The sequence below is a fragment of the Streptococcus pseudopneumoniae genome (genome assembly GCF_001072375.1).
Classification (GTDB): Bacteria; Bacillota; Bacilli; order Lactobacillales; family Streptococcaceae; genus Streptococcus; species Streptococcus pseudopneumoniae_L.
Map to the genome: position 1 here is coordinate 1 of NZ_JVKV01000002.1, position 41872 is coordinate 41872.

General features: G+C 40.9%; 38 protein-coding genes and 1 pseudogene. 30 read left to right on the top strand and 9 right to left on the bottom strand.

Features of this window, described 5'->3' with window-relative positions:
• The first annotated feature begins 213 nt into the window (after positions 1–213).
• From ADH31_RS00010 to ADH31_RS00020, 3 genes are read left to right on the top strand one after another with little or no spacing between them, the layout of a single operon-like run.
• Positions 214–1272: an AAA family ATPase gene (locus ADH31_RS00010; protein WP_049508063.1), complete on the top strand. Its 1059-nt coding sequence runs from the start codon at positions 214–216 to the stop codon at positions 1270–1272.
• A 9-nt stretch (positions 1273–1281) separates the two neighbouring features.
• Entirely contained in the window at positions 1282–2058 is a 777-nt protein-coding gene (pnuC, locus tag ADH31_RS00015) for a nicotinamide riboside transporter PnuC (protein ID WP_049508066.1), read from the top strand.
• Between the two features lies 1 nt (position 2059).
• Positions 2060–2833, top strand: a complete 774-nt coding sequence (locus ADH31_RS00020; RefSeq protein ID WP_049508068.1) for an NUDIX domain-containing protein — start codon at positions 2060–2062, stop codon at positions 2831–2833.
• A gap of 213 nt (positions 2834–3046) precedes the next feature.
• Here ADH31_RS00020 and ADH31_RS00025 read toward each other — a convergent pair whose 3' ends face one another.
• The gene (locus ADH31_RS00025; RefSeq protein WP_049508069.1) at positions 3047–3277 is read right to left on the bottom strand and encodes a hypothetical protein; all 231 of its coding nucleotides are present in this window, start codon (positions 3275–3277) and stop codon (positions 3047–3049) included.
• A gap of 280 nt (positions 3278–3557) precedes the next feature.
• Between ADH31_RS00025 and ADH31_RS00030 the strand changes: the two genes are divergently transcribed.
• Together ADH31_RS00030 and ADH31_RS00035 are read left to right on the top strand one after the other, a co-directional pair.
• Entirely contained in the window at positions 3558–4250 is a 693-nt protein-coding gene (locus tag ADH31_RS00030; RefSeq protein ID WP_049508072.1) for a hypothetical protein, read from the top strand.
• A 212-nt stretch (positions 4251–4462) separates the two neighbouring features.
• Positions 4463–5149, top strand: a complete 687-nt coding sequence (locus ADH31_RS00035) for a YoaK family protein (protein ID WP_049508074.1) — start codon at positions 4463–4465, stop codon at positions 5147–5149.
• Positions 5150–5192: 43 nt separating this feature from the next.
• Here ADH31_RS00035 and dusB read toward each other — a convergent pair whose 3' ends face one another.
• Both dusB and hslO read right to left on the bottom strand, forming a co-directional pair.
• A complete protein-coding gene (gene dusB / locus ADH31_RS00040) occupies positions 5193–6173 on the bottom strand; it encodes a tRNA dihydrouridine synthase DusB (protein ID WP_049508077.1) in 981 nt (326 codons plus the stop codon).
• Complete coding sequence (gene hslO / locus ADH31_RS00045; RefSeq protein ID WP_049508078.1) at positions 6160–7032, bottom strand: Hsp33 family molecular chaperone HslO; 873 nt, start codon at positions 7030–7032, stop codon at positions 6160–6162. Before hslO ends, dusB begins: the two co-directional genes overlap by 14 nt.
• Before the next feature lie 236 nt (positions 7033–7268).
• On the opposite strand from hslO, the gene ADH31_RS00050 reads away from it, so the two are divergent.
• From ADH31_RS00050 to ADH31_RS00095, 10 genes are all read left to right on the top strand, one after another.
• On the top strand, positions 7269–7400 hold the full coding sequence (locus ADH31_RS00050) for a teichoic acid D-Ala incorporation-associated protein DltX (protein ID WP_000375187.1): 132 nt from the start codon (positions 7269–7271) through the stop codon (positions 7398–7400).
• 20 nt (positions 7401–7420) lie between these two features.
• Positions 7421–8971, top strand: a complete 1551-nt coding sequence (gene dltA, locus ADH31_RS00055) for a D-alanine--poly(phosphoribitol) ligase subunit DltA (RefSeq protein ID WP_049508080.1) — start codon at positions 7421–7423, stop codon at positions 8969–8971.
• Complete coding sequence (gene dltB, locus ADH31_RS00060) at positions 8968–10212, top strand: D-alanyl-lipoteichoic acid biosynthesis protein DltB (RefSeq protein ID WP_049508083.1); 1245 nt, start codon at positions 8968–8970, stop codon at positions 10210–10212. The genes dltA and dltB overlap by 4 nt, the downstream gene beginning before the upstream one ends.
• 13 nt (positions 10213–10225) lie before the next feature.
• Entirely contained in the window at positions 10226–10465 is a 240-nt protein-coding gene (dltC, locus tag ADH31_RS00065; RefSeq protein ID WP_000351968.1) for a D-alanine--poly(phosphoribitol) ligase subunit DltC, read from the top strand.
• Positions 10458–11726: a D-alanyl-lipoteichoic acid biosynthesis protein DltD gene (gene dltD, locus ADH31_RS00070; protein WP_049508086.1), complete on the top strand. Its 1269-nt coding sequence runs from the start codon at positions 10458–10460 to the stop codon at positions 11724–11726. Before dltC ends, dltD begins: the two co-directional genes overlap by 8 nt.
• Before the next feature lie 138 nt (positions 11727–11864).
• Positions 11865–14054, top strand: a complete 2190-nt coding sequence (gene nt5e / locus ADH31_RS00075) for a cell surface ecto-5'-nucleotidase Nt5e (protein WP_049508088.1) — start codon at positions 11865–11867, stop codon at positions 14052–14054.
• A 244-nt stretch (positions 14055–14298) separates the two neighbouring features.
• Positions 14299–14739: a zinc-dependent transcriptional regulator AdcR gene (gene adcR, locus ADH31_RS00080; protein WP_045613682.1), complete on the top strand. Its 441-nt coding sequence runs from the start codon at positions 14299–14301 to the stop codon at positions 14737–14739.
• Positions 14739–15443 carry a metal ABC transporter ATP-binding protein gene (locus ADH31_RS00085; RefSeq protein WP_049508094.1) on the top strand — a complete coding sequence of 235 codons (705 nt, stop codon included), beginning with the start codon at positions 14739–14741 and terminating at the stop codon, positions 15441–15443. Before adcR ends, ADH31_RS00085 begins: the two co-directional genes overlap by 1 nt.
• The gene (locus tag ADH31_RS00090; protein ID WP_049508096.1) at positions 15436–16242 is read left to right on the top strand and encodes a metal ABC transporter permease; all 807 of its coding nucleotides are present in this window, start codon (positions 15436–15438) and stop codon (positions 16240–16242) included. The genes ADH31_RS00085 and ADH31_RS00090 overlap by 8 nt, the downstream gene beginning before the upstream one ends.
• Positions 16243–16251: 9 nt before the next feature.
• Positions 16252–17754 carry a zinc ABC transporter substrate-binding protein AdcA gene (locus tag ADH31_RS00095; RefSeq protein ID WP_049508099.1) on the top strand — a complete coding sequence of 501 codons (1503 nt, stop codon included), beginning with the start codon at positions 16252–16254 and terminating at the stop codon, positions 17752–17754.
• Between the two features lie 142 nt (positions 17755–17896).
• Here ADH31_RS00095 and ADH31_RS00100 read toward each other — a convergent pair whose 3' ends face one another.
• Complete coding sequence (locus ADH31_RS00100; protein ID WP_045762615.1) at positions 17897–18754, bottom strand: 5'-nucleotidase, lipoprotein e(P4) family; 858 nt, start codon at positions 18752–18754, stop codon at positions 17897–17899.
• 430 nt (positions 18755–19184) lie between these two features.
• Between ADH31_RS00100 and ADH31_RS00105 the strand changes: the two genes are divergently transcribed.
• The 3 genes from ADH31_RS00105 (at position 19185) to ADH31_RS00115 (ending at position 27303) form a co-directional block, all read left to right on the top strand.
• Positions 19185–22787: a DNA-directed RNA polymerase subunit beta gene (locus tag ADH31_RS00105; protein ID WP_049508101.1), complete on the top strand. Its 3603-nt coding sequence runs from the start codon at positions 19185–19187 to the stop codon at positions 22785–22787.
• Between the two features lie 32 nt (positions 22788–22819).
• Entirely contained in the window at positions 22820–26482 is a 3663-nt protein-coding gene (rpoC, locus tag ADH31_RS00110; protein WP_049508103.1) for a DNA-directed RNA polymerase subunit beta', read from the top strand.
• Between the two features lie 257 nt (positions 26483–26739).
• Positions 26740–27303, top strand: coding sequence for a sugar O-acetyltransferase (locus ADH31_RS00115; protein ID WP_049508105.1), 564 nt, complete (start codon positions 26740–26742; stop codon positions 27301–27303).
• Between the two features lie 137 nt (positions 27304–27440).
• Here the strand turns inward: ADH31_RS00115 and ADH31_RS00120 are convergent, their stop codons facing one another.
• Together ADH31_RS00120 and ADH31_RS00125 are read right to left on the bottom strand one after the other, a co-directional pair.
• A complete protein-coding gene (locus ADH31_RS00120) occupies positions 27441–28124 on the bottom strand; it encodes a DUF4956 domain-containing protein (RefSeq protein WP_049508108.1) in 684 nt (227 codons plus the stop codon).
• Positions 28117–28893: a polyphosphate polymerase domain-containing protein gene (locus ADH31_RS00125; RefSeq protein ID WP_049508110.1), complete on the bottom strand. Its 777-nt coding sequence runs from the start codon at positions 28891–28893 to the stop codon at positions 28117–28119. Before ADH31_RS00125 ends, ADH31_RS00120 begins: the two co-directional genes overlap by 8 nt.
• Positions 28894–29099: 206 nt before the next feature.
• Between ADH31_RS00125 and ADH31_RS00130 the strand changes: the two genes are divergently transcribed.
• The 4 genes from ADH31_RS00130 (at position 29100) to ADH31_RS00145 (ending at position 32931) form a co-directional block, all read left to right on the top strand.
• Positions 29100–30332 carry a carbohydrate-binding domain-containing protein gene (locus ADH31_RS00130; protein ID WP_049508113.1) on the top strand — a complete coding sequence of 411 codons (1233 nt, stop codon included), beginning with the start codon at positions 29100–29102 and terminating at the stop codon, positions 30330–30332.
• Between the two features lie 135 nt (positions 30333–30467).
• The gene (locus tag ADH31_RS00135) at positions 30468–31184 is read left to right on the top strand and encodes an ABC transporter ATP-binding protein (protein ID WP_021144116.1); all 717 of its coding nucleotides are present in this window, start codon (positions 30468–30470) and stop codon (positions 31182–31184) included.
• 1 nt (position 31185) lies between these two features.
• Complete coding sequence (locus ADH31_RS00140) at positions 31186–32268, top strand: ABC transporter permease (RefSeq protein ID WP_049508116.1); 1083 nt, start codon at positions 31186–31188, stop codon at positions 32266–32268.
• A gap of 39 nt (positions 32269–32307) precedes the next feature.
• Entirely contained in the window at positions 32308–32931 is a 624-nt protein-coding gene (locus ADH31_RS00145; protein ID WP_049508119.1) for a TetR/AcrR family transcriptional regulator, read from the top strand.
• A 162-nt stretch (positions 32932–33093) separates the two neighbouring features.
• On the opposite strand, the gene ADH31_RS00150 is transcribed toward ADH31_RS00145, so the two are convergent.
• The 3 genes from ADH31_RS00150 to ADH31_RS00160 all read right to left on the bottom strand — a co-directional run bounded on the left by ADH31_RS00150 (position 33094) and on the right by ADH31_RS00160 (position 34495).
• The gene (locus ADH31_RS00150; protein ID WP_006153995.1) at positions 33094–33297 is read right to left on the bottom strand and encodes a CsbD family protein; all 204 of its coding nucleotides are present in this window, start codon (positions 33295–33297) and stop codon (positions 33094–33096) included.
• 116 nt (positions 33298–33413) lie between these two features.
• Positions 33414–34046: a DUF421 domain-containing protein gene (locus tag ADH31_RS00155; protein WP_049508127.1), complete on the bottom strand. Its 633-nt coding sequence runs from the start codon at positions 34044–34046 to the stop codon at positions 33414–33416.
• Positions 34043–34495 (bottom strand): DUF3290 family protein, encoded by a 453-nt coding sequence (locus tag ADH31_RS00160; protein ID WP_049508129.1) that lies wholly within the window; start codon positions 34493–34495, stop codon positions 34043–34045. Before ADH31_RS00160 ends, ADH31_RS00155 begins: the two co-directional genes overlap by 4 nt.
• A 192-nt stretch (positions 34496–34687) precedes the next feature.
• On the opposite strand from ADH31_RS00160, the gene ADH31_RS00165 reads away from it, so the two are divergent.
• The 8 genes and pseudogenes from ADH31_RS00165 (at position 34688) to rpsD (ending at position 41664) form a co-directional block, all read left to right on the top strand.
• Positions 34688–35452 carry a nucleoside phosphorylase gene (locus ADH31_RS00165; RefSeq protein WP_049508131.1) on the top strand — a complete coding sequence of 255 codons (765 nt, stop codon included), beginning with the start codon at positions 34688–34690 and terminating at the stop codon, positions 35450–35452.
• Positions 35453–35484: 32 nt separating this feature from the next.
• The gene (locus ADH31_RS00170; protein WP_049508132.1) at positions 35485–36864 is read left to right on the top strand and encodes a TrkH family potassium uptake protein; all 1380 of its coding nucleotides are present in this window, start codon (positions 35485–35487) and stop codon (positions 36862–36864) included.
• A gap of 13 nt (positions 36865–36877) precedes the next feature.
• Positions 36878–37543, top strand: coding sequence for a potassium channel family protein (locus ADH31_RS00175; RefSeq protein WP_049508135.1), 666 nt, complete (start codon positions 36878–36880; stop codon positions 37541–37543).
• 157 nt (positions 37544–37700) lie between these two features.
• Positions 37701–38600 (top strand): annotated as a pseudogene (locus ADH31_RS00180) (SSURE domain-containing protein); the annotation flags it as partial.
• Positions 38601–38901: 301 nt separating this feature from the next.
• Positions 38902–38988, top strand: a complete 87-nt coding sequence (locus tag ADH31_RS10355) for a hypothetical protein (RefSeq protein ID WP_414716731.1) — start codon at positions 38902–38904, stop codon at positions 38986–38988.
• A gap of 123 nt (positions 38989–39111) precedes the next feature.
• The gene (locus tag ADH31_RS00185; RefSeq protein WP_049508137.1) at positions 39112–39810 is read left to right on the top strand and encodes a response regulator transcription factor; all 699 of its coding nucleotides are present in this window, start codon (positions 39112–39114) and stop codon (positions 39808–39810) included.
• Positions 39807–40859 (top strand): sensor histidine kinase, encoded by a 1053-nt coding sequence (locus ADH31_RS00190; protein ID WP_049508139.1) that lies wholly within the window; start codon positions 39807–39809, stop codon positions 40857–40859. The genes ADH31_RS00185 and ADH31_RS00190 overlap by 4 nt, the downstream gene beginning before the upstream one ends.
• A gap of 193 nt (positions 40860–41052) precedes the next feature.
• Positions 41053–41664: a 30S ribosomal protein S4 gene (gene rpsD / locus ADH31_RS00195; protein WP_049508141.1), complete on the top strand. Its 612-nt coding sequence runs from the start codon at positions 41053–41055 to the stop codon at positions 41662–41664.
• Positions 41665–41872 lie beyond the last annotated feature (208 nt).

Below are 41872 nucleotides of genomic sequence, written 5' to 3' on the forward strand. Positions count from 1 at the left end.
GCAAGGTGAAGCTGACGTGGTTTGAAGAGATTTTCGAAGAGTATTAGTTTAAGAATTTCAAAAACGAGTTTCTCCTAATCAAGTTTTGTATATCAAGTAAAAAATCCGATCATGTATGAATGTTTTTATAAAAAACAATAAAAAAGTATTGACAAACACAAGGGAGAGGAGTATAATATAAAATATAAAAAGTTATAAAAAGGTTGAAAAGACATGAAAAAGAGTATAGCAGTGGTTTTTGGCACCTTTGCTCCCTTACATCAGGGGCATATTGATTTAATTCAAAGAGCAAAACGTCAATGTGATGCTGTATGGGTGGTAGTTTCAGGTTATAAGGGAGATCGTGGTGAACAGGTTGGACTTACACTACAAAAGAGGTTTCGCTATATTCGTGAAGCATTTCGAGATGATGAGTTGACCTCTGTTTGTGAACTTGACGAAACCAATATTCCACGCTATCCAATGGGCTGGCAGGAGTGGTTGGATCAGATGTTGCAGGCCATTTCCTATGACCAGACTGGTGAGGAACTAATCTTTTTTGTAGGAGAGTCCGAATACCAACAAGAATTGTCAGAACGTGGTTTCGAGACTGTTCTACAGGAAAGAAAATTTGGAATTTCGGCTACCATGATTCGAGAAAATCCAAGCAAATATTGGAAATACATCGCTCAACCTTTCCGCCGTCAGTTTACGAAAAAAGTGTTGATTATGGGAAGTGCTAGTAATGGGAAAACAACTCTAGCCAAGGATTTAGCTCGCTTCTATGATGCGCCAGTCAGTCTGGAGTATGCTCGTGAGTATCAGATAAAAAATAATGTCCGAGATGATGAGCTTACCCCAAAAGATTATTATTACCTTCTTTTGGGCCAATATGACCAAACTTCCAAGTTAATCGATAGCAATGCCAATCGAGGCCTGGTCATTGCAGATACCAACTCATTGGTAACCAAGGGCTACTACGATTACTACATGGAAAGCGAAGAGCAGGAGGACTTATCCGGAGAGACCTTTGATAATCTCTTTGTTTCCATCTTAGCCAAGGAAAAATGGGATTTAATCCTCTTTGTGCAACCTGTTGGCTCTTATGTCAATGATGGTTTTCGCGACATGACTATGGCAGAAGACCATATCCGTCACAGTTTTTCTCAGCATTTGGATATGATGAGGGAGCAATATCTAGCCAATATCCCTCATGTTTATCTAGCTGATGACTATCTAGGAAATTATGAAGCAGCAAAAGTGGCTATTGATGCCATTTACCAAGCAGATTAGGAGAAGAAAATGAAAAAAATAACTGAAAAAATCACACGATTTATTGAAAACTTTAAAAATGTTCACGCAGAAGCTCGTAAAATTGGTTTTGCAGGAGTTATGCGTTTGCTTTGGAAAGACCTCTTTGTGGGCCGTAGTCTTTTCCAGTGGCTCTATTTGATTGCTTTATCAAGTGTTCCTCTTATTCTGGAGTTTACACAAAACACAGAAAGTCATGACTGGATTGGTCTCTTGGCCTCTTGGACAGGGATTGTCTGCGTTATATTGGTAGCTGAAGGTCGGGCTAGCAACTATCTTTTTGGAGCTATTAATTCTGCAATCTATTTGGTCCTAGCTATGAATGCTACTTTCTATGGCGAAGTTTTGACCACAGTTTATTTCTTTGTCATGCAGCCTATTGGTCTCTATGCTTGGTTGTCTAATCGGATCAATGAACAAGGGAAACCAGAGGAGTCTCACTTTGAAGCTAAGAAACTCGGTCTGATTGATTGGCTCAAGTACTTGGCCTTGACAGCTCTCATCTGGATTGGCATGGGTTTGGCTTACCAAAGTATCCATAGCGCTCGCCCATTCCGTGATAGTGTTACCGATGCGACCAATGGTGTTGGTCAGCTCTTGATGACACGTCTTTACCGTGAGCAATGGATTTTCTGGATTGCAACCAATCTCTTTAGTATTTATCTCTGGTGGGGTGAAAACATCCATATCCAAGGAATGTACTGGGTTTATACCATCAATAGTCTAGTCGGTTGGTACCAATGGACTAAGGCTGTCAAGGAGGGATAAGATGGCTGAAACGATAATCCCGGCTGGAATGACAGAGAGAGAATATTTTGAGATTCATGCGACTGAGAAGGAATTTTTAGACTGGTACTGCAAACAGGATCTTCCTCAGTATGAAAAACCGAGCGTGACGGTGGATATGGTAGCTTATTGCTTTGTGGAAGGGAAAATCAAACTCTTGCTAATTCGTCGCAAGGCCCATCCTTATCAAAACTGTTTGGCTTTGGTCGGTGGTTTTATGGATAAGAGCGAAGATGCAAGGCATGCTTGCCAGCGTGAGGTGCGAGAAGAGGTTAACCTCGACCTTCCTTTGGAAAAAATCGAGCAGTTGATGACAGTGTCTACCCCAGGCCGTGATCCGCGGGGCTGGACGGTTACTATCGCCCACTTGGTGTATCTACCTAGTCGAGCACTCGAACTCGTTCAAGCTGGAGATGATGCCAAGGATGTGGTTTTTGTCGATGTTGATTTTCAGACGGGCAAGTGCTTCCTAGAGGGACTAGAGTTGGAGGAGCACGCCTTCGCCTTTGACCATTATGCCATTATACAAGAGTCTATTAAACGAATCCAAGGGCGTCTTGACTGGAATCCGACCTTCCTCTATCTGCTAGAGGAGGAGTTCACTGTCTATGAAGGGACCGAATTGGTCAATCTCATCAACCCAGGACGACCAATCGTCAGCAATAACTTTCTCGTAAAATACGGTGAGTATGTAGAAGAAGTTGGGCTCAAACGAGTGCCTAAAAAGAAACCAAGAAAAACCTATCGATTGAAATAAAAGGCTTGGGGACAGAAATCGATAGATCAAGTCTCGGTTTCCTAGTCTCAGATTTGAGAAGTTTCAACAAATCCGATGGCTGGTTGAAGCTTGAGAATAGGGAAAATAAAGTTTGTCTTAAAAGTCAGTTCAACTATCGTGTCAAAGGTTTATTATTCATAAAAAATCGAGGTCGGGATTTTTCCCGGCCTCTTTTTTGATGCTATCTGACTGCTAAGGATGTTTATCTTTATTAGAATTGCTCATGATTCGAATGAATAAATCTTTGTATTTATATTTTAAATAGGTTTCGTGTAAATACAATAAAGCTACATAGACAATCATGAAAATGGCAGTTAAGTAGAACAAATCAAATGTTGTTTGAGCGTAATGAGTAGCAATCCCATAAGAAGAGAAAGCACCAATAATCAACCAAGGAAGATATTTGTAATATTTCTTTGACATAAACCTACACCTCCAATATCCTATCTCAATTTTATTATAGCCCTTTAAGAAAAAAATGCAAGCGATTACACGTATAAAATATAGTATTCTCATAGGAAAAATTTTCCTGTTTTTTTAATTCTTTACGAATAAAAGATATAGGAGGAGTAAGAAAATAAATGTACTAAAAAATAACTCTAAAAAATTTTAGATAAATAGTTGACAGATTTAAAAACAAATATTACAATAATGTTACAAAAACATTTCTTAATATTTCAAAAATGTTACAAAGGAGCATAAAATGAAAAATAAAACTTCTATCAAATTAATGGCTGCAACTGTACTCGCTTCAACATTACTATTGGGGGCTTGTGGCAATAAGAAAGAGAATACTGCAAGTGATAGTTCTAGCAAGACAACACAAGCATCTTCTAGTTCTAAGGCAAGTTCTTCAAGTAAAGAGAACAAGACTCAGAAGTCCTCAAGTTCAGCTTCAACAGAAAAAGCTAAATCATCATCTTCTGATCAGTCAACGACTACTGCTAACCAATCGCAAGCAACACCAGCACCAGAAACAAAACAAAATCAAGAACCTTCTGCTAAGCAAACCCCTTCTCAAGCCCCATCCAATCAACAAGGAACACAAGCAAAATCGAATCAGTCAGCTTATGATCCAGCAACTGATCGCAAACTCCAAGACAAGCAAGCAGAGCACAATAAACGTTATAAAGGTGTCTTGACTATGGTAGACAAAGATTTTTCGGCTGCGGCTGGGAATTGGAAGGGTGCGAATGGTGAAACGATCACTGTCTCATCAGGCGGTCAATTTACAGTAGAATCTGCTGATGGCAAGAAAGAAAACTACTCTATCCAAAGCTATTCTTATACCCTTGATGATGGAAAATACAATGCTGAAGTAGGTGGTGGAAAAGTCATCCAAATTACAACAGGTGCAGATGGTACTGTTTCAAGTGTTACTTTGATTAAACCATAGACTTCAGTACAGAAATAATTTGTTTAAAAATAGTCCAGTTGATGAGTGCCTACAGCATTTGAAGTTGATAAGACGTCATAAATGAACTTCAGAGATGAGACTAACTTAGGAGTATATCTAATCATATCTACCTGAACTGACCGTTTTTCACTTAGTTTCTTTCAGAGAAAGTGGTATAATGAAAAAATCAAAGGGAAACGAGTGATGAATCAATGCCAGATAAATTAATTTTACCTCAAAACACACGGCTCATGGGAGTGTTTCTTGGCTTTATCGGTGGTTCTTTGGATGTATTCTGTCACATCCAGTACCATAGTTTGGTGGCGACACAGACAGGGAACATTCTCCTACTGATATCAGATTGGCACGACTCACATGTCATCAATACCATGTTGCGATTCTGCTCGATTATATTCTTTTCCCTAGGCTTTCTTTTTGCCTTACACATGAAAGAATATCGCAAAACAGCCTATTGGCGGGTTAAGATGCTGCTTCCCTTATTTATCGGGACCCTTGTTCTGCCCTTCTTTTCCCGCTTTCCTCTATTAGAAGTTCCTTTTATTGCTTTTGGAACTGGAATGATGCTGCTAACATTTACGGGTAGTTTGATTGAAGATCATCCTTATGTCATTTTTATGACGTCTGGAAATTACCGAAAAATGTTGATTGCTTTGTATCGCATCGTTAGAGGAGAAGGAGATGTTCAAGAATATCGTCGACAAGCCTTGAACTATGGTATTGTTGTAGGTAGTTTCGTAGTGGGGGCCATTAGCTTGGCTGTATCTATGCATTTTTTCCATGAATGGTCTATTTGGATTGTCAGCTTTAATTTGTTGTTGATTATGGCATACTATATTGCTAGAGTGAAGCAGTTAGATTTGCAAGATGAAAATATATAAAAAACGGCAGATCTCAATTTGAGATTTGCCAATTTTTATACGTTTATGCTTTTTCTAACTGTAAGAGAGCTTCAATTTCTGCAAGTGTGCTTGCCTGTGAGATAGCTCCACGGAGTTTAGCGGCGCCAGATGTTCCACGGAGATAGTGAGGAGCGAGGCCACGGAATTCACGGACCGCAATCTTTTCTCCCTTGAGATCAATCAAGCGTTTTAAGTGCTCATAGGCAATTTTCATCTTGTCTTCAAAGGTTAAATCAGGCAGGATTTCTCCAGTTTCAAAGTAATGATTGATTTGATTGAAGAGATAAGGATTTCCCATAGCTGCGCGTCCAATCATAACGGCGTCGGCACCGACTTCCTCGATGCGTTGTTTAGCTTCTTGAACCGTACGGATGTCTCCGTTAGCGATAAATGGAATCTTAGTAAGAGCTTGTGCAACCTTGTGGAGAGTCTCGAGGTCAGCGTGACCAGTATACATTTGCTCACGGGTACGTCCGTGCATAGCAAGTGCAGAGACACCTGCAGCCTCAGCGGCGAGGGCATTTTCCACAGCTAGAGATGGATCAGACCAGCCCGTACGCATTTTGACAGTGAGAGGGATATCAAGGACAGATTGAACTTTGTTAATGATAGAGTAGATCTTGTCTGGATCCTTGAGCCACATAGCGCCAGCTTCGTTTTTCACGATTTTGTTAACTGGACAGCCCATGTTGATATCAACGATATCGGTCTTGGTGTTTTCTTGGATGAATTCTGCTGCGCGTGCTAGGCTGTCTTCATCACTACCAAATAGTTGGATAGAGACTGGGTTTTCTCCTTCATCGATATGAAGCATGTGAAGAGTCTTTTCGTTGTTGTATTGGATTCCCTTGTCAGAGACCATTTCCATGACAACGAGTCCAGCTCCAAGTTCTTTTGCGATAGTACGGAAGGCTGAGTTGGTTACACCAGCCATGGGTGCTAAAACGGTACGATTGGGAATCTCAACATTGCCAATCATAAAGGGTGTATTAAGATTTGTCATGGATGAGTTCCTCCAGGTCGTTTTCGTCAAAATTATAAGTAGTTTGGCAGAATTGACAAGTGATTTCTGCCCCGTGGTCTTCGTCCTTCATTTCCTGCAAGTCTGAGCTTGGAAGACTAGAAAGAGCCTTCATAAAACGTTCTTTACTACAGTCACATTGGAAACGAATTTCTTCTTCAGACAGACGTTTGTATGGTTCGTCGTCGTAGATAGCCTTTAGAAGAGCTTCGATATGGTCGTCGCTTTCTAGAAGAGTTGAAATGGCAGGCATTTCTTGGATGCGTTTTTCAAAACGAGCGATTTCTTCTTCCTTGGCTCCTGGCAAAACTTGAACAAGGAAACCGCCTGCTACTTTGACCTTGTCTTCTTCGTCCAAAAGGACATTGAGTCCAACTGCTGACGGAGTTTGTTGGCTTTCTGTTAGGTAAAAAGCTAGGTCTTCGCCAATTTCTCCAGAGATAAGAGGCGTCATGGAATTATAAGGGTTTCCAGTACCGTAATCAGTAATAACTAGAAATTGTCCATTGCCGACAAAAGGTCCCACTAGTACTTCACCAGTTGCAGTTTTTTTAATATCCACACCAGGGTTTTGTACATAACCTTTGACATTTCCCTTAGTATCTGCAACGGTGATGATGGCTCCGAGTGAGCTAGTTCCGAGGACTTTGACAGTAATTTTGGTATTTCCCTTTTCGTTTGCGGCGAGAATTTGACTGGCAATCAAAGTACGACCAAGTGCCACAGTTGAGCTAGTTTGAGTTTGATGTTTTTCTTGAGCAGTGCGGACGGTTTCAGTGCTGTCTAGTACATAAGCACGAAAAGATCCGCTTTCTGATATTGTTTTAATAATTTTATCCATAGCTACTATTTTAGCATAAAAATGCTCAAAGGGGGAGTGGGGTGTCTACTATCGTTTTAAAGTGATTTATTTACATCAGTGAAATTATGAAGAAAGAACTAAAATAAGCTAAAATGTGCTTTCTAAAAATGGTAAACAGTTGAAAATAGAGGGAATAAAGTGGTAAAATGGGAACAAGAAAAAATAGTAATTGTTTGTGGAAAAATTGACGGAAATTTACAGAAAAGAAATCGATCATGGATAGAAAGAAACCATTATATATTTTTTTAGGGCAAACGGTCCTGTATTTTATTGTTTTACTGGGGCTGCTTTACTTTTTTAGTTACCTAGGTCAAGGTCAGGGTGGCTTTATCTACAATGAATTTTAACTTTAAGGAGAAAACGAGCTGTGTCTAATAAACCGATAAAAGATATGATTGAAGCGATTGAGCACTTCGCCCAAACTCAACCTAGCTTTCCAGTCTATAATGTTCTTGGTGAGGAACGTACCTATGGTGATTTGAAGGCTGATTCGGATAGTTTGGCTGCAACAATCGATCAACTAGATTTACCTGAAAAATCTCCTGTAGTCGTTTTTGGTGGTCAGGAGTATGAGATGTTAGCTACCTTTGTAGCTCTGACTAAGTCAGGGCATGCCTATATTCCAATCGATAGCCATTCGGCCTTGGAACGAGTTTCAGCTATATTGGAGGTTGCAGAACCAAGTTTGATCATTGCCATTTCAGAGTTTCCAATCGAAACCCCAGCTGCTCCAATCATGTCCTTGGAGCAGGTGCGTGAAGCTTATGCGGCTCAAAAAGCTTATGATTTGCAGCATCCGGTCAAGGGGGATGATAACTACTACATCATCTTTACTTCAGGGACAACTGGAAAACCAAAAGGGGTGCAAATTTCGCATGATAATTTGCTCAGCTTTACCAACTGGATGATTACGGACAAGGAATTTGCGACGCCAGAGCGTCCACAAATGTTGGCGCAACCGCCCTATTCTTTTGACTTGTCTGTCATGTATTGGGCACCGACCTTGGCTCTTGGAGGAACGCTTTTTGCCCTCCCATCAGCCATTACTCAAGACTTCAAACAACTCTTTGCAACTATCTTTTCTCTTCCGATTGCTATTTGGACTTCGACACCATCTTTTGCAGATATGGCCATGTTATCTGAAGATTTTAATGCTGAAAAGATGCCAGGGATCACTCATTTCTACTTTGATGGGGAAGAGTTGACCGTGAAAACCGCTCAGAAATTGCGCGAGCGTTTCCCGAATGCACGCATTATCAATGCTTACGGTCCAACGGAAGCAACAGTTGCTTTGTCAGCAGTCGCTATTACAGATGAGATGTTGGCAACCCTGAAACGTTTACCGATTGGCTACACCAAAGAAGATTCTCCAACCTTTATCATTGATGAGGAAGGGAATAAATTGCCAAACGGAGAGCAAGGGGAGATCATCGTATCTGGTCCAGCTGTTTCAAAAGGCTACATGAATAATTCTGAAAAAACAGCTGAAGCCTTCTTCGAATTTGAAGGTCTGCCAGCCTATCATACGGGAGATGTCGGAACCATGACAGATGAAGGTCTCCTTCTCTACGGTGGACGGATGGACTTCCAGATCAAGTTTAACGGTTACCGCATTGAGCTAGAAGATGTTTCTCAAAACTTGAATAAATCTCAGTATGTTGAATCTGCTGTTGCAGTTCCACGTTACAACAAAGACCACAAGGTTCAAAACCTCTTGGCCTATGTTATCTTAAAAGATGGCGTCAAAGAACAATTTGAGCGCGAAATTGATATCACGAAAGCGATCAAGGAAGACTTGGAAGATATTATGATGTCTTACATGATGCCGTCTAAGTTCCTTTACAGAAAGAAATTGCCACTAACTCCAAATGGCAAAATTGACATTAAAGGCTTAATCAATGAGGTAAACAATAGATGATGGAGCTTCTTAAACAGCTTCCTCATATTGAGCCGTATGGGAATCCGCAGTACTTTGTCTACGTGATTGCTACTACCTTGCCCATCTTTATCGGTCTTTTTTTCAAAAAACGCTTTGCCTGGTATGAAATACTGGTTAGTCTCTTCTTTATCGTTACCATGTTGACGGGTGGCAAGACCAATCAAATAGCTGCCTTAGGAATCTATCTAATTTGGCAAATTGTACTGGTTCTTTTTTACAAGCAGTATCGAAAAATTCGAGATGGCAAATGGATTTTCTATCTCGTTAGTCTGTTGTCTTTACTTCCAATCATATTTGTAAAGGCGCAAACAGCCATTAACGGAACACAATCCTTGCTGGGTTTTATCGGAATTTCTTATTTGACATTTCGCTCGGTGGGAATCATCATCGAACTTAGAGATGGAGTTATTAAGGATTTGAAAATGTGGGAGTATTTGCGTTTTCTTCTCTTTATGCCGACATTTTCAAGTGGTCCTATTGATCGTTTCAAACGTTTTAATGAAAATTATAAGACGATACCAGAGCGCGATGAGTTGCTAGATATGCTAGCCGAATCCGTTCGGTATATCATGTGGGGATTTCTGTATAAATTTATCCTAGCTCATATTCTAGGCGAGATTTTATTGCCACCGCTAAAGAATTTAGCTCTACAAACAGGAGGCGTCTTTAACTATTATGTAGTGGCCATCATGTACACATTTGGTTTGGAGCTCTTCTTTGACTTTGCAGGTTACTCTATGTTTGCTCTAGCTATTTCAAATCTGATGGGGATTCGTAGTCCAATCAACTTCAACAAACCTTTCTTGTCAAGGGATTTGAAGGAGTTTTGGAATCGTTGGCACATGAGTTTATCCTTCTGGTTCCGTGACTTTGTCTTTATGCGCATGGTCATGGTGATGACGAGAAAGAAACTTTTTAAGAATCGAAATGTGACCTCAAGTGTCGCCTATATCCTGAACATGCTCCTTATGGGGTTCTGGCATGGGATAACTTGGTTTTACATCGCCTACGGACTCTTTCATGGAGTGGGCTTAGTCATTAATGATGCCTGGGTTCGAAAGAAAAAAACGCTCAATAAAGAACGTAAGAAAGCAGGGCGACCTCCCTTGCCTGAGAATCGCTGGGCTCAGTTGCTTGGCATGGTGATAACCTTCCATGTCGTGATGGTTTCATTCTTAATCTTTTCTGGATTTTTGAATGATTTATGGTTTAAAAAATAAAAGGAATTAAAAAATGGATATCAAATCAGAAGTTATTGAAATTATTGATGAATTATTTATGGAAGATGTATCTGACATGATGGATGAGGATCTTTTTGACGCAGGTGTCTTGGATAGTATGGGAACAGTTGAATTGATCGTGGAAATCGAAAATCGCTTTGATATTCGTGTCCCAGTTACAGAATTTGGTCGTGACGACTGGAATACAGCTAATAAAATCGTAGCAGGGATTACGGAGTTAAAGAATGCTTAAACGCCTGTGGTTAATCTTCGGGCCCATTCTTATTGCAGTTTTATTGGTTCTTCTACTCATTTTTTTCTATCCTAGTAGTAAGAGTCATAATCTAATGGAGGAAAAATACTCTGCAGCCTCGGTAAGTGCAGAAAGTTTCAAAGAGAGAAGACAAAAAGTGAGAGCTCTCACGGATCCTAATATACGTTTTATACCCTTTTTGGGTTCGAGTGAATGGATTCGTTTTGATAGCATGCATCCAGGAGTATTAGCTGAAAAGTATAATCGCTCCTATCGTCCTTATTTTATGGGGCAGGCAGGAGCAGCTTCTCTTAGTCAGTACTTTGGGCTGCAACAAATCACATCTGAGCTTGAAAACAAACAAGCGGTATTTGTAATCTCTCCACAGTGGTTTACAAAAGAGGATCATGACCCGACTATTTTTCAAACCTATTTTAACAATGACCAGTTGACTGCCTTTTTAGAGAATCAATCTGGGGATGTAGCCTCTCAATATGCGGCTAATAGGCTCTTAAAGCAAAATCCAAGAGTTCCGATGAAGAGGATTGTTGAGAAGCTGGCTAAGAATGAACAATTATCAGATTTTGATCAAACGGTGGTTAATCTCTCTGCTGAGTTCAATGAAAGACAAGCTGCCCTTTTTGGTCAGTTCTCCATTCGGGGCCGATTAAAGTATAAAGATCATATTGAAAAATATTTGAGCAGCCTCCCAGATCAATTTTCTTATGAAGAATTGGAAAATATTGCACGTAAGGATGCAGAAGAAAATACGACCAATAATGATTTGGGGATGGATAACCACTTTTACAATACTCAACTAAAGAAAGATTTAAAAAAGTGGGAAGGGTATCAAAAAAATTACAACTTTCTCCAGTCAAGTGAGTACAATGATTTGCAGTTAGTGCTCGATCAATTTGCTAAATCTAAGGTGAATGTGCTCTTTGTCTTTCAACCTGTCAATAAAAAATGGATGGATTATACAGGATTGAGTGAGGAGATGTATCAACACGCAATTGAAAAAATTCGTTACCAGTTGGAGAGTCAAGGCTTCACCAATATCGCTGACTTTTCAAAAAACGGTGGAGATCCCTACTTTGTTAAGGACACGATTCATATCGGTTGGTTAGGCTGGCTAGCATTTGATAAGGTTGTAAATCCCTTTTTGAGCAATCCAACAACAGTACCTAATTACCAAATGAATGACCGTTTCTTTAGTCAAGATTGGGCGACCTATGACGGAAATATCCAAGATTTTCAATAATATAGAAAAGGAGTTTGAACTTTTTGTTCAGACTTTTTTATGAAATGTCGGATAGGTTACCTTCAAAAAGGTTAAAAGTTTAAAAATGATGCTAAATAGCGTATAATAGTAGGAGAAAGAAGAGAAAGGGATTTCAATATGAATAAACGTTTTTTGTTGCCTGTGCTATCGACAGCCCTATTAGCTCCAGCCTTTTTAGCTGGACAAGTCTATGCTGAAGAAAGTACTAGTTCTTCAGAAGCTACAGAAGTTGTGAGCACTACAGAAGCACCAGTAGTGACAGCGACTCCTGAGGTTGTTACAAGTCCGGCAACGCCAGTTGAAGAGGCTGCACCTCAAAAAGAAGAAGCAGATACTGTTATCTTGCATACCAATGACGTGCATGGTCGTATTGTAGAAGAAAAAGGAGTAATCGGAGATGCCAAACTCGCAACGGTTATTGAGAAGGAGCGAGAAAAGAGCAATCAAACGACTCTAGTAGTAGATGCAGGCGATGCCTTCCAAGGTCTGCCAATTTCAAACTCTACAAAGGGTGAAGCACGTGCCAAAATCTTAAACGAGATGGGCTATGATGCTATGGCTGTAGGAAATCATGAGTTTGACTTTGGACTTGATGAAGTTAAAAAATACAAAGAAATTTTGAACTTCCCATTGCTCAGCTCAAACACTTATGTCAATGGTGCTCGTTTATTTGAAGCAGCAACAATTGTTGATAAGAATAAGGATGTTGAAGGTGATGAATTTGTCGTCATCGGTGTGACAACGCCTGAAACAGCTACTAAGACCCACCCTAAAAATGTTAAAGGCGTAACCTTTACAGAACCTATTGCAGAGGTTAACAAGGTTATCGAAGAAATTCAAGCTAAAGCCTTGGCAGAAGGCAAAGACTACAAACACTATGTTGTCCTTGCTCACTTGGGAGTTGATACAACAACACCAGTAGAATGGCGCGGTTCAACACTTGCAGAAGCACTTTCAAAAAATCCTCTTTTGAAAGGTAAGCGTGTTACTGTTATTGATGGTCACTCTCATACAGTAGAATCGACTACTTATGGAGACAATGTTACATACAACCAGACAGGAAGCTATCTCCATAACGTTGGTAAAATCACTTACAAATCTCGCCAATTATTGGGGAATCCTTCACTCATTGCGGCTGCAGATGCTAAGAAATTGGAAGCTAATCCAAAAATTGAAAAACTTGTCAAGGACATCAAACAAAAGTATGACGCTGAAAATGCTATAGAGGTTGTTTCAAATAGTCCAGTTGAATTGAACGGTGACCGTGAAAATGTCCGTGTCCGTGAAACCAACCTTGGAAATGTTGTCGCAGATTCTCTCTATCAGTATGGTCAAACAGGATTTAGTCATCCGACGGATATCGCTGTGACCAATGGTGGTGGCCTGCGTGAAACGATTGCTAAAGATAAGCCAATTACAAAAGGAAATGTCATTGCGGTTTTACCATTTGGGAACACAATTTCACAAATTCAAGTAACTGGTCAGCAAGTTTTTGAAATGTTTGAAAAATCACTCGGATCTATTTTGCAGGTTGATAAGGCAGGAAAAACTGTCTTGGATGAAAATGGTCAACCATTGCTAGAACCAAGTGGTGGATTCTTACAGATTTCAGGAGCCAAGGTCTATTACGATACAAACCTAGCTGCAGGCAAACGTGTCTTGGCTATTCAAGTTAAGAATCGTACGACTGGTCTTTATGAAAAACTAGATTTGGAAAAAGTCTACTACCTAGCAACCAATGACTTCCTTGCAGCAGGTGGTGATGGTTATACCATGCTTGGTGGTGCCAGAGAAGAAGGCCCTTCAATGGATGCTGCCTTTGAAGATTACCTTAAAACAGCTGATTTGACTCAGTATGAAAAGGTAAATCCAAACTCACGCACGATTTCTGTGGATTCAAAAATATTTAAACTGCCAGAAGATCAAGGTAAAGAGCAAGATCCAGCTAAACCAGGAAAAGATTCAGCAACAGATCCAGCTAAACCAGGAAAAACTCAGGAAACAACTCCGGCTAATTCAGGAAATGATGCAACTAAGCCAGGAAAAGTTCAAAAGACAACTCCAGCTAAATCGGAGCAAGATTCAGTAACAAAAACAACTCCATCAGGAAAAAATCAGGGAACAACTCCTGCTCAAACATCTACTGTAAAAGTTGATTATAAGGTTGCAGATCAGTTTGCTAACAAGACAGTCGTATCAGAAAAATTACTTCCTAATACAGGTAGTGAGCAATCTATTTTCATGATGCTATTGGGTATGATTCTTGGAGTGACAGCCCTCTGGACTAGTCGTAAACAAGAAAAATAATTCTACAAGATGAAAACATCTCAGGTGTTTTCATCTTTTTTCTTGACTCCTTGCTTGGATGTGATATACTTAACTAGTAAAGGAATGGCGCGATACTCAATAAAAATCAAAGAGCAAACTAGGAAGCGAGACGCAGGCTGTACTTGAGTACGCCAAGACGAAGCTGACGTGGTTTGAATTTGATTTTTGAAGAGTATGAAAACCTTGTATTTATAGAAATTCCGTTCTGAGAAAGGAGCAAATCATGAGACAGTTGGCAAAAGATATCGATCATTTTTTAAATGAGATTATTCTCAAGGCGGAAAATCAGCATGAAATTCTCATTGGTCATTGTACCAGTGATGTAGCCTTGACCAATACCCAGGAGCATATTCTCATGCTTTTATCAGAGGAGTCGCTCACCAACTCTGAGTTGGCGCGTCGTCTCAATGTCAGTCAAGCTGCCGTTACCAAAGCTATCAAATCCCTGGTTAAGGAGGGAATGTTAGAAACGTCTAAGGACCCTAAGGATGCTCGTGTTGTCTTCTACCAATTGACAGACTTAGCTCGACCTATTGCTGAGGAACACCACCATCATCATGAACATACCCTCTCGGCTTATGAGCAGGTTGCCACTCAGTTCACACCAAACGAACAAAAAATTATCCAGCGGTTTTTAACTGCTTTAGTAGGAGAAATCAAGTAATGAGATACATCACAGTAGAGGATTTGTCCTTCTATTATGACAAGGAACCTGTGCTTGAGCATATCAATTACAGTGTTGATAGTGGGGAATTTGTCACCCTTACTGGGGAAAATGGAGCAGCCAAGACAACGCTAATCAAGGCTAGCCTTGGAATTCTTCAACCACGAATTGGGAAAGTAACCATCTCAAAGACAAATATTCATGGGAAAAAGCTAAGAATTGCCTATCTTCCTCAACAGATTGCAAGTTTTAATGCGGGCTTTCCAAGTACTGTTTATGAGTTTGTCAAATCAGGTCGCTACCCAAGAAAGGGCTGGTTCCGTCGTTTGAATGCCCACGATGAAGAACATATTAAGGCTAGTTTAAACTCTGTCGGTATGTGGGAACATCGGGATAAGCGCATTGGCTCTCTCTCTGGCGGACAAAAGCAAAGAGCGGTCATTGCACGTATGTTTGCTTCAGATCCAGATATCTTTATCTTGGATGAGCCGACAACAGGGATGGATGCAGGTACCAAGAATGAATTTTATGAGCTCATGCACCATAGTGCCCACCATCATGGCAAGGCTGTTTTGATGATTACTCACGATCCCGAAGAAGTCAAGGACTATGCAGATCGTAACATCCACCTTGTTCGAGACCAAGATTCGCCATGGCGTTGTTTCAATGTCCATGAAAATGATCAGGAGGTGGGCCATGTTTAATCTATTGTCTTATGATTTTATGCAGCGGGCCTTTTTGGCTGTTATTGCCATGAGTCTCTTCTCACCAGTCCTTGGGACCTTCCTTATCTTGCGTCGTCAAAGTCTCATGAGTGATACACTGAGTCACGTATCGCTATCAGGTGTGGCCTTTGGTTTGGTTTTAGGGATTTCTCCGACCATCTCGACTATTGCTATTGTCTTGATTGCGGCGGTCTTTCTTGAATATCTCCGCACGGTTTACAAGAGCTTTATGGAGATTGGAACAGCTATCCTCATGTCAACAGGTCTTGCGGTTTCACTCATTGTTATGAGTAAGGGTAAGAGCTCTAGCTCGATGAGTTTGGACCAATACCTCTTTGGTTCTATTGTGACTATCAGTCAAGAACAGGTAATTGGGCTTTTTGTCATTGCAGCGGTTGTTTTAATTCTGACCTTCCTCTTTTTGAGACCCATGTACATCTTAACGTTTGACGAGGATACAGCTTTTGTAGATGGCCTTCCAGTGCGTACTATGTCTATCCTCTTTAACATGGTGACGGGTGTGGCTATTGCTCTTATGATTCCAGCTGCAGGAGCACTCTTGGTATCGACCATCATGGTCCTACCAGCTAGTATCGCTTTGCGTTTAGGGAAGAACTTTAGTTCGGTGATGATTCTTGCCAGCGTTATTGGTTTTCTAGGTATGGTGGCGGGACTTTATATCTCCTACTATGCAGAGACACCACCGAGTGCAAGTATTACCATTATCTTTGTAGTTGTCTTTTTGTTAGTCAGCTTACTCAAACGTTTTATCAAATAGGAGAAGAAAATGAAAAAACTAGGCCTACTTTTGGCAAGTCTTGTGACGGTATTCTTAGTCGCTTGTTCCAATCAAAAACAGGCAGACGGGAAATTAAATATCGTCACAACATTCTACCCTGTTTACGAATTTACCAAACAAGTAGCAGGCGATACAGCCAATGTCGAGCTCTTGATTGGGGCAGGGACAGAACCACATGATTATGAACCGTCGCCTAAGGCAGTTGCTAAAATCCAAGACGCCGACGCCTTTGTGTATGAAAATGAGAACATGGAAACATGGGTTCCCAAGCTTTTAGATTCACTAGATGCCAAAAAAGTAAAAACAATCAAGGCTACTGGAGATATGTTGCTTCTTCCAGGAAGTGAAGAAGAGGAAGACCATGACCATGGCGAAGAAGGCCATCATCACGAGTATGACCCTCATGTATGGTTGTCTCCTGCGCGTGCAATCAAACTTGTAGAGCACATCCGTGATAGTCTTTCAGCTGACTATCCAGATAAGAAGGCAACTTTTGAGCAAAATGCAGCTGCCTATATCGAGAAATTACAAGCTCTGGACAAGGCATATACTGAAGGTCTTTCTAGTGCTAAACAAAAGAGTTTTGTGACTCAGCACGCTGCCTTTCGTTATCTAGCCTTAGACTACGGACTTAATCAAGTCTCTATCTCAGGTCTGTCGCCAGATGCTGAACCGTCAGCAAGTCGCTTGGCAGAATTGACCGAGTACATCAAGAAAAATAAGATTTCTTATATCTACTTTGAAGAAAATGCCTCTCAAGCTTTAGCCAATACTCTTTCAAAAGAAACAGGAGTTAAGTTAGACGTTCTGAATCCTCTGGAAAGCCTGACCGAAGAGGACATGGAGGCTGGTGAGAACTATATCTCTGTCATGGAGAAAAATCTCAAGGCCCTCAAGCAAACAACTGACCAAGCAGGGGCAGAAATTGAGCCAGAAAAAGCAGAGGAAACTAAAACAGTTCAAAATGGTTACTTTGAGGATGCAGATGTCAAGGATCGTACCTTGAGTGACTATGCTGGTAACTGGCAGTCTGTTTATCCTTTCCTTGAAAATGGTACTCTAGACCAAGTCTTTGACTACAAGGCTAAGTTGACTGGTAAGATGACTAAGGATGAATACAAGGCCTACTATCAAAAAGGCTATCAAACCGATGTATCTAAGATAAATATCACGGATAATACTATGGAATTCATCCAAGGTGACCAAAGTAAGAAATATACATACAAGTATGTCGGCAAGAAAATTTTGACTTATAAGAAAGGGAATCGAGGAGTTCGTTATCTCTTTGAAGCGACAGATGCGGATGCTGGACAATTTAAGTATGTTCAGTTTAGCGACCACAATATCGCTCCAGTCAAGGCAGAACATTTCCATATCTTCTTTGGAGGTACTAGCCAGGAAGCCCTCTTTGAAGAAATGGATAACTGGCCAACCTACTATCCAGATGGCTTATCTGGCCAAGAAATCGCCCAAGAAATGCTGGCTCATTAAGATACGATTCACATGATAAAAGCGAACAGGAAAGTTTTCTGGTTATCAGAATCCTCTCTTGTCCGCTTTTTTGAGTTTTGTCAGTTAAAGAGCTTTTGCACTTCTTTTTGTACTTATGGCCTTATTGAATACCAAGTTTTCATTACTTGTCAAAGCCTTGTAAAGCCTTTTCGCGTTCTTCTACTTGTCCCTTGGCATCTAGTTTATTACCACCGTAAACTGCTGTTTCCCATGATCCATACATTGGATTTGGGAAGATGATGAATTTTTCACCAAATTCTTTTTGCAATTCTTCAAGTTGTTTGTCACGATCAGCTTCAGAAGTCTTAGAAAATTCTGCAAAGTCTACAAGGTTATCACCAAATAGTAACACAAGATTTGTCTTTTCTTGAACCGCTTGTCGACGACCTTCTTTGGATTTCACACCACTTTCTAGAAACATGAGGTGATCACGTCCTTGTACAGGAATACCTTCGCTTTCTAGATTTTTAATGGTCGCATCTACTTGGTCGACTGAACGGTCAGAAATATAGTAGATTTGGACACCGTTTTGATCGGCAAACTGAAGAAAATCTTTAGCACCTGGGACGGCTTTTGCTGCAGCTTTTTGGACCCAAACATCCCAATTTTCAGGTGTGAATGCTGTTCCATCTTTGACATTTTGAACTTGATAAGGACTGTTATCTAGGACCGTTTCGTCCAAGTCCAAAACAATCGAATAAGGCTTATCTGATTCTGTTTTCAGTAATTCCTTTAGACGATCTGTAGCAACATTATAACCTTGTAGATACAAGGCTTTTGTTTCGGCCGCTTTTTGATACCAGAGAGTTGACATGGTATTTTCTCTAGACCGTAGTTGGTCGTAAGTCATTGTAATCTGATTGTCAGATGAGTTATTAGCGGATGTTTGTGTTTCTGTGGATTTTGTGGCGCAGCTGGTCAATAAGATGACAGATGCAAGTGCAGAAACGATTGTAACAGTGGTTTTAGCTGTTTTCATAAAATGTCTCCTGTCTATTAATTTCAATAACAGTATAGCATGAGGGAATAGTTAAGGCAAGCGTTTTCCTAAATATGGACTTGATTTTTCAAAGAAAGATGTAGATAATTAACGGATTAGAGGAAGAGAAAAATATTTTAAAACCTTGAAAAATCTAGCTAAATAGGGTATAATGTAAATAATCATTTGTCGTAGGTTTTGTCTGAAATATTGTCCGGACAAGGCTCACAGCAGTTAAATCTCCTGAAAAAGTCGGATTTAGCTGCTCTTTTTGTGCTTTTTTTCAGTTTTTTTGACCTTTGTAACAAAGATTTAAAGATTCTGAAAATTAGTCGAGGGGGATAAGTTGATAGGGTTTTTAGAACCATCTAACGATAATTACTAGCTTAGATCACTAAGCTTGGAACTTTATTTAAAAAGGAGAATCATCTTGGCAGGACATGACGTTCAATACGGGAAACATCGTACCCGTCGTAGTTTTTCAAGAATCAAAGAAGTTCTTGACTTACCAAATTTGATTGAAATTCAAACTGATTCATTCAAAGATTTTCTAGACCATGGTCTGAAGGAAGTGTTTGAAGATGTATTGCCAATTTCAAACTTCACAGACACAATGGAGTTGGAATTTGTTGGCTACGAAATCAAAGAACCTAAATATACGCTTGAAGAAGCTCGTATCCATGATGCCAGCTACTCAGCACCTATCTTTGTAACCTTCCGCTTGATTAACAAAGAAACTGGCGAAATTAAAACCCAGGAAGTATTCTTTGGTGATTTCCCAATCATGACTGAGATGGGGACTTTCATCATCAACGGTGGTGAACGAATCATCGTATCACAGTTGGTACGTTCTCCAGGTGTTTACTTTAATGACAAGGTAGACAAAAATGGTAAAGTGGGCTACGGTTCAACTGTTATCCCTAACCGTGGAGCTTGGTTGGAACTTGAAAGCGACTCAAAAGATATTGCCTATACTCGTATCGACCGTACTCGTAAAATTCCGTTTACGACCTTAGTTCGTGCGCTTGGTTTCTCAGGCGATGATGAAATCTTTGATATCTTTGGTGACAGCGATCTTGTTCGTAACACTGTTGAAAAAGATATTCACAAGAACCCAATGGACTCTCGTACAGACGAAGCTTTGAAGGAAATCTACGAACGCCTTCGTCCAGGTGAGCCTAAGACTGCTGAAAGTTCACGTAGCTTACTTGTAGCTCGTTTCTTCGACCCACGTCGTTATGACTTGGCTGCAGTTGGTCGTTACAAGATCAATAAAAAACTCAATGTTAAAACACGTTTGCTCAACCAAACTATTGCTGAACCATTGGTAGATCCTGAAACTGGAGAAATCTTGGTAGAAGCTGGTACAATCATGACTCGTAGTGTGATTGAAAGCATTGAAAGCCATTTGGATGGCGACTTGAACAAGATTGTCTACATTCCAAATGATGCTGCTGTAGTAACAGAGCCAGTTGTTCTTCAAAAATTCAAGGTTGTTGCACCAACTGATCCAGATCGTGTTGTAACCATTATCGGTAACGCAAACCCAGATGATAAGGTTCGCACTATCACTCCGGCAGATATCCTTGCTGAAATGAGCTACTTCCTTAATTTGGCTGAAGGCATCGGTCGTATCGATGATATCGACCACCTCGGGAATCGTCGTATCCGTGCCGTCGGTGAATTGCTTGCCAACCAAGTGCGTCTTGGACTTTCACGTATGGAACGTAACGTTCGTGAACGTATGTCTGTTCAAGATAACGAAGTACTAACACCACAACAAATTATCAATATCCGTCCAGTAACTGCAGCAATCAAAGAATTCTTTGGTTCTTCTCAATTGTCACAGTTCATGGACCAACACAACCCACTTTCTGAGTTGTCACACAAACGTCGTTTGTCTGCCTTAGGACCTGGTGGTTTGACACGTGACCGCGCTGGATATGAAGTGCGTGACGTGCACTACACTCACTATGGTCGTATGTGTCCGATTGAAACACCTGAAGGGCCAAACATCGGTTTGATCAACAACTTGTCTTCATACGGGCACCTCAACAAGTATGGTTTCATTCAAACACCATATCGTAAGGTTGACCGTGCAACTGGAAAAGTAACCAACGAAATCGTTTGGTTGACAGCCGATGAAGAAGATGAGTTCACAGTAGCACAGGCTAACTCTAAATTGAACGCAGATGGCACTTTTGCTGAAAAAGTTGTCATGGGACGTCACCAAGGGGTTAACCAAGAATATCCAGCGTCAAGTGTTGATTACATGGATGTTTCTCCTAAGCAGGTAGTTGCCGTTGCGACAGCATGTATTCCTTTCTTGGAAAACGACGACTCCAACCGTGCCCTCATGGGTGCCAACATGCAACGTCAGGCTGTGCCATTGATTGATCCCAAAGCACCTTACGTGGGTACTGGTATGGAATACCAAGCAGCTCATGATTCAGGAGCTGCAGTTATTGCACAACATGGTGGTAAGGTTACCTATGCAGATGCTGACAAGGTAGAAGTTCGTCGTGAAGATGGCTCATTGGATGTTTACCACATTCAAAAATTCCGTCGTTCAAACTCAGGTACTGCCTACAACCAACGTACTCTCGTAAAAGTTGGCGATATCGTTGAAAAAGGTGATTTCATTGCTGACGGACCTTCTATGGAAAATGGAGAAATGGCGCTTGGACAAAACCCAATCGTTGCCTACATGACATGGGAAGGTTACAACTTCGAGGATGCCGTTATCATGAGCGAACGCTTGGTGAAAGATGATGTCTATACATCTGTCCACCTTGAAGAATACGAATCAGAAACACGCGATACAAAGCTTGGGCCTGAAGAAATCACTCGTGAAATTCCAAACGTTGGTGAAGATGCCCTTAAAGACCTTGACGAAATGGGTATTATCCGTATCGGTGCTGAGGTTAAAGAAGGGGATATCCTTGTAGGTAAAGTAACACCTAAGGGTGAAAAAGACCTTTCAGCTGAAGAACGTCTCTTGCACGCTATTTTCGGAGACAAATCTCGTGAAGTTCGCGATACTTCACTTCGCGTACCCCACGGTGCCGATGGTGTTGTTCGTGATGTTAAGATCTTTACACGTGCAAATGGTGATGAATTACAATCAGGTGTTAATATGCTGGTTCGTGTTTACATCGCTCAAAAACGTAAGATTAAGGTCGGAGACAAGATGGCCGGACGTCACGGAAACAAAGGGGTTGTCTCTCGTATCGTTCCTGTAGAAGATATGCCTTACCTTCCAGATGGAACTCCAGTCGATATCATGTTGAACCCACTTGGGGTGCCATCACGTATGAATATCGGTCAGGTTATGGAGCTTCACCTTGGTATGGCAGCTCGTACTCTTGGTATCCACATCGCAACACCGGTCTTTGATGGAGCAAGTTCAGAAGATCTTTGGTCAACTGTTAAGGAAGCAGGCATGGATAGCGATGCTAAGACTATCCTTTACGATGGACGTACTGGTGAACCATTTGATAACCGTGTGTCAGTTGGTGTCATGTACATGATCAAACTCCACCACATGGTTGATGATAAATTGCACGCTCGTTCTGTCGGACCTTACTCAACAGTTACGCAACAACCACTCGGAGGTAAAGCTCAGTTTGGTGGACAACGTTTCGGTGAGATGGAGGTTTGGGCGCTTGAAGCCTATGGTGCATCAAATGTCCTTCAAGAAATCTTGACTTATAAGTCTGACGATATCAACGGACGTTTGAAAGCCTATGAAGCTATTACAAAAGGAAAACCAATTCCAAAACCAGGTGTTCCAGAATCCTTCCGAGTTCTTGTTAAAGAATTACAATCACTTGGTCTTGACATGCGTGTTCTTGACGAAGATGATCAAGAAGTTGAACTTCGTGATCTTGACGAGGGCATGGACGAAGATGTCATCCACGTAGATGACCTTGAAAAAGCACGTAAAAAAGCTGCTGAAGAAGCAAAAGCTGCTTTTGAAGCTGAAGAAGGTGCAAAAGCGGAAGCAACAGAAGAAGCTACTGAACAAGAATAAGTAGCTCACCTAGAATAGAAAGGGAAGAAATAGTGGTTGACGTAAATCGTTTTAAAAGTATGCAAATCACACTAGCTTCTCCAAGCAAAGTCCGTTCATGGTCTTATGGAGAAGTCAAAAAACCTGAAACAATCAATTACCGTACGTTGAAACCAGAACGTGAAGGACTATTTGACGAAGTCATCTTTGGTCCTACAAAAGACTGGGAATGTGCTTGTGGTAAGTACAAACGCATTCGTTACAGAGGGATTGTTTGTGACCGTTGTGGTGTTGAAGTAACGCGTACAAAAGTTCGTCGTGAACGTATGGGACACATCGAGTTGAAAGCTCCTGTATCTCATATCTGGTATTTCAAGGGGATTCCAAGCCGTATGGGCTTGACCCTTGATATGAGTCCTCGTGCACTTGAGGAAGTTATCTACTTTGCAGCTTATGTGGTGATCGATCCGAAGGATACACCACTTGAGCACAAATCAATCATGACAGAGCGTGAATACCGTGAGCGCTTGCGTGAATATGGCTACGGATCATTCGTTGCTAAAATGGGTGCCGAAGCTATCCAAGACCTCTTGAAACAAGTAGATCTTGAAAAAGAAATTGCTGAGCTTAAAGAAGAATTGAAGACAGCAACTGGACAAAAACGTATCAAAGCTATCCGTCGTTTGGATGTTTTGGATGCCTTTTACAAGTCTGGAAACAAACCTGAATGGATGATTCTTAACATCCTTCCGGTTATTCCACCAGATCTTCGTCCAATGTTGCAGTTGGATGGTGGCCGTTTTGCCTCATCTGACTTGAACGACCTTTACCGTCGTGTTATCAACCGTAACAACCGTTTGGCTCGTTTGCTTGAGTTGAACGCACCAGGTATCATCGTTCAAAATGAGAAGCGTATGCTTCAAGAAGCGGTTGACGCTTTGATTGACAACGGTCGTCGTGGTCGTCCAATTACAGGACCAGGTAGCCGTCCACTTAAATCATTGAGCCACATGCTCAAAGGTAAACAAGGACGCTTCCGTCAAAACTTGCTCGGTAAACGTGTTGACTTTTCAGGACGTTCCGTTATCGCCGTTGGTCCAACTCTTAAGATGTACCAATGTGGTGTGCCACGTGAAATGGCTATCGAGCTCTTTAAACCATTTGTGATGCGTGAAATCGTAGCGCGTGATATCGTGCAAAACGTTAAAGCCGCTAAACGCTTGGTGGAACGTGGAGATGAGCGTATCTGGGATATCCTCGAAGAAGTTATCAAAGAACACCCAGTGCTTTTGAACCGCGCACCGACCCTTCACCGTTTGGGTATCCAAGCCTTTGAACCTGTCTTGATTGACGGTAAGGCCCTTCGCTTGCATCCGCTTGTCTGTGAAGCCTACAATGCTGACTTTGACGGGGACCAAATGGCCATCCACGTACCGCTTTCAGAAGAAGCCCAAGCAGAAGCTCGTATCTTGATGTTGGCTGCTGAGCACATCTTGAACCCGAAAGATGGTAAACCAGTTGTTACTCCATCTCAGGACATGGTTTTGGGTAACTACTACTTGACCATGGAAGAAGCTGGTCGTGAAGGTGAAGGAATGGTCTTCAAAGACCGTGACGAAGCTGTTATGGCTTACCGCAATGGCTATGTTCACCTCCACTCACGTGTTGGTATCGCAACAGACAGCCTCAACAAACCATGGACAGAAGAGCAAAAACACAAAATCTTGCTTACAACTGTTGGTAAGATCCTCTTCAACGATATCATGCCAGAAGGTCTACCCTACTTGCAAGAACCAAATAATGCCAACTTGACAGAAGGCGTTCCAGCTAAATACTTCTTGCCACTAGGTGGAAATATCAAGGAAGCTATCGATGGACTTGAACTCAACCCGCCATTCAAGAAGAAAAACCTTGGAAATATCATCGCTGAAATCTTCAAACGTTTCCGTACGACAGAAACATCTGCCCTACTTGACCGTATGAAGAACCTCGGTTACCACCATTCAACTCTTGCAGGTTTGACAGTGGGTATTGCTGATATTCCAGTCGTTGAAGACAAGGCTGAAATCATCGAAGAATCACACAAACGTGTAGAACAAATTACTAAACAATTCCGTCGTGGTATGATCACAGATGACGAACGCTACAATGCTGTTACAGCTGAATGGCGTGCTGCCCGTGAAAAACTCGAGAAACGTTTGGTTGCCAACCAAGATCCTAAGAACCCTATCGTTATGATGATGGACTCTGGAGCCCGTGGTAACATCTCAAACTTCTCACAGCTTGCCGGTATGCGTGGTCTGATGGCTGCTCCGAACGGACGTATCATGGAATTGCCAATCCTTTCAAACTTCCGCGAAGGTTTGTCAGTACTCGAAATGTTCTTCTCAACTCACGGTGCTCGTAAAGGTATGACTGATACGGCCCTTAAGACAGCCGACTCAGGTTACTTGACTCGTCGTTTGGTTGACGTTGCCCAAGACGTTATCATTCGTGAGGATGACTGTGGAACTGACCGTGGTCTCTTGATCCGTTCTATTACTGAAGGTAAAGAGATGATTGAGTCTCTTGAAGAACGTCTCAATGGTCGTTACACTAAGAAAACTGTTAAACACCCAGAAACTGGTGCAGTTATCATTGGTCCAAATGAATTGATCACAGAAGACAAGGCGCGTGAAATCGTCAATGCTGGTGTTGAAGAAGTGACTATCCGCTCTGTATTTACATGTAACACTCGTCATGGTGTCTGCCGCCACTGTTATGGTATCAACTTGGCGACTGGTGATGCGGTTGAAGTTGGTGAAGCAGTTGGTACAATTGCTGCTCAATCTATCGGGGAACCTGGTACACAGCTTACAATGCGTACCTTCCACACGGGTGGGGTTGCCTCAAATACCGATATCACTCAGGGTCTTCCTCGTGTCCAAGAAATCTTTGAAGCCCGCAATCCTAAAGGGGAAGCGGTTATCACAGAGGTCAAAGGACAAGTTACTGCTATCGAAGAAGATGCTTCAACTCGTACTAAGAAAGTCTTCGTTAAGGGTGAAACTGGAGAAGGCGAATACGTGGTACCATTTACAGCTCGTATGCGTGTTGAAGTTGGGGACCAAGTCTCTCGTGGTGCAGCATTGACAGAAGGTTCAATCCAACCAAAACGTCTCCTAGCTGTACGTGATGTCCTATCAGTTGAAACTTACCTCCTCGGTGAAGTACAAAAAGTTTACCGTAGCCAAGGGGTAGAAATCGGTGACAAACACATCGAGGTAATGGTTCGTCAAATGATCCGTAAAGTTCGTGTTATGGATCCAGGAGACACAGATCTTCTCATGGGAACTCTTATGGACATCAACGACTTTACAGATGCTAACAAGGATGTTCTTATCGCAGGTGGAGTGCCAGCGACTGGTCGTCCAGTCCTTATGGGAATCACCAAAGCCTCACTTGAAACAAATAGTTTCTTGTCAGCAGCTTCCTTCCAGGAAACAACTCGTGTCCTTACAGACGCAGCTATCCGTGGTAAGAAAGACCATCTCCTTGGTCTTAAGGAAAATGTTATCATCGGTAAGATTATCCCAGCTGGTACAGGTATGGCACGTTACCGTAACCTTGAACCACAAGCAGTCAACGAAGAGTCTTACCTAGCATCTTCACAAGAAGAAGCTCCAGTTGATACGACTGTAGAAGAAGCCATTGAAACTGTTGAAGTAAGCGAATAAGTAGGTGTTACTTAAGGTCTGATATAAAAAGGACTTTAGAAAACATTCACTATAAATTCTTAAACATTATATATTAGGTAAAAAAGCGAACAAGGCAGAATTCTGATTGTCAGAAAACTGAATTTGTTCGCTTTTTGTATTTAATGTTAGGTTTGCGTTCTACTCACATTTTCAATTCATAAAGAGCGAATTATTTTAACTTGCTCGAGATACAATACTATGCTACAATCATCTAAAACAAGCAAGAAAGAAATAACATGAAAACAGAATATCAAAAAATGATCGCGGGAGAACCCTATCACCCATTCGACCCAGACCTTCGTTCTCTAGCACAAACAGCACGACAAAAGCAAGCAGCTTTTAATGAAGAAGTCGACCCGGTAAAAGGCATGGAAATCATCAAAGGATGGTTTGGTTCTACCGGAGAAAACCTTTATGTCAATCCTCGATTGGTGGTGGATTATGGAGTTAATATCCATTTAGGAGAAAATTTTTATTCCAATTGGAATTTGACCATGTTGGACGTATGTCCGATTACTATTGGTGATAATGCCATGATTGGTCCTAATTGTCAGTTTTTAACACCTCTTCATCCGCTGGATCCCGATGAACGAAATTCAGGGCTAGAATTTGGCAAACCAATCACTATTGGTAAGAACTTTTGGGCAGGGGGAGGAGTTATCGTCCTTCCGGGTGTTACTTTAGGGGATAATGTTGTTGCAGGAGCAGGAGCGGTCATTACAAAATCCTTTGGTGACAACGTAGTTCTAGCAGGAAATCCAGCACGAGTTATCAAAGAGATTCCAGTTAAAGGAAATTAAAAGTTGTAGAAAGAGAAAGTGAAGTCTTTTTCAAAAGAGCTCTTTGAAATCGAAAAGTCTAACCAGTCTCAGTATCAAAAACTTATTGCTAGCAAAAAACGAGATCGGAATTTTTATCCCAGCCTCGTTTTTCGTCTTTAGAGATTTTTTCTCTTTTTAGCTTTTTTAGTCAATGCCACATCGCATTGATCAATATTTTGTGTAAGATAGCTAGTCACTTGGAAATCATCGACCTCTGTTTTTAGCTCGACTTCATAGACAATGCTAAGGTTGTCCCCTGCATTTGTGCTATTGATCGTAATCATGTCAATTTCTAAGCAGAATTGGTCAAGAGCAGATTGGATAGCATCTTGAATCTTCTCTTGATTAGCTACCGTGATTGTTAAAAGTCTACGGCGTTGATTGTCAGTTTTGACCTGTTGATTTTCCAAAAGGAACCAAACACCCAAGATAAAGAGGGTGAAGAGAATAGCCAAGAAGAGATAGCCTGTTCCACAAGCTAGACCGATAATCATGGCGAGGAAAATAGCAATCAGTTCTCTTGAACCACTGGTTGCAGAACGGAAACGAATCAAACTAAAGGTTCCGGCTACAGCAATTGACGTACCCAAGCTCCCATTGACCAGAAAAATAACCAAGGTCATAAGGCAGGGAAGCAGAGTCAAGCTGATAGCAAATTCTCTGGTGTAGAGGGTCCGATATTTGTAGGTCCAAGTAAGTGCCAAACCGAGAACTAGACTGACTAGAAGTGCCAGCAGTAGTTGGAAGGGATCTGCACTTGCAGTGGCGTTGTTGAAAATGGAATTAAATAGATTAAGCATAAGCGGTACCTGCGCTTTCTATACTAGGACGTGGCGCATAAGGAAGCCCTTGAGATTTGTGGTAAGCACAACTGTATTTTGAAAATTTGTGCTCCATCAAACCATACTTTTCTAGAATATCTTGTAACCACTGAGGTTTGTTTCCAGGAGCTTTAATCTCCATAATCACAGTATTGTCATCTAATAGAGGAGCCCCTTGATTTCCTGCGAAGAGACTGACATTTTCATCTCTATAGATTAGATTTTGGTCAATGGTGATACGAATTTTATGATAGTCGTAGCCCTTGATGTATTTTTTTTCTTTTAATGAATAACGATCGTAGTAGATGTACATACGAGGCTTGATAGCCTGCTTGTAATCTTGGTGAAGCTTTTTCACTTTTTCAATGACGACTGTATCAGTAATACTAGCATCCAAGTGCCCTTTGGTCATAAAATTAAGGATAGAAATAGGAGTTGAGAGTAGTCTAAATTTACGACCAACTCCTTCTTGGTCCTTGGTTTTGATTTCTAAAAATACTTGACTATCTGCTTTGGGTTGGCTGAGATAGGTCCGCATCCGAACCTTTTCTTTTCGTTTGTCGCCAAGATGCTCATCTTGGAGAATATCAAAGTCTTCTGTATCAAAGTAGATATTTGATATCGTTGAAATTGGATAGTCGTCTTCTACCGAATATTCCTTTAAATCTTGGATGAGTTTATCTAAAATTTCTTTGGAGATAATATATTTGGTTTCAATCCGCTTAAAAGTTGTTTCTAATGGTTTCATAAGTCTTTCTCCTCTTGCTTTCAGTTATACTATTTTTAAACAAGGTGAACTTGCTTGTCTACAATTCTAGAGGGGATTTCTAAAACTTTTGTTAAATTTAACTTAATTGAAACTAAACTTAAGAAAACTTTCAGAAAAAGTTTAGGCTTCTTTTAGGAAAGACCCGTAGACTAAGAGCATGTAAAATGAAAGACGAGGAAATGAGCATGAAAGCAAAAAAATGGACATTCCTATTAACAAGTATAACAACTCTAGCACTGGTGACAGCATGTGCCCAGTCAACTTCAAATACAACAGCTAGCAATAGTACTGCAACAACAACAGTAACTACTAATAAGAAAACATCTAGTTACTTTACAGATAAGGACTATGATACTTCTTATGATGAAAAAACAGCAGCAACTGTAACTCTGTCAGAATCAACGGCGACGGTATCAGGTGATGGAGTAGCCGTATCAGGTTCTACCGTTACAATCTCTAAGTCAGGAACTTATGTAATTTCTGGTCAATCCGACGGAGTTCAAATCAAGATTGAAGCTGGAAGTTCAGATGACGTACATATCATCCTAAACGGTGTAACCATGACCAATACCAATGCAGCTATTTCAGCAACATCAGCTGGACACGTCTACCTGACACTAGCAGACGGCACCACAAATAGCCTGTCAGATTCAGCTTCAAATAGTGACGAAAAAGCGGATGCAGCGCTCTTCTCTAAAGTGGACTTGACCATCAACGGTAAAGGAACTCTCAATGTAGATGGTAAGAAAAACAATGGTATCAAGGCAAATGATACACTTCACATCACAGGTGGAAGCTACAACATCACAGCAGTCGGGGATGCCTTTAATGTTAATGATGAACTCAACATTACCGGCACAACTATGACTATCGATGCCAAGGAAGACGGAGTTAAGGTCGACAATGATGAGGACACATCTGTAGGAACCATGTATCTCTCTGACAATACCATCACTGTTACTGCTGGAGATGATGGTATCCACGCATCAGGTGATTTGGTTATTGATAGTGGTACCTATACCGTTAAGAATTCTACAGAAGGGCTTGAAGGTAAGTCAATCACTATCAACGGTGGAGATATCGCCATCTATTCAACGGATGATGGTGTCAATGCAGCCAACAAAAATGCTCAACAAAGTGAAATTTTCTTCACTATGAATGGTGGGAACTTGACGGTTGAAGTTGGTCAAGGGGACACGGATCCAATTGACTCAAATGGTAATATTACAGTTAATGGAGGAACCATCAAAATGACTGGTCAAACTGGTTTTGACTTTGATGGAACAGCGACCTACACAGGCGGAGATATCTATCTCAATGGTGAAAAACAAACTGAGATTGTCAGTTCTATGCCTGGAGGCGGAGGGGCACCTGGCGGTGGCCCTCAAGGAAATGGAGGCCCTGGTGGACGACCATAAAATAAAAATCTCCTTTCTCGAAAGAGAAGGGAGATTTTTTTCAACTATCAACTTTCAACTTGACAAGTGAGTGGATACTCACTATAATAGTTTTATATTTCAAAAGTGAGTAAATACTCACCTAGGAGGATTCAAATGAAAAAATTGTTACATTTAAAAGATTTAGAAAAATCTTTTGGTCGTCAAATGGTCTTAGATCACGTTGGTTTTGATTTACAGCCTGGAGAAATCATTGGTCTAATCGGTCCATCAGGTGCTGGTAAATCAACTATGATTAAAACCATGCTAGGAATGGAAAAGGCGGATAGCGGTATCGCTTTAGTCTTGGACCATACTATGCCAAATCGTCATATTTTAGGTGATATTGGCTATATGGCTCAGTCTGATGCTCTTTATGAGGCCTTGTCAGGTCAAGAAAATCTAGAATTTTTTGGTCAGCTAAAAGGGCTATCCAAAAGAGATCTGACAGCTGAAATTGCCCATGTGGCTCAAGTTGTGGATCTGACAGAGCATTTGAATAAAACGGTATCCGGTTATTCTGGAGGAATGAAGCGACGCTTGTCTTTAGCCGTCGCGCTTCTGGGGAATCCTCAGCTCTTGATTTTGGACGAACCGACAGTTGGAATCGACCCTTCTCTTCGAAAGAAAATCTGGAAAGAATTATTCGCGCTTAGAGACAATGGGGTAGGGATATTAGTTACTACCCATGTTATGGATGAAGCAGAGTTAACGGATAAGGTCGGCTTATTATTAGGTGGAAAAATCATTGCTTTTGATACACCGCAACACTTAAAAGATAGTTATCAAGTTTCAAGTATTGAAGAAGTCTTTTTGAAAGCAGAAGGAGAGTAAGATGAGAACCATTGCTATTGCTAAAAAAGTTATCAAAGAATTGCTTCGTGACAAACGAACCTTGGCTATGATGTTTGTAGCGCCGGTATTTATTATGTGGCTGATGAACCTCATGTTTTCAGCTAGTACAACCGTGAATGTCAAGTTAGCGACACAAGATCTACCAACTGGTTTGGTAACAAAAATGGATGAGCTCGATCATGTGGACGTCGAGACTTATCAAGACTTAGATCAGGCTAAAAAAGCTCTAGCTGACGAGAAAGTAGATGCAGTCATATCGTATAAAGATGGTGAGTATCAGGTCGACTACGCAAATACGGATACTTCTAAAACAACTATGACACGACAAGTGTTACGAACAAGTATCGTCAATGAAGGCACCGATCAGTTATTATCTCGTGTCAAACAAGCTCTTCCACAATTGAAATTAGATGAAAAGGCGCCTGAAATCAAAGAATCTTACCAATATGGAGATAAAAATACTGGATTCTTTGCACGTATGATTCCAATTTTAATTGGCTTTGTGGTCTTCTTCTTTGTCTTTTTGATTTCTGGTATGGCACTGTTGAAAGAGCGAACAAGTGGAACCTTGGATCGCTTGTTAGCAACCCCAGTGAAACGTTCTGAAATCGTCTATGGCTATATGTTGTCTTACGGTATTATTGCGATTTTTCAAACGGCAGTTGTCGTTTTAGCAGCAATTTGGCTACTAGATGTAGAAGTTGTAGGAAATATTTTAAATGTTATAATAGTTAATGTGGTACTGGCTCTTGTAGCACTAGCTTTTGGAATTCTCTTGTCTACTCTAGCAAAATCAGAATTCCAAATGATGCAATTTATTCCTCTCGTGATTATGCCCCAACTTTTTTTCTCAGGAATTATTCCATTGTCATCCATGGGAGAATGGGCTCCAACTGTGGGGAAATTTTTGCCATTAACCTATTCTGGTGATGCAATAAGCCAGATTATTCTTTACGGACACAATCTTGGTGATATTTTGTCAAATCTTGGTGTTTTAATGATTTTCTTGATCATTTTAACAATTCTCAATATTGTTGGATTGCGTCGTTATCGTAAAGTTTAGAAATCAACATAAATAATGCTAAAAAGGTGTGAAGATTGGATGGATAAGACTGTTTTTGAATCGTTTGAAGATTACTTAGAAGAAGCGAATTACCCTCAAGGAAAGAAAAAAATCATGCAGGCAGCAGTGGATCTCATATCAACCAGGAGTTACCATGGGACCTCAACTCTTCACATAGCTGAGCGTGCTGGACTAAGCCAGGCAACTTTGTTTAAGTATTTTAAGACGAAGGATGATTTACTGACGGCTATTTTACATCCTGTAGTCCCAGGCATTCTCGGTAGTTTTTTTGAGGAACTCTTAGCTTTTGAAACGACAGAAGAGAGGGTTCGTTATCTCGTCCATAATCGTATGAGCTATCTCAAAAAAAATCGTGCCTTGATGAAAATCATTCTACAAGAGAGTTTTTCAAATAAAAAACTAAAAAATGAACAGATTTTTATCTGGAATGCTATTCAAGATAAACTTCGAGTGCTTCATAAGGAATTGCTAGCAGATCCACGTGTAAATCCAGAGATAACGATTCCTCAAATGGTTCGCATCTGTATAGGTCCATTGTTAGCTTACTTCTCTCAACTATATGTCGTTGGCGTCAATGGCGAAATGAGAGAAGAGGACTTAGGCTTATTGGAAAAACAAATCTTAGGTGGTTTGTGGAAATAGGAGGAGTATAGGAATTAGTTCTTTTTGCTTTAGGTTGAGCAACACATCATAAGAAGTATTTTCTAATATTAAAAAACATAATAATTTAAAGAAAAAACTCTTATCCCTAGCATATTAACAGCTTGGAATAAGAGTTTCTTATGTTATTAGGACGAGAAAGAATTATTCTCCGTCTTTTTTAAAGATGTTTTTTACGCCAGATACTGCACCTTCGACAGCTTCTTTTGCATCTTCAGCAACTTCTTTAGCTTTTGAAGCTACCTTTTCTGCAGCTCCTTCTGTTTGAGTTTTTGTATCGCCAGTTAGTTTACCAAAGCCTTCTTTAACAGAACCTTTAGCTTGGTTGAATTTTTCTTCGATTGACATGGGGGATACCTCCGTTAATTTTTTGTATTATCTAAATTACATCAGATATTGGTTTAAGTATATACCCTTTTATGCTAAAAAGCAAAAAACTGATACGAAAAGCATCAGTTTATTTTTTAATAGGTTACAACATTCAATTGACCTTTATCATATTCAGCGATAAAGATATTTGAGACTTCTTCGAAACCTTCTTCTTTCAATTTCTCAGTTAGCCACTCCTCGGATTTGCCAATGGTTTCTAGGATTTCAACTTGGACAACACCGTCTGTGATGACTGGGTACTTAGGATTTTCGTCACCCATTCTTACGACAATTAGTTGTCCGTTTTGCTCAATCACAGCTCTCTTGACATCCTTTAATTGAAAGATTCCTTGAGAGCGCAATTTAAGAGCTACATCTGCAGCCGCAAGACCTTTTGAGCGACAGGCTTCAGGATCTAACTTACCATTTTTAATGATAATAGTTGGTTTCCCGTCAATTAAGTGTTTGAAAAAGGAAATATTGGTATTCAACCATTTAAGGAGCAGGATGAGAATAGTCCAGATGATGAGGATAACAATGTATTGGATGATGGTAATAGAACTATTGTAGATAACCCCACCGATAATACCCCCGAGAACAAAGTTCTGGATTTGGTCCACTGCAGAACTTGGTGCTAGATTTCCTTTACCTGTTACGTTAATAACAAAAACAAGAGAAAGAAGCCCCAAGGCCAATTTAATTGCAATTGTAGCAAAAAAGCTTATCATTTTTCAACCTCCACGAGTTCAACATCTGATTTATAGAGTTCCATTTTTTCTAATAAATAGCTATCTTGGTCAGTCCCGCTAATGGCACGATAAAAATGTTCGCCAACCTTAATAATAGCTCCATCAGTTACTGCTGAGGTATTGACATAGACCTCTTTTTTATCTACACCTAATTCTTTTGAAACGACTTCGATAAAGTTTAGGGAAGAGCGGAATTGATTATCATTGGATTGACTGTTTTGAAGATTCGTAATGCTTATCAAAACGAATGCGATTAAGGTCAAAATAGAAATGAGCGATAATTCACGGAACTTGCTCCCTTTTTTATCTTTGAAAGCTTTAAATGCAAAAAATCCAGTCACGATAAGCAGTAAAGCTGATACGATAATCATGACCCAATTCTGTTGACTAATCTGACTGAGCACATAGTCATAGGAATAGAATTTCATAAAACTCCCTCACTTTTTTAAATTCAATCTATTATAAAATAATTCCTAAGCTATAGCAAGTTTATTATGACGAAAAAAGCATTTAATTGTTGTTTCCTACTTAAGGTAGGTTTTTTCTGATTTGACTTAGGCTTCCGTCTTGACTTTCGTTTTGCTTTTGTTATAATAGTACAAATTTAGAGGAGGTACTCTATGATTCAAAAACATGCCATTCCTATTTTAGAGTTTGATGATAATCCTCAGGCAGTCATCATGCCAAATCACGAAGGATTAGATTTACAGTTGCCAAAGAAGTGCATCTATGCATTTTTGGAAGAAGAGATTGACCGCTATGCTCAGGAAGTAGAAGCAGAGTGCGTAGGGGAGTTTGTTTCTGCCACTAAAACCTATCCTGTCTATGTCATGAGTTACAAGGGTGAGGAAGTATGTCTGGCTCAGGCTCCTGTTGGTTCTGCCCCTGCGGCCCAGTTTATGGACTGGTTGATTGGTTACGGTGTGGAGAAAATCATTTCCACGGGAACCTGCGGGGTGCTGAGTAATATAGAAGAAAATGCCTTTCTAGTTCCAGTTCGAGCCCTACGCGATGAAGGAGCCAGCTACCATTATGCGTCACCTTCTCGTTATATGGATGTACATGTAGAAGCGATTTCTGCTATCGAGCAAGTCTTGGAACAACTAGGTGTCCCTTACGAAGAAGTCATGACTTGGTCGACAGACGGATTTTACCGAGAAACAGCTGAAAAAGTTGCCTATCGCAAGGAAGAAGGCTGCGTAGTTGTGGAGATGGAGTGTGCAGCTCTTGCGGCAGTAGCTCAGCTTCGCGGAGCAGTTTGGGGTGAGTTGTTGTTTACGGCAGATTCTTTGGCAGATCTTGATAACTATGACCAACGCGATTGGGGTGCAGAAGCTTTTGATAAGGCGCTAGGTATCTGCCTTGAGATCGTTAGTCATATGTGAGTATTCTCAGATTTTTGTGGTACAATGTAGCTATGTTATTAAAATCAATTGTTGAAAAAATAAATACCATTCTAGGGCGTTTATCACCCGCTCGGAGAATCTTTTTAAGTTTTGCTTTGGTTATCCTCTTTGGGTCTTTCCTTTTGAGTCTGCCATTTGTACAATCTCCAACATCTCATGCCGGTTACTTTGATCATTTATTTACAGCCGTATCTATGGTCTGTGTGACAGGACTTTTTACCTTACCTGTCGCTTCGACCTACAATGTCTGGGGGCAGCTGATCTGTATGTTCTTGATTCAGATTGGTGGTTTGGGTCTCATGACCTTTATCGGAATTTTCTATATCCAGGGCAAGCAAAAACTCAGTCTTCGAGGTCGTGAAACGATTCTGGAAAGTTTTAGTTTTGAAGAAACTCAGTCTTTGAAGGATTTTCTACGTTCCATCTTTTTGACGACTTTTTTAGTAGAAGGTTTAGGAGCCTTTCTGCTGAGTTTTCGTTTTATCCCCGAGTTTGGCTGGGGGCGAGGTATTTTAACGTCTATCTTCTTGGCGATTTCAGCTTTCTGTAATGCTGGATTTGATAATTTTGGAAGTACGAGTTTGCTAGCCTTTCAGACAGATCCTTTGGTTAATCTAGTGATTGCTGGCTTGATTATTACAGGTGGTCTAGGTTTTATGGTCTGGTTTGATCTAGCCACTCAATTGGGAAAGAAGAAAAAACGCCGGCTTCGTTTCCATACTAAGCTAGTCCTCTTCTTAACAGCGGGGATTTTATTTGCTGGAACAGTTTCAACCCTCTTGATAGAGTGGAATAATTCGGGAACGATTGGCAATCTCAGCTTCCCGGATAAATTGCTGGTTAGTTTCTTCCAAACTGTCAGCATGAGAACAGCAGGTTTTGCTTCTATTGATTACACCCAGGCTCGGCCTGTTACTTTGCTTATTTATATTTTGCAGATGTTTCTGGGTGGAGCACCTGGAGGAACCGCAGGAGGACTTAAAATCACGACCTTCTTTGTTTTGTTGGTGTTCGCACGCAGTGAACTTTTAGGATTACCCCATGCCAATGTAGCTCGGAGAACAATTTTGCCTCGGACAGTCCAAAAATCTTTCAGTGTTTTTATCATCTTCTTGCTAACTTTCTTGCTGGGCTTGATCTTGTTAGGGGTAACCGCAGAAGGGAATCCGCGCTTTATCTACATCATGTTCGAGACAATTTCAGCGCTTGCCACGGTCGGAGTAACTGCAAATTTGACACCAGAGTTAGGTAGATTAGCTCTTAGCATTATCATGCTACTGATGTTTATCGGACGAATTGGACCACTGACGCTATTAGTTAGTTTGGCTGAGTATCAACCAGATAAGAAAGATATGATCCACTATATGAAAGCAGATATTACCATAGGATAAGAAAGGATAAACTATGTCAGATCGGACAATCGGAATTTTAGGTTTGGGTATTTTTGGGAGTAGTGTTCTGGCTGCTCTCGCTAAGCATGATGTAAATATCATAGCCATTGATGACCATGAGGAACGAATCAATCAATTTGAACCAGTCTTGGCGCGTGGCGTTGTTGGTGACATCACAGATGAGGACCTCTTGCTATCAGCCGGGATTGATACTTGTGATACAGTAGTCGTCGCAACTGGTGAAAATCTAGAGTCTAGTGTTCTAGCAGTCATGCATTGCAAGAGTCTGGGAGTACCAACTGTTATTGCTAAGGTTAAAAGCCATACAGCAAAAAAAGTCCTTGAAAAAATCGGCGCTGATTCAGTCATTTCACCAGAGTATGAAATGGGACGCTCTTTGGCACAGACGATTCTCTTCCATAATAGTGTAGATGTCTTTCAGTTAGACAAGAATGTTTCAATTGTCGAAATGAAAGTTCCTGTATCATGGGTAGGAAAGAGCCTTAGCCAATTAAATCTTAGAGGACGGTACAATCTCAATATCCTCGGTTTTCGTGACTACGAAAATGCTCCTTTGGATGTTCAATTTGGGCCGAATGATCTATTGAAAGCTGACTCCTATATCATGGCAGTGATCAATAACCAATATTTGGATACCCTAGCAAGCCTCAGTGAGTAGAAGAGGAGTGACTATTCTTTTTTTCAACGACTATTGAGTCAATATAAGTATTTTATAAGAGGGATTTAAGAAAAATTTTAACTTTTTCTTAATCCTTTTTAATTTTAGGAGATTATACTAGAGTCATCAAATAAAGAAAAACTCTAAGGAGAATCCTATGAAATTCAATCCAAATCAAAGATATACTCGTTGGTCTATTCGTCGTCTCAGTGTCGGTGTCGCCTCAGTTGTTGTTGCCAGTGGCTTCTTTGTTCTGGTCAGTCAACCAAGTTCTGTACGTGCCGATGTGGTCAATCCGACCCCTGCTCAAGTCGTGCCAGATGCAGATTCAGTGAGTGCAAAGAGCGACTTACCAGTAGAGATACTCAAAGAAGCAGTTGATACAGTTCTTCCTTTAGAACAGGCAGACTCAGCACCTAAAGCAAGCTTGGATACTATAAGCTCTCCAGAAAAAGCGGATGTGGCTGCTAAAGACCAAGTAGTAGCACCAAAAGAAGAAGTGCAAGCAAAACCAGAATCTAAGAAACAAACAGAAGATACGGTTAAACCTGCAACAAATTCTGCTCCTGTAGTCTCTGGACAAGACCGTGAGGCAAGTGAAGCTCAACCAGCAACCACTCCAGCTCAAGTACAAAAAGGCGTGGTTGATAATACCAAAGACACAGTTGATGTCCCAGCTACTTACTTGGACAAGGCCAACTTCCCAGGCCCATTCACAGCTGGTGTTAATCAAGTTATTCCATACGAATTCTTCGCTGGCGACGGCATGTTGACTCGCCTCATCTTAAAAGCATCCGATAAGGCCCCATGGTCAGACAACGGTTCAGCTAAAAATTCCGCTCTCCCACCAGTAGAGAAATTGGGGAAAGGCCTTTACTTCTATGAAGTGGATTTGGCCGGCACTCAAGGTAAATCAGATAAAGAGCTGCTTGACTTGTTAAAACAAAACGGCACTCAAAGCTATAAAGCTACTATTAAAGTGTACGGTGCGAAAGATGGCAAAGCAGATTTGAGCAACCTCGTAGCGACTAAGGATTTGACAGTGAACTTGAATGGACATCAGTCTCTTATTCCGATGCAGTCAGGTTTCGTTCCATCTTCTAATGGTTCAGCTATGCCGACTCCAATGATGAATAGTCATCAAGGTGCTTCTAATATGAAAGCTCAAATGCCAGTTGCTAGTCAGGATAAGATGATGCCTAACAAAGAGCAGGACAAAACAATGAATGCTAGCCAGCCTATGGCAGCTCCAAGTATGAAGCAAGACCAAGTTGCAGCAACCTCAAGCAAAATGCCTGATGAAGGCAAGATGACATCTACAAGACATGCTTCCATATACTGGTGGAGCCCAAACATCAATGGCTACTCTTGGATTCTTTGGACTCGCCTTGGCTGGACTGTTAGGTGGACTCGGTTTGAAAGCTAAAAAAGAGGAAAATGACTAGTCTAGCTACAGACTTTCTATCTAGGATATGAAAAATCCAGATATGGTTTAGAATGTTCGTAAAGAGATTAAAATAGTGTTATACTATTGTAGTATAGCACTGTTTTTTTCAAAGGAGAGACAGATGGGAAAGACCATTTTACTCGTTGACGACGAGGTAGAAATCACAGATATTCATCAACGCTATCTGGTTCAGGCAGGGTATCAGGTTTTGGTGGCTCATGATGGAGTAGAGGCCTTGGAAATCTTCAAGCGAAAACCGATTGATTTGATTATTACAGATATCATGATGCCTCGGATGGATGGTTATGATTTGATTAGTGAGGTTCAGTATCAATCTCCAGATCAGCCTTTTCTCTTTATAACGGCTAAGACAAGCGAGCAGGACAAGATTTACGGCCTAAGCCTGGGGGCAGATGACTTTATTGCCAAACCATTTAGTCCTCGTGAGCTTGTTTTACGTGTCCACAATATCTTGCGTCGCCTTCATCGTGGGGGTGAGATAGAGGTTGTCAGCCTCGGGGATTTACGAATGAATCACGGTAGTCATGAGGCTCAAGTAGGAGATGTAGCACTTGATTTGACAGTCAAATCCTTCGAGCTTTTATGGATTTTAGCCAGCAATCCAAAGCGAGTTTTCTCTAAGACAGATCTTTATGAAAAGGTCTGGCAAGAAGACTATGTGGATGATACCAATACCTTAAATGTTCATATTCATGCTCTTCGACAGGAGTTGGCTAAATATGCTAGTGCAGAAACGCCCACCATAAAAACAGTTTGGGGTTTGGGCTACAAAATTGAGAAAGCACGAGGTAGTCAATGAAATTAAAAAGTTATATTCTAGTAGGTTATATCATTTCAACACTCCTAACAATTATCGTAGTTTTTTGGGCAGTCCAGCGAATGTTAATTGACGAAAGAGAGATTTATTTCCTAGTGGGTATGACTCTCATGGCAAGTTTTGTCGGTGCTGGGATTAGTCTATTTCTCCTATCACCTGTCTTTACTTCATTGGACAAACTCAAGGAACATGCTAAGCGAGTAGCAGACAAGGATTTTCCTTCAAATCTGGAGGTTCAAGGGCCTGTAGAATTTCAGCAATTAGGCCAGGCTTTTAATGAAATGTCACATGATTTACAGGCGACCTTTGATTCTTTGGAAGAAAGCGAACGAGAAAAGGGCTTGATGATTGCCCAGCTTTCGCATGATATCAAGACTCCCATCACCTCTATCCAAGCGACGGTAGAAGGAATTTTGGATGGAGTTATCAAAGAAGGAGAACAAGCCCATTATTTAGCAACCATTGGACGCCAGACAGAAAGGCTCAATAAACTGGTTGAAGAGTTGAATTTTTTGACTCTAAATACAGCTAGAAATCAGGAGAAGACGACTGGAAAAGACAGCATTTTTCTGGATCAACTTTTGATTGAGTGCATGAGTGAGTTTCAATTTTTGATTGAGCAGGAGGAGCGAGATGTCCACTTACAGGTAATTCCTGAGTCTGCTCGAATTGAAGGAGATTATGCCAAACTTTCTCGTATCTTGGTTAATCTGGTCAATAACGCTTTTAAATACTCTGCTCCAGGGACCAAGCTGGAGGTGGTAGCTAAGCTTGAGGATAACAAGCTGTCAATCAGTGTGACGGATGAGGGACAGGGGATTGCCCCAGAGGACTTGGAGAATATTTTCAAGCGCCTTTATCGTGTCGAAACTTCGCGTAACATGAAAACAGGTGGTCATGGCTTAGGCCTTGCGATTGCGCGTGAATTGGCCCATCAATTAGGTGGAGAAATCACAGTTACCAGCCAGTACGGTCTAGGAAGCACCTTTACCCTCCTTCTCAACCTTTCTGGTAGTAAAAATAAAGCTTAACCCCCCTTTACAAATCCAGCCATTCATGGTAAAATGGATTTTGTGTGAAATATCAGCAGGAAAGCATGAAGCTCGTCAACAGGTGTCTTATAATAAGTAACCTTGGCTGTTTAGGCGAAGGGCATCTGCACGAATCAGGGCTTTCTAAGTGACTATTTCCACCGAATATTATTTATATCAGGAGGACATTTACATGTCACGTTATACAGGACCATCTTGGAAACAAGCTCGTCGCCTTGGCCTTTCACTTACAGGTACAGGTAAAGAATTGGCACGTCGTAACTACGTACCAGGACAACACGGACCAAACAACCGTTCTAAATTGTCAGAATACGGTTTGCAATTGGCTGAAAAACAAAAACTTCGTTTCACTTACGGTGTAGGTGAAAAACAATTCCGTAACTTGTTCGTACAAGCTACAAAAATCAAAGGCGGAATCCTAGGTTTCAACTTCATGCTTCTTTTGGAACGTCGTTTGGATAACGTTGTTTACCGTCTTGGTCTTGCGACTACTCGTCGTCAAGCTCGTCAATTCGTAAACCACGGTCACATCCTTGTTGACGGAAAACGCGTTGATATCCCATCATACCGTGTAAATCCAGGTCAAGTGATCTCAGTTCGTGAAAAATCATTGAAAGTTCCAGCTATCCTTGAAGCAGTAGAAGCAACTCTTGGACGTCCAGCATTCGTATCATTCGATGCTGAAAAATTGGAAGGTTCATTGACTCGTTTGCCAGAACGTGACGAGATCAACCCAGAAATCAACGAAGCCCTTGTCGTTGAATTCTACAACAAAATGCTTTAATTTTAAGATTTGTTTTACAAAAAGCCTACAACAGTGGGCTTTTTGCTTTGTCTGAAAATTAGACCATGAAAAACTAGCAAGCTTTATGTGAATTACAAACTCATAATCAATAACATTACAGACTTGAAAAAATACAAGACAGAAATTAAAGCCCCTCTTTCCCCCTTTCTCTGCTATACTACAAGCAGAGAAAGGGGGAAAGCAAATG

Excerpts from the sequence above, each read along its gene's own strand:
- ADH31_RS00035 (WP_049508074.1), top strand. The coding sequence starts at position 4,463 with ATGCCAGATAAATTAATTTTACCTCAAAACACACGGCTCATGGGAGTG.
- ADH31_RS00125 (WP_049508110.1), bottom strand. The coding sequence starts at position 28,893 with ATGAAACCATTAGAAACAACTTTTAAGCGGATTGAAACCAAATATATT.
- ADH31_RS00100 (WP_045762615.1), bottom strand. The coding sequence starts at position 18,754 with ATGAAAACAGCTAAAACCACTGTTACAATCGTTTCTGCACTTGCATCT.
- ADH31_RS00155 (WP_049508127.1), bottom strand. The coding sequence starts at position 34,046 with ATGATAAGCTTTTTTGCTACAATTGCAATTAAATTGGCCTTGGGGCTT.
- ADH31_RS00135 (WP_021144116.1), top strand. The coding sequence starts at position 30,468 with ATGAAAAAATTGTTACATTTAAAAGATTTAGAAAAATCTTTTGGTCGT.
- ADH31_RS00150 (WP_006153995.1), bottom strand. The coding sequence starts at position 33,297 with ATGTCAATCGAAGAAAAATTCAACCAAGCTAAAGGTTCTGTTAAAGAA.
- ADH31_RS00185 (WP_049508137.1), top strand. The coding sequence starts at position 39,112 with ATGGGAAAGACCATTTTACTCGTTGACGACGAGGTAGAAATCACAGAT.
- rpsD (WP_049508141.1), top strand. The coding sequence starts at position 41,053 with ATGTCACGTTATACAGGACCATCTTGGAAACAAGCTCGTCGCCTTGGC.
- ADH31_RS00030 (WP_049508072.1), top strand. The coding sequence starts at position 3,558 with ATGAAAAATAAAACTTCTATCAAATTAATGGCTGCAACTGTACTCGCT.
- ADH31_RS00025 (WP_049508069.1), bottom strand. The coding sequence starts at position 3,277 with ATGTCAAAGAAATATTACAAATATCTTCCTTGGTTGATTATTGGTGCT.
- dusB (WP_049508077.1), bottom strand. The coding sequence starts at position 6,173 with ATGACAAATCTTAATACACCCTTTATGATTGGCAATGTTGAGATTCCC.
- ADH31_RS00095 (WP_049508099.1), top strand. The coding sequence starts at position 16,252 with ATGAAAAAACTAGGCCTACTTTTGGCAAGTCTTGTGACGGTATTCTTA.
- ADH31_RS00085 (WP_049508094.1), top strand. The coding sequence starts at position 14,739 with ATGAGATACATCACAGTAGAGGATTTGTCCTTCTATTATGACAAGGAA.
- dltB (WP_049508083.1), top strand. The coding sequence starts at position 8,968 with ATGATGGAGCTTCTTAAACAGCTTCCTCATATTGAGCCGTATGGGAAT.
- ADH31_RS00170 (WP_049508132.1), top strand. The coding sequence starts at position 35,485 with ATGTTATTAAAATCAATTGTTGAAAAAATAAATACCATTCTAGGGCGT.
- ADH31_RS00010 (WP_049508063.1), top strand. The coding sequence starts at position 214 with ATGAAAAAGAGTATAGCAGTGGTTTTTGGCACCTTTGCTCCCTTACAT.
- ADH31_RS00145 (WP_049508119.1), top strand. The coding sequence starts at position 32,308 with ATGGATAAGACTGTTTTTGAATCGTTTGAAGATTACTTAGAAGAAGCG.
- ADH31_RS00120 (WP_049508108.1), bottom strand. The coding sequence starts at position 28,124 with ATGCTTAATCTATTTAATTCCATTTTCAACAACGCCACTGCAAGTGCA.
- ADH31_RS10355 (WP_414716731.1), top strand. The coding sequence starts at position 38,902 with ATGGCTACTCTTGGATTCTTTGGACTCGCCTTGGCTGGACTGTTAGGT.
- ADH31_RS00165 (WP_049508131.1), top strand. The coding sequence starts at position 34,688 with ATGATTCAAAAACATGCCATTCCTATTTTAGAGTTTGATGATAATCCT.
- ADH31_RS00175 (WP_049508135.1), top strand. The coding sequence starts at position 36,878 with ATGTCAGATCGGACAATCGGAATTTTAGGTTTGGGTATTTTTGGGAGT.
- ADH31_RS00020 (WP_049508068.1), top strand. The coding sequence starts at position 2,060 with ATGGCTGAAACGATAATCCCGGCTGGAATGACAGAGAGAGAATATTTT.
- pnuC (WP_049508066.1), top strand. The coding sequence starts at position 1,282 with ATGAAAAAAATAACTGAAAAAATCACACGATTTATTGAAAACTTTAAA.
- ADH31_RS00090 (WP_049508096.1), top strand. The coding sequence starts at position 15,436 with ATGTTTAATCTATTGTCTTATGATTTTATGCAGCGGGCCTTTTTGGCT.
- hslO (WP_049508078.1), bottom strand. The coding sequence starts at position 7,032 with ATGGATAAAATTATTAAAACAATATCAGAAAGCGGATCTTTTCGTGCT.
- ADH31_RS00160 (WP_049508129.1), bottom strand. The coding sequence starts at position 34,495 with ATGAAATTCTATTCCTATGACTATGTGCTCAGTCAGATTAGTCAACAG.
- nt5e (WP_049508088.1), top strand. The coding sequence starts at position 11,865 with ATGAATAAACGTTTTTTGTTGCCTGTGCTATCGACAGCCCTATTAGCT.
- ADH31_RS00115 (WP_049508105.1), top strand. The coding sequence starts at position 26,740 with ATGAAAACAGAATATCAAAAAATGATCGCGGGAGAACCCTATCACCCA.
- dltD (WP_049508086.1), top strand. The coding sequence starts at position 10,458 with ATGCTTAAACGCCTGTGGTTAATCTTCGGGCCCATTCTTATTGCAGTT.
- ADH31_RS00190 (WP_049508139.1), top strand. The coding sequence starts at position 39,807 with ATGAAATTAAAAAGTTATATTCTAGTAGGTTATATCATTTCAACACTC.
- dltC (WP_000351968.1), top strand. The coding sequence starts at position 10,226 with ATGGATATCAAATCAGAAGTTATTGAAATTATTGATGAATTATTTATG.
- ADH31_RS00140 (WP_049508116.1), top strand. The coding sequence starts at position 31,186 with ATGAGAACCATTGCTATTGCTAAAAAAGTTATCAAAGAATTGCTTCGT.
- ADH31_RS00050 (WP_000375187.1), top strand. The coding sequence starts at position 7,269 with ATGGATAGAAAGAAACCATTATATATTTTTTTAGGGCAAACGGTCCTG.
- ADH31_RS00130 (WP_049508113.1), top strand. The coding sequence starts at position 29,100 with ATGAAAGCAAAAAAATGGACATTCCTATTAACAAGTATAACAACTCTA.
- adcR (WP_045613682.1), top strand. The coding sequence starts at position 14,299 with ATGAGACAGTTGGCAAAAGATATCGATCATTTTTTAAATGAGATTATT.